Origin of the sequence: Pseudomonas sp. IzPS59, from assembly GCF_014863505.1 — a bacterium.
In the GTDB taxonomy this organism is placed as follows: Bacteria; Pseudomonadota; Gammaproteobacteria; order Pseudomonadales; family Pseudomonadaceae; genus Aquipseudomonas; species Aquipseudomonas kribbensis.
Genome location: NZ_CP062251.1, coordinates 812501 through 870171 on the forward strand (window position 1 = coordinate 812501; position 57671 = coordinate 870171).

Below are 57671 nucleotides of genomic sequence, written 5' to 3' on the forward strand. Positions count from 1 at the left end.
ACGGGGCTCAAACCATACACCGAAGCTACGGGTATCACGTAAGTGATGCGGTAGAGGAGCGTTCTGTAAGCCTGTGAAGGTGAGTTGAGAAGCTTGCTGGAGGTATCAGAAGTGCGAATGCTGACATGAGTAACGACAATGGGTGTGAAAAACACCCACGCCGAAAGACCAAGGTTTCCTGCGCAACGTTAATCGACGCAGGGTTAGTCGGTCCCTAAGGCGAGGCTGAAAAGCGTAGTCGATGGAAAACAGGTTAATATTCCTGTACTTCTGGTTATTGCGATGGAGGGACGGAGAAGGCTAGGCCAGCTTGGCGTTGGTTGTCCAAGTTTAAGGTGGTAGGCTGAGATCTTAGGTAAATCCGGGATCTTAAGGCCGAGAGCTGATGACGAGTTGCCTTTAGGCGACGAAGTGGTTGATGCCATGCTTCCAAGAAAAGCTTCTAAGCTTCAGATAACCAGGAACCGTACCCCAAACCGACACAGGTGGTTGGGTAGAGAATACCAAGGCGCTTGAGAGAACTCGGGTGAAGGAACTAGGCAAAATGGCACCGTAACTTCGGGAGAAGGTGCGCCGGTGAGGGTGAAGGACTTGCTCCGTAAGCCCATGCCGGTCGAAGATACCAGGCCGCTGCGACTGTTTATTAAAAACACAGCACTCTGCAAACACGAAAGTGGACGTATAGGGTGTGACGCCTGCCCGGTGCCGGAAGGTTAATTGATGGGGTTAGCTAACGCGAAGCTCTTGATCGAAGCCCCGGTAAACGGCGGCCGTAACTATAACGGTCCTAAGGTAGCGAAATTCCTTGTCGGGTAAGTTCCGACCTGCACGAATGGCGTAACGATGGCGGCGCTGTCTCCACCCGAGACTCAGTGAAATTGAAATCGCTGTGAAGATGCAGTGTATCCGCGGCTAGACGGAAAGACCCCGTGAACCTTTACTATAGCTTTGCACTGGACTTTGAATTTGCTTGTGTAGGATAGGTGGGAGGCTTTGAAGCGTGGACGCCAGTTCGCGTGGAGCCATCCTTGAAATACCACCCTGGCAACTTTGAGGTTCTAACTCAGGTCCGTTATCCGGATCGAGGACAGTGTATGGTGGGTAGTTTGACTGGGGCGGTCTCCTCCTAAAGAGTAACGGAGGAGTACGAAGGTGCGCTCAGACCGGTCGGAAATCGGTCGTAGAGTATAAAGGCAAAAGCGCGCTTGACTGCGAGACAGACACGTCGAGCAGGTACGAAAGTAGGTCTTAGTGATCCGGTGGTTCTGTATGGAAGGGCCATCGCTCAACGGATAAAAGGTACTCCGGGGATAACAGGCTGATACCGCCCAAGAGTTCATATCGACGGCGGTGTTTGGCACCTCGATGTCGGCTCATCACATCCTGGGGCTGAAGCCGGTCCCAAGGGTATGGCTGTTCGCCATTTAAAGTGGTACGCGAGCTGGGTTTAGAACGTCGTGAGACAGTTCGGTCCCTATCTGCCGTGGACGTTTGAGATTTGAGAGGGGCTGCTCCTAGTACGAGAGGACCGGAGTGGACGAACCTCTGGTGTTCCGGTTGTCACGCCAGTGGCATTGCCGGGTAGCTATGTTCGGAAAAGATAACCGCTGAAAGCATCTAAGCGGGAAACTTGCCTCAAGATGAGATCTCACTGGAACCTTGAGTTCCCTGAAGGGCCGTCGAAGACTACGACGTTGATAGGTTGGGTGTGTAAGCGCTGTGAGGCGTTGAGCTAACCAATACTAATTGCCCGTGAGGCTTGACCATATAACACCCAAGCAATTTGAGTCGAAAGGCCAGATTGCGGTGTGTGAAGACGCAATGAACCGAAAGTTCGACGCTCACAAAACACCGAAACCTATCCATACCCAATTTGCTGAAGCGAGGCCAACCGGTCACGAGTCAGTACCCGAATTTCTTGACGACCATAGAGCGTTGGAACCACCTGATCCCATCCCGAACTCAGAAGTGAAACGATGCATCGCCGATGGTAGTGTGGGGTTTCCCCATGTGAGAGTAGGTCATCGTCAAGATTAAATTCCGAAACCCCAATTGCGAAAGCAGTTGGGGTTTTTTTTTGTCCGCAGGAAAGTTCGTACAGCATTCTCGGACGCCTTGCGGCTGCCCTAGCCAGCCGGGAATGCTAAGGTTCAGCCCTAGCTTTTGTACTTTTTCAAGGAAGCCTCATGCCGGACACACAGTCCCTCAACGCTGCATTCATGGTCGTTCAGAGCAATAGCCTGGACGAACTGCGTAGCCTTGTGATCAGCATCATGCGGCGTTATCCGCTGGCTCCCTTGGAGAACGAAATTGCGCTCGTGCAGAGCAACGGCATTGCTCAATGGCTCAAGCTGGCACTGGCTGAGGATCCTGAAGAGGATGACTTGGGTGGCTGCGGTATTGCCGCTGCAATTGATGTGCAGTTGCCGGGCAGTTTCATGTGGCAGCTTTATCGCATGGTCCTGGGGCGAGATGAGATTCCGGCCAAGTCCTTGCTCGACAAGGCCCCTCTGACCTGGAGGCTGATGCGCCTGTTACCGCAAGTCATCGACCTGCCGCATTTCGAACCCCTGCAACGTTTCCTGACCCACGACACTGATTTGCGCAAGCGCTACCAGTTGTCCGAGCGACTGGCGGATCTGTTCGATCAGTATCAGGTGTACCGTGCCGACTGGCTCGAGGATTGGGCCGAGGGGCGGCATCAGCTACGAAATGTCAGGGGGGAGGTGAAACCGCTGCCCAGCACCAGTTGCTGGCAGGCAGAGCTATGGCGTGCATTGCTTGAAGATGTCGGTGAGCAAGGCATGGCTCAAAGTCGGGCAGGCGTGCACCAGCGATTCATCGAGTGCATCAACAACCTTGAAAAAGCACCGACAGGCTTGCCGTCACGGGTTATCGTTTTCGGGATTTCGTCACTGCCCGCGCAAGTATTGGAAGCATTGGCTGGGCTGGCCCGTTTCAGCCAGGTCTTGCTCTGCGTACACAACCCTTGCCGTTATCACTGGGCTGATATCGTTGCCGACAAGGACCTGCTGCGCCATCAATACAAACGTCAGGCTCGCAAGAGCGGCATGCCCGTAGTGCTGGATCCAGAGTCACTGCATCAACACGCCCATCCGCTGCTTGCCGCCTGGGGCAAACAAGGTCGTGACTACATCAATCTGCTCGACAGCTATGACGACCCCGGCAGCTATCGCGCGGCATTTCGCAATGGTCGTATCGATCTGTTCAGCGAATCAGTCCCGCAAAACATGCTCAATCAACTGCAGGATGACATTCTGGAGCTGCGCCCGCTCAGCGAGACGCGTGAGCTCTGGCCCGATGTCGACCTCAAGCAAGACCAGTCGATTCGATTCCACATCGCGCATAGTGCACAACGTGAAGTCGAGATTCTCCACGATCAGCTCCTGGCTCGATTCAGCGCCAATCCCGATCTTCGCCCCCGCGATGTAATCGTGATGGTGCCCGACATCGACAGTTATGCGCCGCATGTCCGTGCGGTGTTCGGGCAGCTGGATCGTCATGATCCACGGTTTATTCCTTTCACGCTGGCCGACCAGGGGCAACGCGGTCGCGATCCATTACTGATCGCTGTCGAACATCTGCTTAAACTGCCCGACAGTCGTTTCCCCGTCAGTGAAATTCTCGACTTGCTCGATGTGCCGGCGTTACGCGCACGGTTCGGTTTGGAGGAGCGGGATTTGCCGACGCTGCATCGCTGGATCGAAGGCGCCGGGGTCCGTTGGGGGATGGACGCTGACCAGCGTGCCGGACTGGGATTGCCAAATGAACTGGAGCAGAACAGCTGGCGTTTCGGCCTGAAGCGGATGCTCCTCGGATATGCGGTTGGCGATTCCAGTGCCTGCGGGGGCATTGAGCCCTACGACGAAATTGGCGGCCTCGATGCTGCGCTGATCGGTCCTCTGTCCGCCTTGCTGGATGCCTTGGAGTACTCGCACCAGCAATTGCTCAAGCCTGCGAAACCTCAAGAGTGGGGGAGTCGGTTACAGGTACTGATGCAGTTGTTTTTCAAAGCGAGCAATGAGCATGACGACTACTTGCTGACTCAGCTTGAGGAGCTGCGTGAGACCTGGTTGGAGACCTGTGAGTCTGTCGGACTGGAAGATGAGTTGCCGCTGACCGTTGTTCGCGAGGCCTGGCTGGCCGGGCTGGATCAGGGACGTTTGTCCCAACGCTTCCTGGCCGGTGCAGTCAACTTCTGTACCCTTATGCCGATGCGGGCTATTCCCTTCAAGCTGGTTTGCCTTCTGGGCATGAACGATGGCGATTATCCCCGGGCACAGCCACCGCTGGACTTCGACCTGATGGGAAGCGATTACCGGCCGGGAGATCGCTCCCGCCGTGAAGATGATCGCTATCTGTTGCTCGAAGCACTGCTGTCTGCTCGCCATCAGCTCTACATCAGTTGGGTTGGACGCAGCATTCGTGACAACAGTGAACGGCCACCCTCGGTGCTGATCGGTCAGTTGCGCGATCATCTCGCCAATGGTTGGCGAACGACTGATGAAAGTGCGGATCTGTTGCATGCCATGACCCAGGAACACCCGTTGCAGCCATTCAGTTCACGTTACTTCCATGACGGTGATGAGCTGTTCAGCTATGCCAATGAATGGCAGGTGCTGCATCAACTTCATGAGCCTGCCGAAGTGAAAGGAATGCTTGAACCCCATGTCCAGGAGGAGCCGCTCGGCCTTGCACTGCTGCAGGATTTTCTGCGTAACCCGGTTCGACACTTTTTCACTCAACGCTTGAAGGTTTACTTCGAAGCGGCACAGGTACCTCAAGCCGATGAAGAGCCCTTTGTGCTGGATGCCTTGCAGCGATACACCCTCAGCAGCAGTTTGCTCGACGCGGCCTTGAGGCACCCGGAGAGTGTTGATCAGGCGCTTGAGGCTCAGGCTCGGCGCCTGCAAAACAGCGGGCTGCTGCCCATGGCGGGATTCGGAGAGTGCCTGCAGCGAGAGCTGATCGAACCGCTTCCTGATTTGCTGCAACGCTATCAACAACTGCTGACGCTTTGGCCTACTCCGCTGACCAGTGCGATCCCGATCAATCTTGAATGGCAGGGATTACGCCTGGAAGGATGGCTTGGAGGTCTGCATAAGCGTGCCGATGGCGGTGTGCTGTCGGTGACGACGATCCCCAACAGCATCGGTTCGATCAAGAACCGCAAATGGCACCGTCTGATCAAACCGTGGGTCGATCATCTGGTCGCTTGTGCGAGCGGGCTGTCCTTGACCACTGCGCTGGTCGCCAGCGACGACACTCTTTTGCTTGAGCCCATGGAGCAGGATCGGGCATGGCGGGTACTCGAAGACCTGCTTCTCGCCTGGCAGTCTGGAATGCGCCAGCCACTTCCGGTTGCGGTGAAAACCGCTTTTGCATGGCTGGGCCAGAGCGACCCGCTGAAGGCTGAAGCCGCTGCACGCAAAGCCTATGAAGGTGATGGCCAGACCAGCGAAGGCGAGAGACGCGAAAGCCCCGCATTGGCGCGGCAGTTCCCGGATTACGATGCTTTGCTGGTCGAGGAGACATTCCCCGATTGGTGCAACGCTTTATACCGCCCGGTGCTCGAAGCGCCCTGGCAATCATTGGCCAGCGAGGGGGGGCGGTCATGAGTACACCGCAGCCACTTGCCCTGGCGTTTCCATTGAAGGGCAGTCAACTGATCGAGGCCAGTGCGGGCACCGGCAAGACGTTCACCATCTCCGCTTTGTATCTGCGCCTGATCCTTGGTCATGGAGGCGAGGCGAGTGGCTTCGGTCGTGAACTGCTGCCACCGCAGATTCTAGTAGTGACCTTCACCGATGCGGCAACCAAGGAGCTGCGAGAGCGCATCCGCACCCGTCTGGCCGAGGCTGCACGCTTCTTTCGTGACGAGACGCCACCTCCTGATACGTTGATCGATGAGCTTCGCGCGCAGTTCGATCCTCAGCAATGGCCCGGTTGCGCCAACCGCCTGGACATCGCCGCGCAATGGATGGACGAGGCTGCCGTCTCTACGATCCACAGCTGGTGTCAGCGAATGCTGCGCGAACACGCATTCGACAGCGGCAGTCTGTTTACCCAGTCTCTGGAAACCGATCATAGCGATCTGCTCGGCGAAGTACTCCGCGATTACTGGCGCCTGTTCTGCTATCCGATGCAGGGTGATGCCTTGAATTGGGTTCGTACTAACTGGGGAGGTCCGGCCGCTCTGTTGCCTCGTGTACGTGCGCTCTTCGGCACTGAACGTGACAGCAAGGAGGACAGGTCTCCAGCCGAATTGATCGACGAGTGTCTGCAGGAACGCCGCGCAGCATTGGTTGAATTGAAAAAGCCCTGGCAGCAGTGGGCGGATGAGTTGCTCGCCATTTGTCATCAGGGCGTTGCCAGCAAGACAGTCGACGGACGCAAGATGCAGGCGCGCTACTTCGAGCCCTGGTTCGAGAAGCTCAAGGCCTGGGCTGAAGACGAGTCACTGGAACAACTGGATATCGGTACCGGATTTACCCGGCTGACGCCGGACGGCATGGCCGAAGCCTGGAAAGGCGAGCCCCCGAGTCATCCGGGACTGGACGCGATGTCGAGGCTCAAGTCGAGTCTCGACGGGCTGCCGACGCCCGACGCGGCTGTGTTGCAGCACGCTGCCAAATGGGTAGGTGCGCGCTTTGAGGAAGAGAAGCGCAGACGTGCCGAAATGGGCTTCGATGACATGCTGCTGCGCCTTGACGCCGCGTTGCAATCCGAAGGCGGCGAGCGCCTCGCCACGCTTATCCGCGAGCAGTTTCCGGTCGCTTTGATCGACGAATTCCAGGACACGGATCCGGTGCAGTACCGGATCTTCGAAAACATCTATCGCATCGAGGAAAATAATCCCGAAACCGGACTGTTTCTGATCGGTGATCCGAAGCAGGCGATCTATGCCTTCCGTGGTGCGGACATCTACACCTACCTGCGCGCGCGAATAGCCACCGCAGGGCGACTGCATACGCTGGGTACGAACTTCCGCTCCAGCCACGGGATGGTCCGCGCGGTAAACCAGGTGTTCGAGCGTGCCGAGTCCCGTGAACAGGGACGCGGTGCGTTTCTGTTTCGAGAGAAAGACGGTGACAACCCGGTGCCGTTTCAACCCGTGGATGCCCAGGGACGCAAGGAGCATTTACAGATTTCCGGGCAAGACGTGCCGGCGCTGAACATCTGGCGTTTATCTACCGAGCAGCCAGTCTCCGGTGCGGTCTACCGCCAGCAGCTGGCGGCGGCCTGCGCCAGTGAAATTACTCTCCTGCTCAATGGCGGAAAAGCCGGCAGCGCGGGTTTCGAGCAGGACGGCAAGGATTTTCGCGGGCTGCAGCCGGCGGACATCGCAATTCTGGTGCGCGATGGCAAGGAGGCTCAAGCGATACGCGGTGAGCTTGCCGCCCGTGGGGTGCGCAGCGTCTATCTGTCGGACAAGGATTCAGTCTTCGCGACCCAGGAGGCCCATGACCTTCTGGCCTGGCTCAAGGCGTGTGCCGAGCCGGATGTCGAGCGCTCGCTAAAGGCAGCCCTGGCCTGCATTACCTTGAATCTGCCGCTGGCTGAACTCGAGCGCCTGAATCAGGACGAACTGGTCTGGGAAGCCCGAGTCATACAATTCCGGGCCTATCGCGAGATCTGGCGCAAACAAGGCGTGTTGCCGATGTTGCGGCATCTTTTGCATGACTTCCATCTACCGCAAACCCTGATTGCTCGCAGTGATGGAGAGCGGGTGCTGACTAACCTGTTGCACCTGTCGGAGCTGTTGCAGCAGGCCGCCTCCGAACTGGATGGCGAGCAGGCGCTGATCCGGCATTTGGCCGAGCACCTTTCGTTGTCCGGTCAGGCAGGTGAGGAGCAGATCCTGCGCCTTGAAAGCGACGAGCAACTGGTCAAGGTCGTGACGATCCACAAGTCCAAGGGGCTTGAGTATCCGTTGGTGTTTCTGCCCTTCATCTGCTCGGCCAAACCCGTGGACGGCAGCCGGCTGCCGTTGCATTACCACGATGCCTCCGGCAAGGCTCAGGTCAGTCTCAAAGCGGATGCCGAGCTGATTGCCCTGGCCGACAATGAGCGTCTGGCGGAGGATCTACGTTTGCTCTACGTCGCGCTGACCCGGGCACAACATGCCTGCTGGCTTGGTGTTACGGACCTTAAACGCGGCAATAACAGCAGTTCGGTTCTGCATCTCTCGGCACTTGGCTATCTGCTGGGTGGTGGCGCATCACTGAGCGAGTCCAGCGATCTGACCCGTTGGCTTGACGATTTGCAGCAACATTGCCCTGCGCTGAGCATCGTGGAAATGCCACTGGCAACCAGCGAGCGTTACAAGCCACCCCGCAACGAAGCGACCCCAAGTGCCACGTTGATCCCCAAGCGCAAGGCCAGCGAAAACTGGTGGATCGCTTCCTATAGCGCATTGCGCATCAGTGATGTGTTGAGCGTCGGCAGTGATGAAGCACCGGACAGTCCCCAGGCGCAGAAACTGTTCGACGACGAGCGCCTCGAGCCCGATGCCCCCCGCGAGATCATTCCGGGAGGCGCCGAGATTCATCGTTTTCCGCGAGGGCCGAATCCGGGGACGTTCCTCCATGGACTGCTCGAATGGGCAGGTGATGAAGGTTTCGCGGTTTCGCGCGAAGCGCTGGAAGACGCGATCGCCCGGCGCTGCAATCGTCGTGGCTGGGAAGGCTGGATCACGACCCTCAGCGACTGGTTGCAGCATCTGCTCAAATCGCCGATGCCGGCAGGCGCCGGTCGACCTTCAGTCGTGCTGGAGCAACTGAAACAGTATCGGGTCGAGATGGAGTTCTGGTTCGCCAGCCACAAGGTCGATGTCGTCAGACTCGACGAGCAGGTACGCAAGTTCACCCACAACGGCGTTTCCAGGGTTGCCGCCGAGGCCGTGCAACTCAACGGCATGTTCAAAGGCTTCATCGACCTGACCTTTGAGCATGATAGTCGTTACTACGTGGCGGACTACAAATCCAACTGGCTGGGCGTCGATGATGCCGCCTACACCGAGCAGGCCATGGAACAGTCGATTCTGGAAAACCGCTACGACCTGCAATACGTGCTGTACCTGCTGGCACTGCATCGTCAGCTCAAGGCCCGCCTCGCCGATTACGATTACGACCGCCATGTGGGCGGTGCGCTGTATCTGTTCCTGCGCGGTACCCGGGCAGATAGCGGTGGCGTGTATTTCGCGCGGCCGCCCCGGGAGTTGATCGAACGTCTGGACCGGATGTTCCAGGGCAAACCGGAACCGAAATCCGAGCCGGTATGGGAACAGGGAGAATTGCTATGAGCCGCACCTTCGCGCACTTGTCGCCGATTGCGCTGGATGCAGACAGTCTTGCTCGACTGACGCCCCTGATGCAGGCCGAGGACTTGCTGCAGTTACTGACCCACTGGGTAGAGCGAGGGTGGCTGCGGGCACTGGACAAGGCATTCGTGACGTTTCTTCATGAGTTGGTGCCAGACGTCGACCCGCTGGTTCTGCTTGCTGCCGCTTTGACCAGTCACCAGCTCGGTCATGGTCATGTGTGCCTGGATTTGTTCGAAACCCTCAAGGCTCCGGACTTCGCCCTGTCACTGCCACCTGAAGGTGATGCGCAATCCGGTGTGTTGCTGCCATCGCAATTGCTTGAGTCACTTGACGGCGCACACTGGTGCAAAGTGCTGGCCGGCAGCCCTCTGGTGGCGCTGGCTGCCGACGACAGTGAGTCTGCACGGCAATGCCCTCTGGTGCTGTCCGGTAAACGCCTGTACCTGCGCCGGTACTGGACCTATGAACGACGCATCGACACGGCACTGCGCCAACGTTTGGCAGAGCATGAACCGACACCGGGCGATCTGTTGCAGCGACTGGACGAGTTATTCGGATCAGCAAAGAAAACCGGCGTGATCGACTGGCAGAAACTCGCCTGCGCACTGGCGACCCGAGGTGCCTTCAGCATCGTCACGGGCGGGCCGGGCACCGGCAAGACCACCACGGTCGTGCGTTTGCTGGCCTTGCTTCAGGCCCCGGCAGTCGAAGCCGGCCAGCCTCTGCGTATCCGCCTGGCCGCACCTACGGGTAAAGCGGCAGCGCGGCTGACCGAGTCCATCAGCCAGCAAGTGCAATCGCTGGAAGTCGCCGAAGCCGTTCGGGAAAAAATTCCTTCCGAGGTGACTACCGTACACCGCTTGCTAGGCAGCCGTCCCGGTACTCGGCACTTTCGCCATCACGCGGGCAACCGCTTGCCACTGGATGTGCTGGTGGTCGATGAAGCCTCCATGATCGATCTGGAAATGATGGCCAACCTGCTTGATGCGTTGCCTTCACACGCTCGCCTGGTGTTGCTGGGCGACAAGGATCAACTGGCCTCTGTCGAGGCCGGTGCGGTGCTGGGGGATCTGTGTCGTGATGCCGAGGCGGGTTGGTACAGTCCGCAGACACGTCAGTGGCTGGAGTCCGTGAGCGGGGAGTCCTTGCAGGGCGCCGGTTTGCACGAGGACGGCGACGGTACTCACCCGCTGGCGCAGCAAGTGGTGATGTTGCGTCACTCGCGGCGTTTCGGCGAGGGCAGTGGCATCGGCCAGCTTGCGCGCCGGGTGAATCAGCAACTGCCGGATGAAGCTCGCCACTTGCTGGCAGCGCGAAGCCATGACGACGTGTATTCGCTGGCACTCAAGGGAGAGCATGACCATGCACTGGAACGCCTCGTTCTGGATGGGCATGGCGAGGGCCCTCACGGTTATCGGCATTACCTGAGCGTCTTGCGCAATCAGCGCCCGCCCGTCGGTGCCCCTCTTGAAAATCCCGGTTGGCTCGATTGGGCTCAAGCAGTCTTGCAGGCGTTCGATACGTTCCAGTTACTGTGCGCCGTGCGCAAAGGGCCGTGGGGTGTCGAGGGGCTGAACCTGCGTATCACCGAAGCACTGCTCAAGGCGCGGCTGATCGACAGCGATCAGCAGTGGTATGAAGGCCGTCCGGTCCTGATGACCCGCAATGACTATGGTCTGGGGCTGATGAACGGTGATATCGGTATCGCTCTCAAGCTGCCCGAACGAGATGGACCGAACGCCGGTGAACCGGTGTTGCGGGTGGCGTTCCCGCGTAACGACGGGCGCGGTGGGGTGCGGTTTGTGTTGCCGAGCCGGCTCAATGATGTTGAAACCGTGTACGCCATGACGGTGCACAAGTCGCAAGGCTCGGAGTTTGCCCATACCGCGTTGATCCTTCCCGACGCCCTGAATCCGGTATTGACCAAAGAGCTGATCTACACCGGCATTACCCGAGCCAAACACTGGTTCACCTTGATCGAACCGCGAGCCGGGGTATTCGAGGAAGCGGTGCAGCGCAAGGTCAAGCGCTTGAGCGGTTTGATGCTGGAACTGGAGGAAGGCGCGGCGCTTCGAGGGTGAAGTTGCCAGTGATTGCCGGCGTTATCTGACCGACCGGTCAGAGGGGGCTGTATCGCTGGCGTTCCAACGCTGTGCTATCGTTGCGGCATCATTTCGTTACGATCCAAGAGAATCCCTGCATGAAGCTGGCTGTCTGGGCGACAGAGCGCGTAGTTGGCAGCAAGCGAGCGTTGCTTGCCGTTCTGCTCTGTTTGCTCACAGGTGGGGTTGCTGCCCAGCCGCAAACACCGGTCGGTATGGCTGAACAACGGGCCAAATCCGTCACTCAAGTAGTCCTTGGCATCCTCAGTTACGCCCGTTGGCCGGTCGAGCCTGCGCAATTGCGCCTGTGCATCGTCGGTCCCACCGAATACACCGACGATCTGGTGAAAGGCACGACCCAGGCCACGGGCCGGCCTGTCACGGTGCGTCGTTTGCTGGCAGACAATCCGGCCATCGTCAGCGAGTGCGATGCGGTGTATATCGGCAAGCTCACCGCCGATGAACGCAGCCGTCTGTTCGCTTCGCTGATCGGTCACCCGGTATTGAGCATCAGCGAGGGCGGCGATCAATGCACGGTCGGCAGCCTGTTCTGCCTGCGGGTCGGTGACGAGCAGGTGTCGTTCGAGGTCAATCTCGACTCCGTCGCCCGCAGCGGCGTGCGCATTCATCCTAGCGTGCTGCAGTTGTCGCGCCGCAAGCCGGCGGCTCCATGAGACGCGACAAATCCACAGGGCGTCCGACCCTGGGTTCGGTCATCGGTCGCGGACACTTGATCGTGGCGCTGGTTGCCGTGGCAATGGCCAGTGTGTCCCTGACCCTGCTGGGCGTGCTGGCGCTGCGGGTCTATGCCGATCACAACCTGCACTTGATCGCTCGTTCGATCAGTTACACCGTGGAAGCGGCGGTGGTGTTCAACGACAAGCCTGCCGCGACGGAGGCGCTGGCGTTGATCGCCTCGACCGAAGAGGTGGCGGACGCGCAGGTGCTGGATAGCCAGGGTCAGTTGCTGGCGCGATGGCAGCGACCGGAAAACGGTTTGTTTTCCGGGCTGGAAATGCAGATCACGCGGATAGTGCTGGAAAAGCCGATCAGCCTGCCGATCCTGCACCAGGATCGCGAGATCGGTCGGATCCTGTTGATCGGTCACGGCGGCAGCCTGATGCAGTTTCTGTTGAGCGGTCTGGCGGGCATCATTCTCTGCACCGCGATCAGCGCCTGGGTGGCGCTCTATCTCGCGCGCCGTCAGTTGCGGGGGATCATCGGCCCGCTGCACAGCCTGGCGGGCGTGGCCCACGCCGCCCGCAGCGAGCGGGCACTGGACCGGCGGGTGCCACCGGCGAAAATCGCCGAGCTCCACAACCTCGGCAACGACTTCAACGCTCTGCTCGATGAGCTGGAATCGTGGCAGACCCACCTGCAAAACGAGAACGAAACCCTTGCCCACCAGGCCACTCACGACAGCCTCACGGGACTGCCCAACCGGGCGTTTTTCGAAGGGCGCCTGATTCGTGCATTGCGCAGCGCCAACAAACTCAACGAGCGCGCAGCAGTGCTGTTTCTCGACAGTGATCGCTTCAAGGAGATCAATGACAATTTTGGCCATGCGGCCGGCGATGCGGTGTTGGTGGCTGTAGCGAACCGGGTGCGGGCGCAGTTGCGCGAAGAGGATCTGGTGGCGCGTCTGGGCGGCGATGAATTTGCCGTGCTGTTGACGCCGTTGCACAAGACCGAAGACGCCGAGCGCATTGCCGACAAGATTCTCGCCAGCATGGACACCCCGATTGCATTGCCGGGCGACACCAGTGTGGTGACCTCGCTCAGTATCGGCATTGCGGTTTACCCCGATCATGGCGCCACGCCCGGCACCTTGCTCGATGCGGCCGACGCCGCGATGTATCAAGCCAAGCGCCTGTCCCGCGGCGCCCAATTCACGGCCGGGTCGGAGCACCCGGTCGATCCCGTTCAAACCAGGAGCTGATGCCCGTGTTCTCAATTTCCTTTCGACTGATTTCCACCCTGTTACTGACCGCCATGCTGGCCCTGACCGGTTGCCAGACCGCTCCGCAAAAAGGCCTGACGCCGGCGCAGATTGCCGTGCTCAAGCAGCAGGGCTTTGAACTGACCGACGACGGCTGGGAGTTCGGCCTGTCGGGCAAAGTGCTGTTTGGCAGCGACATCGAAAGCCTGAACAAGCAAAGTACCGAGATCGTCGAACGTATCGGTAAGGCCCTGCTCGGTGTCGGTATCGAGCGGGTTCGCGTGGATGGCCACACCGATGCCTCGGGCAAGGAAGCCTACAACCAGCAGCTGTCGCTGCGCCGAGCGAAGAGTGTGGGCAAAGTGCTGACCACGGTCGGCATGAAGGAAGAGAACATCCAGCTGCAAGGCCTCGGTAGCCGCGAGCCGGTAGCCTCCAACGACACCGCCGCCGGCCGCACCGAAAACCGCCGGGTGTCGATCGTGGTCAGCGCCGACTAGTCGGCGAACTGCATTTCCCGGGTCTGTCCCATCAACAGCACCTGATTGCGCTCGGTCACCTCACGGATGTAATCCCACAACAGGGTAATCCGCTTGAGCTTGCGCAGGTCCTCCCGGCAGTACATCCAGAACTGCCGGGTAATGTCGATTTCCTCCGGCAACACCGGCAACAGGCGCGGATCCTGGGCCGCGAGGAAGCACGGCAGAATCGCCAGCGAACGTCCCTGCTGCGCCGCCACGAATTGTGCGATCACGCTGGTGCTGCGCAAATTCGCGCTGGCGCTGGGCACCACGTTCGCCAGATACAGCAGCTCCGAGCTGAACGCCAGGTCATCCACATAACTGATGAATTGATGCTTGCCCAAATCGGCGGGGCGGCGGATCGGTGGGTGTTTGTCGAGGTATTCCTGGGTCGCGTAGAGCTGCAGGCGGTAGTCGCAGAGTTTGCAGCACACGTACGGCCCGTGTTCCGGGCGTTCGAGGGCGATGACGATGTCGGCTTCGCGTTTGGACAGGCTGATGAAGTGCGGCAACGGCAGGATGTCCACCGAGATCGCCGGGTAGGCGTCGACGAAGTGGCTCAGTTGCGGGGTGATGAAAAAGCTGCCGAAACCTTCGGTGCAACCCATGCGCACATGCCCGGACAGCGCGACGCCGGAGCCGGACACCTGCTCGCAGGCCATGTGCAGCGTGCTTTCGATCGACTCGGCGTAGCTCAGCAGGCGCTGGCCTTCGGCGGTCAGCACGAAACCGTTGGTGCGGGACTTCTCGAACAGCAATGTGCCCAATGCGGCTTCCAGCGAACTGATTCTGCGCGACACCGTGGTGTAGTCCACCGCCAGACGTTTGGCCGCGGTGCTGGCCTTTCGGGTACGGGCGACTTCGAGGAAAAACTTGAGGTCGTCCCAGTTCAGCGAGCCTAAAGACGTGATGTTTTTTTGCATGATGGACGGGCTTATATGTGCGTTCTTATTAGAAGTTTGCACATCTATACTCCAAAAACAGTCCGACAACCAATTCGCGACACACGCCTCATCTCAAGGCGAACCTTTCGCCTTGGCTCCCAAGATAAAAACAATTTCTGGAGACCAGCATGAACGCATCGCTTACGCCCAACGAAACCACGGTCCAAAAGGTCAAGCTGCTGATCGACGGCGAGTGGGTCGAGTCGCAGACCACCGAGTGGCACGACATCGTCAATCCGGCGACCCAGCAGGTGCTGGCCAAAGTCCCGTTCGCCACCGCCGCTGAAGTTGATGCGGCCGTCAGTGCCGCCCAGCGCGCCTTCCAGACCTGGAAGCTGACCCCGATCGGCGCACGCATGCGCATCATGCTCAAGCTGCAAGCGCTGATCCGCGAACACTCCAAACGTATCGCCGTTGTACTGAGCGCCGAGCAGGGCAAGACCATTGCCGATGCCGAGGGCGATATTTTCCGTGGTCTGGAAGTGGTCGAGCACGCGTGCTCCATCGGCAGCCTGCAAATGGGCGAGTTCGCCGAAAACGTTGCCGGCGGTGTCGACACCTACACCCTGCGCCAGCCGATCGGCGTCTGCGCCGGCATCACGCCGTTCAACTTCCCGGCAATGATTCCGCTGTGGATGTTCCCGATGGCCATCGCCTGCGGCAACACCTTCGTGCTCAAGCCGTCCGAACAGGATCCGCTGTCGACCATGCTGCTGGTGGAACTGGCGATCGAGGCCGGTGTTCCGGCGGGTGTGCTCAACGTCGTGCACGGTGGCAAGGATGTGGTCGATGGCCTGTGCACCCACAAGGACATCAAGGCGATTTCGTTCGTTGGTTCGACTGCGGTCGGCACCCACGTTTATGACCTGGCCGGTAAACACGGCAAGCGCGTGCAATCGATGATGGGCGCGAAGAACCACGCCGTGGTGCTGCCGGACGCCAATCGCGAGCAAGCGCTCAATGCCCTGGTCGGCGCCGGTTTCGGTGCGGCCGGTCAGCGTTGCATGGCTACCTCGGTGGTGGTGCTGGTGGGCGCGGCCAAACAGTGGCTGCCGGATCTGAAAGCGCTGGCGCAGAAACTCAAGGTCAACGCCGGCACCGAGCCGGGCACCGATGTCGGCCCGGTCATTTCGAAAAAGGCCAAGGCGCGGATTCTCGATCTGATCGAAAGCGGTATCAAGGAAGGCGCGAAACTCGAGCTGGACGGTCGCGATATCAGCGTGCCGGGCTACGAGAAAGGTAACTTCGTCGGCCCGACCCTGTTCTCCGGGGTGACCACTGACATGCAGATTTACACCCAGGAAATCTTCGGCCCGGTGCTGGTGGTGCTGGAAGTCGACACCCTCGATCAGGCCATTGCGCTGGTCAACGCCAACCCGTTCGGCAACGGCACCGGCCTGTTCACCCAGAGCGGCGCAGCGGCACGTAAATTCCAGACTGAAATCGACGTCGGCCAGGTCGGCATCAACATCCCGATTCCGGTGCCGGTGCCGTTCTTCAGCTTCACCGGTTCGCGCGGTTCGAAACTAGGCGACCTCGGCCCGTACGGCAAGCAAGTGGTGCAGTTCTACACCCAGACCAAAACGGTCACGGCGCGCTGGTTCGATGACGACAGCGTCAACGACGGCGTGAACACCACCATCAACCTGCGCTGAGGTATGGCCATGAAAATCGCATTTATCGGTCTGGGCAACATGGGCGCGCCGATGGCGCGCAACCTGATCAAGGCCGGGCATTCGCTGAATCTGGTGGACCTGAACAAGACCGTGCTGGCGCAACTCGAGCAACTGGGCGGCACCATCCGCGCCTCGGCTCGCGAAGCCGCCGAAGATGCAGAGCTGGTGATCACCATGTTGCCGGCCGCCGTGCATGTACGCAGTGTCTGGCTCGGTGAAGACGGTGTGCTGGCCGGGATCGGCAAAGGTGTGCCGGCAGTGGATTGCAGCACCATCGATCCGCAGACGGCGCGCGACGTGGCAGCCGCCGCTGCCAAACAGGGCGTGGCCATGGCCGATGCACCGGTGTCCGGCGGTACTGGCGGCGCCACCGCAGGTACATTGACCTTCATGGTCGGCGCCACCCCGGAACTGTTCGCCACCCTGCAACCGGTGCTGGCGCAGATGGGCCGTAACATCGTGCATTGCGGTGAAGTCGGCACCGGGCAGATCGCCAAGATCTGCAACAACCTGTTGCTCGCCATTTCGATGGTCGGCGTCAGCGAGGCGATGGCTCTCGGCGATGCGCTGGGGATCGATACCGGTGTGCTCGCCGGGATCATCAACAGCTCGACCGGGCGTTGCTGGAGTTCGGAAATGTACAACCCGTGGCCGGGCATCGTCGAAACGGCACCGGCCTCCCGTGGTTACACCGGTGGCTTCGGCGCCGAGCTGATGCTCAAGGACCTGGGGCTGGCCACCGAAGCGGCGCGTCAGGCCCATCAGCCGGTGGTGCTCGGCGCGGTGGCGCAGCAGTTGTATCAGGCGATGAGTCAGCGCGGGGAAGGTGGCAAGGACTTCTCGGCGATCATCAACAGCTATCGCAAACCGCAGTAAATGTCGTCAGGCCTGTGCTCGGCACAGGTCTGTATTGCCGGGAAATCACGTCGGGTGGTTTCCCGGCTTTTTTGTATCAGGCGAACACGAAATATTTGCGCACGGTCTCGACCACTTCCCAGGTGCCTTTCATGCCCGGCTCGACCACGAAGATGTCGCCGGCACGCAGGTGGATCGGCTCCATGCCGTCCGGGGTGATGACGCAGTAGCCTTCCTGGAAATGGCAGTACTCCCACTTCACGTAGTCCACGCGCCACTTGCCTGGCGTGCAGATCCAGGTGCCCATGATCTTGCTGCCGTCTTCGCTGGTGTAGGCGTTGAGGTTGACGGTGTGCGGGTCGCCCTCGAGCTTTTCCCATTTGCAGGCGTCGAGTACTGGCAGCGGGTGGGTGTCGCGCAGAACGGTGATAGGTGCGGGCATGACGGCTCCAGGTCAAAGGCAGTTTGAGCCGCCACCGTATCGTGGGTGAGCAGCGTCGGAATGTCTGGGTTCGACCTCCAGATGCCCGTTAGCGCTGAGCGGGAAAACCCGATAAAACCGCCATTTGCACCAATGTTGTGCATATATGACGGTTTTAATACAAGCGCGCACCATAAAAGTTCAATAAATTTTTAGACCAAAACGAGATAACCATTCTGGCACCTATTGCAAAACAAAATCGTCTGTACTATAACATTCGTACTAAAGGACAATCCCACCCTAATGGAGCTACACCAGAGTCACGGACAGACTTGAATCGGCTTTTCTTCACATGAAACTGACTTGGCCTTCGGCGCAAGCGTGAACTTCTACCTGTTGTTAATGAATAACGACAATTGAATGAACCGGTCGGTTAATAAGTTGCGCAGACGCAATGTTATGCGTGCTTTGAATAGAAGCCCTAAATAAACAGTTGATTATTATTTGTGCTGCGGCGGAATTATATCTGCGGGATACGCACGCCTATCGAATTTTTATGTGCCCGGCATCAATGGAATGAGGCTTTATTGTGGACGACATAAATGTAGTTGAAGTTTCGACGACCGTGAATGATGCGAGTGAATTGGGCCGGCATGTCTGGATTCGTGCTGGCAGCCGCCTGCAAAACGTTCAGGTCGCCGATGATTGTTTCATCGGGTTCAAGTGTGATTTGCAGTTCACTTCCGTTGGCGCGTCCAGCATGTTTGCCACTGGCGCACGCTGCCTGGGAACGGCGCAAGCACCGGTGCAGATTGCCGAAAACGTCTGGCTGGGCGCCAAGGCCACCGTGACCGCCGGCGTTTCCATCGGTGCGGGAGCGGTGATCGCTGCCGGGGCGCTGGTGACGGCGGATGTACCGACAGATGCCATCGTGGTCGGTCGTCCGGCGCGGGTCATCGCCCAGCGCACAGTCGTCGAAGACGGCCTGCCGAGCCCGGCACCTGTGCTGGCCAAAGTCCGGGACCGGGCGCGTCAGGGCTTGCCGTCGATGCTCGATCGTTCCACGCAGTCGGTGCCGCGCCTCAAGGCGTTGAACCCCGACACCGCGACCTGGGACATCAGCGACGAAGCCTTGATCGATGCCGAATTGCGCGGCGGTGCTTCGGTGGAAATCGCCCGGGACTGCATTCTGATCGGGCGCAGCAGCCGCCAGGGCGGTATGTCGCAACTGGGCGGCATCGAACTGGGCACTGGCGCTCGACTGGCGCCGGGCGTGGTTATCGAAGCGGCCGGCGGAGTGACCATCGGTGCCTTCAGCGAGCTGGCCGAAGGCGTCACGATTGTTGCGTCCACTCATGATCATTCTTTCCGCTCACTGCCCTGGGAGGAGGCACCTGTGCGCATTGGAAGTCGTTGCGTAATTGGCGAGGGCGCCATCTTGGTAGGTCCACTGAGTATCGGTGACGGTGCAGTAATAAAACCGTATTCGGTGGTGATAAGGGATGTATTGGAAAACACTGTGGTTCATGGCGTTGTTCAACTAATGGAGATTCAAGAATGATTTTATTTGCCCCCAATCCGACCGGTTCAGGCCATAACATGCGCGCGCTTTCGATCGCTCAGGCGATTAAAAAGCAACGTCCGGACATGCCATTGACCGTGGCACTGGCTTCTTTGCAGCCAACCTTTACGCCGATGTTCGAAAAGTCCGGCGTCGAAGTGGTGGATATTGCCGGTCGTTTGGTCGACTACTCGAAAAAGAGCAACTTGTCGAAAGAACTCGACTGGAATAATTACATCGGCGGTTATATCGCCAATACCTTCCTGTCTGGCGAGCGGATTCTGTCTTACCTGGCCCTGATCGACGAGTACAAGCCGACCGCCCTGGTGTCGGACTACAACATGGCCGCCTGCCTGGCCGCGATTTTCAGCGGCACGCCGCTGGTGTTCGTGACCGAGCGTTATGACTTCACCCTCTGCCAGCTGCAGGATCACGACCTGGCCGACGGCGGTTTCGAGGTCAACTCGCTGGAAATGGCCCGGGCCCGCACCGCGCTGCACAGCCAGTTCAACTGGATGATCAATCAGAGCCAACTGGTGCTGACCGACAAGCCGTACGTGGCTTCACTCGATCAGGGCACGCCGGTGGCTGAAGCACTGAACAGTGGCAAGGCGCATTTTGTCGGGCCGATGATCCGCGACATCAATGTGCAGACCGGCTTGAACGTGCGCGAGCAATTGAACCTCGGTGATGCGCCGTTTGTGGTTGCCTCGATCAGCGGCACCACCATGTTTGCGCAGAACAAGGACGCGCTGCTCGCCGCCTACCTCGACAGCTTCAAGGTCCTGCGCGAACGCAATCCGGAACTGAAGCTGGTGTTGCTCGGCCGCCAGGATATCCAGGCCCAGGACGGCGTGGTTTGCGTGCCGTATTACCCGGACTGGATGGGCCTGCTGCGCGAAGCCAGTCTGCTGATTTCGGCGCCGGGCTGGATCACCGTGACGGAAATCGCCGCACTGCAGATTCCGACCCTGTTCGTGCTGCCGTCCAAATCCGAATACCACGAACTCGAAGCCCTGCGCCGTCTGGAGCTGCTCGGTTTCCCGACGCATCTGGGGCACGATCGCGACGCCATCGTCGAACTGATTCAGGGCGAACTGGAGAAAGACACTCGCGCTTCGGCCTATTACGCGCCTCATCGCCAGGTGGCCGCACCGGACGGCGAAGGTGCCGCCCGCGCCGCGACGCGCATCATCGAGTTGTGCCAGGGCAGCGTTGTATCGCTGACCGCGAGCAAAGCCGCTTAACCTCAAGGAAGAGGGATTTACCATGCCGCTGCATCCGCAGTTTGTATTTGATCAAGGCCTCAAGGACATTGAGTACGGCGGTTTTTTTGCTGTCACCGATGCCAGTGGCGAAGTCGCGATTTCCACTGACAAGCAGTTGCAGGACCAGGTCGCGGCCACGCTCTATCAGGCCGACCACGGTGACGATGTTCAACTGCGTTTTGCCCACGACGGGCTGATGCGTTTGTACGATGCGCCGAACGCCGGTTTTCACGAGCTCGCTGACCGCTACTGGACGCCCCACGGTTCGGGGCGTTGCCGGACGCTGGCGCTGCAACTGGACGCATTGGCTGCGCTGATTGCCTATCAGCGTCGAGTGCCGCAGGACGCGGCGAACGATGCCGTGATCCACGGCATGCTGGAAAAGGTCGAAGCGCTTTACGCCCGTTCCACTGTTGCCGGCCTGTACAGCAGTGATTGGTCGACGCCGCTGGAGCTGGCGACCTCGATCGATCTCGACATCAGCGCCACGGCTTTGCTGGCGCGCATCGGCAACGAGCCGTTGGGTCTGGGACTGGTCGGGCACCTGCAGATTCATGCAGAAAACCTGATCGGCCGGGTGGCCGGCAGTGACAGCCAATCCTGTGTCGATGTGGCGCTGACTCGTTGCGGCGTACGTGCTCAAGTCAGTCTTGTACTGGCGCAGTTGGCCGATGTGCGGGACGACAACGCGCTGTCGAACCTGGCCCGTTCGTTCCTGCTGCAAACCCTGGCACTGTTCCGCGATCCGGCCTACGGCGGGTACTGGGACCGGGTCGGGATCAACGGCAAAGTGCGATGCGACTGGCACACCTCGTACAAAAATCACGAGTCGCCATTCCCGATCAAGACCGCCTACGACGTCGCGTTGCTGTTGCAGGCGATTCAGGCCTTGCCGTCCGGCGCGAGCGACGCTGACCGGGCTTCGGTGACGGCTGCTTTGCTGGAGTTTCACGACACCCGCAATGGCGGACTGTTCATGGGCAAGGGCTATTTCTGGTCGACGCCGGATGACCCGACCGTACCGTTCATTCGACAGTTCTGGGCGCCGCCGCGTCAGCCGGGGATTTTCAGCATCGGCAACCTGACGTACCTGCCGCTGCACCTGAAGAGCCTGAAAACCCAGCTCGCCGCTGCCCACGCCTTGCAGGCCATCGAGCCGGCTGCTGGCGTTGCTCATCATGATGATGCGGCGTTGGTAAGCCGTGAGCTGCAAGTGATCGATGGCGGTGGCGACGTCCAGCGCATTCACCCGAATGGCGTGCCGAGCATCAATGTCGATCAGCAGCGTTATCTCGCCTGGCTGGCCAAGGCTCGGGCTTCGAACGAAACGCCTTACGGGCTGACCGCTGAAACCGCGCCGCTGGGTTTCCGGGCCGACAAAACGTGGCAGGTGTTTTCCGGGCTGCACGTGATTTCGGACTTGCACGCCCTGGGCCTGCAAATCGAAAACAAAGCCAGCCTGATCGATTGCATCAGGGCTTCGCAAAACACCGACGGTGGATTTGCCGAACAACCGGGGCATCTGAGCGATGTGTTCGCCACCTACTGCGCGGTGTTGTCGCTGCGAGTGCTGGGCGCGTTGCCGAACGATATCGGCGGTTGCGTGCGTTACCTGCAAGCGTGTCAGAACCCCGATGGCGGGTTCGGCGATGTGCCGGGTTTCGGCTCGGACATCTGGCACACCAATCTGGCGGTGCTGTCGTTGCATGCGCTGGAAGCCAAAGCGCCGGACGAGCAGGGCGTGATGGCTTTTGCCCTGCGCTGCCGCTCGGCCGACGGCGGTTTCGCCAACAAGCCAGGGTATCCGCCGGATGCGTTTTCGGTGTACCGCGTGGTGTCGACGCTGTTCATTCTCAACCGACGCATCGTCGATGCCGAACAGACCGTCGCCTGGCTGCAAAAGCTGCAACTGGCCAACGGTTCGTTCCATTACCGGCCAGGCACAGCAGTCAGTCTGGTGGGCACTTACATGGCCATCGCGGCGATGTTTCTGCTCGACGCGCAGCCGACGTATTTGCAGGAGTCGAAAGACTGGATCGCTTCCCACCAGAAGCAGGACGGTGGTTTCGGCCCGCTCAACGCAACCTCGGCGACCACTGACGAAAGCTTCGTCTGCATCCAGACGTTGCTGATTCTCGAGCAAGGGCTGTCGCAATACTGGGTGGCATTGTTGAACTGACCCGCACATGACGGCGGGCAGCATCGAAGGACGTTAAATCATCATTTTGCCAGGGGAGGCGCTGATGAAAATTTTAGTGACAGGGGGCGCGGGCTTCATTGGCTCGGCCGTGGTGCGGTTTCTGATTGAAGAGACCGAATGTGAAGTGATCAACGTCGACAAACTGACCTACGCCGGCAACCTTGAATCGCTGGCCGATGTGTCCGATTCGCCGCGTTACCGTTTCTGCCAGGTCGACATTTGCGACAAGCCGGCGCTGGACGAACTGTTCGCACGGCTGCAACCGGATGCAGTGATGCACCTGGCCGCCGAGTCCCATGTGGACCGCTCGATCGATGGCCCGCAGGCCTTCATCGAAACCAACATCGTCGGCACTTACACGATGCTCGAAGCCGCACGTGGTTACTGGAACCGGCTGGACGCGACGCGTCAGGCGGCGTTCCGTTTCCATCACATTTCCACCGACGAAGTGTATGGCGACCTCGAACCCGAAGATCCGGCGTTCACCGAACGCACGCCGTACGCGCCAAGCTCGCCGTATTCGGCGACCAAGGCCGGTTCCGATCATCTGGTCCGCGCCTGGCACCGCACCTATGGTTTGCCGGTGGTGATGAGCAATTGCTCGAACAATTACGGGCCGTATCACTTCCCGGAAAAATTGATTCCTCACGTCATCCTCAATGCACTGCAAGGCAAGCCGTTGCCGGTGTACGGCGATGGCGCGCAGATCCGCGACTGGCTGTTCGTCGAGGATCACGCCCGCGCCCTGTATGCGGTGGTGACGCGCGGTGAGGTCGGGCAGACCTACAACATCGGCGGCCACAACGAGAAGACCAACCTCGAAGTCGTGCAAACCCTGTGCGATCTGCTCGAAGCGCGCGGGGCGGAAAAACCGGCGGGCATCGCGCACTTCCGCGACCTGATCACCTTCGTCAAGGATCGTCCGGGCCACGACAAACGCTACGCCGTCGATGCCGGGAAAATCCACGCGACGCTGGGCTGGACGCCGCAGGAAACCTTCGAAAGCGGCATGAAGAAAACCGTCGACTGGTATCTGGATAACCGCGCCTGGTGGGTGCGGGTGATGTCCGGTGCCTACGCGCTGGAGCGTCTCGGCGAGCAACGCCACGAAGCCCTCGTGGCCTGAACAGTCAGTCATTCAAATCTCACTGCTTGAAAGGAAAAAAGCATGGCCAAGTACAAAGGAATTCTGCTGGCGGGCGGCGCCGGTTCGCGTCTGCACCCGATCACCCTGGGCGTCTCGAAACAGTCGCTGCCGGTGTATGACAAACCGATGATCTATTACCCGCTGTCGGTGCTGATGCTGGCGGAAATCCGCGAGATCCTGATCATCTCCACCCCGGAAGATTTGCCGGGCTTCCAGCGCATGCTCGGCGACGGCAGCCAGTTGGGCCTGAGCCTCAGTTACGCGGAGCAACCAAGCCCGGACGGCCTCGCTCAGGCGTTCATCATCGGTCGTGAGTTCGTCGGTGAAGACAACGTCTGCCTGGTGCTCGGCGACAACATTTTCTACGGCGCCGGTTTCGGTGAAACCTTGCTGCAAGCCGCGTCTCGTGACGAGGGCGCCACAGTGTTCGGTTACTACGTGGCCGACCCGGAGCGCTTTGGCGTGGTGGAATTCGATGCCGCCGGCAAGGCCCTGAGCATCTGCGAAAAACCGAGCGATCCAAAGTCCAACTACGCGGTCACCGGCCTGTATTTCTACGACAACGAAGTGCTGCAGATTGCCGCCGACATCAAGCCGTCGCCGCGCGGTGAGCTGGAGATTACCGACGTCAACAACGTCTATCTGCAACGCGGCAAATTGAACGTGTCGGTGATGGGCCGTGGCATGGCCTGGCTCGACACCGGCACCCACGATGCGTTGATGGAAGCCGGCAATTTCGTGCAGGCCATCGAGAAACGCCAGGGCCTGAAAATCGCCTGCCTCGAAGAGATCGCCTACAACAAGGGCTGGATCGACGACGCGCAGTTGCTGGTGCACGCGGGCAGCATGAGCAAGACCGGTTACGGTCAGTATCTGGCGCGGCTGATCAACGATGATGTGGTGGTTTCGATGGATGCGCAGCGCCCGTTGAAAGGCGCTGCCTGACCGTTGTGAGATCAATGTGGGAGCACGGATGCTCCCACGGTTTCAGTGGCCGGTCACACTGTCATGTTGCGGGGTTTTGACGCCCGGGCGTGGTTCGGCTGGCGAGGTTTGCAGGGACTGCAAACGGGCCAGGCGATTGGCGTGAGTCGGCGCTTCGGCTGCCAGCGGCGAACGACGTTTACGGGTTTCTTCACGCAGCACCGGCAACACTTCCTTGCCGAACATGTCGAGTTGTTCCAGCACGGTCTTGAGTGGAATACCGCCGTGATCGAACAGGAACAACTGGCGCTGATAGTCGCCGAAGTGCTCGCGGAAGGTCAGGGTCTTGTCGATGATTTCCTGAGGGCTGCCGACGGCCAGCGGGGTCATCTCCATGAACTCTTCCAGGGAAGGACCGTGGCCGTACACCGGCGCGTTGTCGAAGTAAGGACGGAACTCCCGACGTGCATCCTGGGAGTTGCGACGCATGAAGATGTGCCCGCCGAGGCCGACAATCGCCTGCTCCGGTGTGCCATGGCCGTAATGGGCAAAACGCGTGCGGTAGAACTCGACCAGCGCCATGAAATGTTCCCGGGGCCAGAGGATGTGACTGGCGAAAAAACCGTCGCCGTAATACGCCGCCTGCTCGGCGATTTCCGGGGTGCGGATCGAACCGTGCCAGACGAAGGGCGGAAGGTCGTCCAGCGGTCGCGGGATCGACGTGAAGTGGTTCAGCGGCGTGCGAAAGCGTCCGCTCCAGTTGATGTCTTCCTCGCGCCAGAGCCGGTGCAGCAGGCGATAGTTTTCCATCGCCAGGGGCAGGGCGTCGGCGATGCTCTTGCCGAACCAGGGATAGACCGGCGCGGTGTTGCCACGGCCGAGCATCAGGTCCATGCGCCCGCCGCAGAGGTTTTGCAGCAGCGAATATTCTTCAGCCAGACGCACCGGATCGTTGGTGCTGATCAGGGTGGTGGAGGTCGAAAGAATGATGCGTTGGGTCTTCGCAGCGATGTAGGCCAGCAGCGTGGTGGGAGAGGAGGTGATGAACGGGGGATTGTGGTGCTCGCCGGTGGCGAACACGTCCAGTCCGATGTCTTCGGCCTTCTGCGCAATTTGCAGGGTGGCCTGGATGCGCTCGGATTCACTGGGGGTACGGGCGTTGGTAGGGTCCTGTGTGACGTCGCCAACGGTGTAGATCCCGAATTGCATAAAGCCTCCTTGCCTTGGGTAAAGGTACGTTTGAAACCCTCGCCACGAAGAATGAATCAACGTGGCACTTGAAATGTACGCCTGTACACGTACAATCGCAATCGTGGGTCATTTTACAAACGGATTTGAAGACCTCATCGAGAGAGGAGCGCGACATGGAACTGGGATTTATCGGTCTGGGCACGATGGGTGCGCCGATGGTGCTGAACCTGCTGAAGGCCGGACATCGGGTCCGCGTGTGGAATCGCTCGTCGGCACCGCTTGAAGCACTGATCACCGCCGGCGCTGAAGCTGTCGATACACCCGCGCTGGCAGCGCAGGCCGAGGTGCTGATTTCGATGCTCGGTGATGACGCGGCGATCCGCTCGGTGTTTCTCGATTCCGGGGCGCTGGAAGGACTTCAGGCGGGTAGCGTTCACGTCAACATGTCCACTGTTTCCGTGGCACTGGCCCGGGAGCTGTCGGCACTGCATGAATCCCGTAGCGTCGATTACATCTCGGCACCAGTGCTGGGGCGAGTCGATGTGGCGGCCGCCGGCAATCTGAATATCCTCGCCTCCGGGCCTGCCGAAGCCTTGGCCCGGGTGCAGCCGCTGTTCGATGTGCTGGGGCGCAAGACCTGGCACTTCGGTGAAGCCGCCGACGTGGCGTGCGCCGCCAAACTGTCGGCCAACCTGATGGTCGCTTCGGCGATCGAATCCCTGGCCGAAGCCTCGACCCTGGCCGGTGGTTACGGCATCAGCCGTGCGGCATTCATCGACATGATCACCTCGACACTGTTCCCCGTTCCGGTCTATCAGGGTTACGGCAAGCAGATGGCCGATGACACATTCGAGCCGGCCGGCTTCAAGTTGTCGTTGGGATTGAAGGACGTCCGTCTGGTGCTGGAGGCCGGGGAGGCTGCCCAGGTACCGCTGCCGTTTGCCAGTGTGTTGAAGGACAGCTTGCTGGATGGCATGGCCCACGGTCAGGCGGATCAGGACTGGGCATCGCTGTCGCGGGTCAGTGACCGGCGTGCCGGTGTGAAGTAATCAATCGGATTTAAACACCGTAACTTGCTTTGCAAGTTCGGACGGCATCTTGCGCTTTTAATTATTGTCGGACAGCTATTTACCTTTCACTGAAAAGTTAAAGAAGTCTGATAATAGTGCTTGTCAAATGTACGACTGTAGACGTACATTTTTATCGGGATTTAACAACAATAAAAGTTCGTCTGTTTTTTCGTCTGCTGATCGTAAATAAATAATAGCTAGGAGCCGTTATGAAAAATCTAATGCAATGGAACAGCCTTCCCTCCGAATCCAATGAATGGCTCGAGAAGGTGCGTGCACTGAATCCGCTGATTGTTCAGCACCGCGATTACAGCGAGCAGACCAATGCGACGCACAAGGATGTGATGTCCCGCTTCTTCAAGGACGGTTTTGGCCGTACGTCGGTGTCCCGAGCGTTCGGCGGCTCCCAGGTCGATATCCAGACCACCTCCGCGCTGGTGCTGGAATTTGCCCGGTACGACGCTTCGCTGTCCTGGCAACTGGCGGTGCAAGTGGCGATGGGGCGCCTCTCGGACTACCTGCCGGAAGCCACTTCCGAAGCGATCTACAACCACTGCGACGGTTTCGTGATCGGCGCCATCCACTCCGGCGGCGAAGCGCTGCCAATGGGCGATGACTATCTGCTGAGCGGTAAATGGGCGTTCGCCAGCGGCTCGGCCCACGCCGACTGGCTGGTCTGCACCGCCACCGTCAAAGGCACCGAAAACAACACCACCCCGGAAGTGCGGATGTTCTTCGTCCCAGCCAGCCAGTGCACCGTCCTGCCGACCTGGGACACCCTGGGCATGCGCGGCACCGGCAGCCATCACTTCCAGTGCTCCAACGTCATCGTCCACAAGTCGTATTCGCTGGACGTCGAAACCCTGAAGAAATCCCCCGAAGCGCGCAGCTCCCGGGCCTACGCCACCGGCTACTACGAGTTCGGCACCCTCGCGGCGATGTCCACCGTGCTGGGCGTGGCCCGGGCGGCGGTGGATCACTTCCGCAACGACCGTGCGGTCAATACCGACCCGGGTCTGGAAGGGGTGATCTTCGAGAAGACCGGTCGCGCCATTTCTTCGGTACACACCGCGCAACTGCTGCTGGAAGATGCGATTCACCAGGTGATCAGCCGTGGTGAAACCATCGGCGAACCGGTCAGCGCCCGTGTCGGTCTGGCAGCCTCGGTGCTGACTGAAAACTCGGTCAATGCGGTCAACCAGCTCTACTCGATGGCCGGCTCCAAAGCGGTGTACAAGTCGCACTTCCTGGAGCGTTGCTTCCGCGATATTCATACCGGTTCGAAGCACTTCACTCTGTCGCCTTTGAACTTGCACGGTATCGGCAAGTATTACCTGGATAAAACCAACGTACTGGCCGCAGCGTAATAGCGGATAAATAAAACGGGCGCGTTATCAGTGAATGTTCACAGGGATCAATAACGCGCCCGTTTCAAGTTGCACCTTTATTTTCTTAAATCTCAAACTTTTGTGCTCGCAGCAAAGAGTCAAGGGAGTGCCACATGCTTGCTCGAAATATTATCAAGTCGCTGATCTTTATTGTTCTGGTGGTGGTTCTTTCTGCCGCGCTGGGCTGGCGTTTCTGGTCGCCGCCACCGGCCGCGGCCGAGCAACGAATCCCCAGCACCCGGGTCGGTCTGGCCGTGGTCAAGAAACAACCGTACACCTACTACCTCGAAGCCATTGGCAAACTCGAGGCGCAGCGTCAGGTGCTGGTCTCGGCCGAAGTCAGCGGCAAAGTGGTGGACATCGATTTCGAGTCCGGCGATGAAGTGAAGGCGGGGCAGGTGCTGCTCAAGCTCAACGACGCACCCGAGCAAGGTGAACTGGTTCGCCTGAAAGGCGAGTACGAATCGGCCAAGGCACAGTTTGCCCGAGTCCAGGAACTGGCCAAGACCGGCGCCGAAAGCCGTCGCGCCTTCGACAGTGCCCGTGCTCAATACGACGCGGCCAAGGGCGACATGGAACGCATGCAGGCACAGATCGCCCAACGGCACATTCGTGCGCCGTTCGCCGGCACCCTGGGCATTCGCCAGGCGCACCTTGGCCAATATCTGCAAGCCGGTAGCGCGGTGGCGACCCTGACGGATCCGGGCCTGCTGCGCGTCAACTTCACCCTCGCCGAGCGCGATGGCTCGCAAGTGCAACTGGGCCAGACCGTGCAGGCCAAGGTCGATGCCTGGGGTGACGTGACCTTCGCCGGCAAGATCGTCGCGGTCGATCCGCAGATCAACCAGTCCCACACCATCAACGTGCAAGCGGTCATCACCGACACGCAGAAACGCCTGCGTCCCGGCATGTATGCACGGGTCTCGGTGACCCTGCCACAGACCGCCGAGCTGCTGATTCCTGAAACCGCGATCACCTACAACGCCTACGGCGAGAGCGTGTTCTCGGTCTACACCGACGAGACCGGCGTGCAGAAGGTCAAGCGTGAAAGCATCAAGGTCGGCGAGCGTCGCAACGGTTGGGCGGTGGTCGACAAGGGCTTGATCGAGGGTGTGCAGGTGGTGACATCCGGTCAGCTCAAGCTCCACGACGGTGTGGCGGTGGAAGGCGTGCCGGACACGATTGCTCTTAAACTCAGTGGGCTGGAAAAATGAATTTCACCGACCTCTTTCTTCGCCGCCCGGTGCTGGCCGTGGTGGTCAGCACGCTGATCCTGCTGTTCGGGGTGCGTGCGCTGATGAACCTGCCGATCCGTCAGTACCCGATGCTGGAAACGTCGACCATCACGGTCACCACCCAGTATCCCGGCGCCTCTTCGGAGCTGATGCAGGGCTTCGTCACCCAACCGATCAGCCAGGCCGTGGCCTCGGTCGAGGGCATCGACTATCTGTCGTCGGCCTCGACCCAGGGTCGCAGCCAGGTGACGATCCGCATGGCGCTGAACAGTGATTCCATCGCGGCGCTGACCGAGGTCATGGCCAAGGTCAACCAGATCAAATACCGCTTGCCGAAGGACGCTTACGATCCGGTGGTGGAGCGCACGTCCGGCGGCTTCACCAGCGTGGCCTACGTCGCGTTCGCCAGTTCCAACCTGACCATTCCGGAGATGTCCGACTACATCTCCCGCGTCGTCGAACCGATGTTCGCCGGCATCGAGGGCGTGGCCAAGATCAACATCATGGGCGAGCAGAAACTGTCCATGCGCCTGTGGCTCGATCCGCAGCGTCTGGCCGGCTACGGCATGACCGGGCAGGACGTTTCGGCGGCCATCGAAGGCAACAACTTTCAGGCAGCGCCGGGTCAGGTCAAAGGCCTGTACGTGGTCAGCAACCTGCGGGTCAACACTGACCTGAACAGCGTCGAAGACTTTCGCGACATGGTGCTGCGCAACGACAACGGCCACATCATCCGTGTGCGTGACGTCGGCACGGTGGAACTGAACGCGGCCTCCACCGACACCAGCGGCGCGATGAGCGACGTACCGGCGCTGTTCCTCGGTCTGGACGCCGCACCGACCGGCAACCCGTTGGTCATCGTCAAACGTGTGCGCGAATTGCTGCCGCAGATTCAGGAAACCCTGCCACCGGGCGTGACCGTGCAGATCCCGTTCGAAGTGGCGCACTTCATTCAGTCGTCGATCGATGAAGTGAGTTACACCCTGCTCGAAGCGCTGGTGATCGTGGTGCTGGTGATCTACCTGTGCCTGGGCACGTTCCGCACCGTGCTGATTCCACTGGTGACCATTCCGCTGTCGATGCTCGGCGCGGCGATGCTGATGCAAATGTTCGGCTTCAGCCTCAACCTGCTGACCTTGCTTGCCATGGTGCTCGCCATCGGGTTGGTGGTGGACGACGCCATCGTCGTGGTGGAAAACGTTCACCGTCACATCGAAGAGGGCAAGAGCCCGTTTGAAGCAGCGCTGATCGGCGCCCGGGAAGTGGCCGGGCCGGTGGTGGCGATGACTTTCACTCTGGCGGCGGTGTACGCGCCGATCGGTCTGATGGGCGGCCTCACCGGCACGCTGTTCAAGGAGTTCGCACTGACCCTGGCCGGCGCCGTGGTGATTTCCGGCATCGTCGCCCTGACTCTGTCGCCGATCATGAGTACCCGTCTGCTGGACGCGAAAACCAGCGAAGGCTTCATGGCGGTCAAGGCGGATCGTTTCTTCCAGTACCTGTCCCGCCGTTATGGCGCGCTGCTCGGCGGTTCGCTGGCACGTCGCTGGATCAGCCTGAGCGTGGCGCTGGTGATCTTCTTCAGCCTGCCGTTCCTCTATCGCTCGGCGCAGACCGAACTGGCGCCGCTGGAAGACCAGAACATCCTGCTGACCGCGATCAAGGCACCGCAGCACGCCAACCTGAATTACCTCGAAGCCTACGCCCACGAGCTGTACAAGACCTTCAACGAAATTCCCGAGGGCTACAGCAACTGGGTGGCGAATGGTTCCGATGGCCTGTCCAACAGCGTCGGCGGGATCAACCTGGTGGACTGGGAAAAACGCGGCCGCGATGCCAACACCATCCAGCCTGACTTGCAGGCGCGGGTGAACCAGATCGAAGGCACGAGCATTTTCGTGTTCCAGATGCCGCCGCTGCCGGGCTCTACCGGTGGTCTGCCGGTGCAGATGGTGATCCGTAGCGATCAGGATTACCTGGCGCTGTACAACGTGATGGATCAGCTCAAGAAAGCGGCTCAGGCCAGTGGTCTGTTCGCGGTGGTCGACAGCGATCTGGACTTCAACAACCCGGTGGTGGAAATCCAGGTTGACCGCGCCAAGGCCAACGCCCTCGGCATCCGCATGCAGGACATCGGCGAGATGCTCAACAGCCTGATCGGCGAGAAGTACGTCAACCGGTTCTCGTTCCACGGTCGCTCCTACGACGTTATCCCGCAGTCGGTGTCGGCGGATCGCCTGACCCCGGAAACCCTGAAGCTGTATTACGTGAAGGATCAGAAGGGCAACCCGGTGCCGCTGTCGACACTGGCCACCCTCAGCGTCAAGGTCGAGCCGAATCGCCTGACCCAGTTCAACCAGCAGAACTCCGCCACGTTCCAGGCCATTCCGGCACCGGGCGTGACCCTGGGTGATGCAGTGGGCTTCCTGCAAAAACAATCGGAAGGTTTTCCGGCCGGCTTCAGTTTCGACTGGCAGTCCGACGCCCGCCAATACGTACAGGAAGGCAACAGCCTGGCGTTCACCTTCGGGCTGGCCCTGGTGATCATCTATCTGGTGCTGAGCGTGCAGTACGAGAGCTTCCGCGACCCGTTCATCATTCTGATCAGCGTGCCGCTGTCGATCTGCGGTGCCCTGGTGCCGCTGGCGCTGGGCATGACCTCGATGAACATCTACACCCAGATCGGCCTGATCACTCTGATCGGTCTGATCAGTAAACACGGGATCCTGATGGTCGCGTTCGCCAACGAGTTGCAGCGCCAGCAAGGCATGGACCGCGTGCAAGCGATCCAGCACGCCGCGCAGGTGCGTCTGCGGCCGATCCTGATGACCACCGCTGCCATGGTGGTCGGCCTCGCGCCGCTGTTGTTCGCCAGCGGTGCGGGCGCCAACAGCCGCTTCGGCCTGGGCCTGGTGATTGTGGTGGGGATGCTGATCGGCACCTTGTTCACCCTGTTCATTCTGCCGTCGGTGTACACGCTGCTCAGTTCGATCAAGCAGCCGAGCCACGCACCCGAAGCCGAACCGGCCGGTGTGCCGCAACCCATCCTGTGAGGACGTGACATGTATTCGATTACACGTTTGATGCTGGCGCCCCTGGCGGCGTCCATCCTGTTGGCGGCGGGTTGTGTGAACTACGCCGGAATCGATCATCAGGGCAAATTGCTGGCGGTCGGCGATGCGCCGTCCGACAGCCTGAAAGACAAGCTTCCACCGGCCCAGTGGCCCCGTGCGGACTGGTGGACATCGCTGGGCGATCCACGCCTGGGCGCGTTGATCGAAGAGGCGTATGCCAGCAACCCGGACTTGCAGGAAGTCGCTGCCCGGGTGGCCAAGGCCAACGCATTTCTCGACCTGCGCGATGCCGAGCGTTACCCGGAAATGGATGCGTCGGCGGGTGTCACTCGCGGTCGGCTATCGCGCTTCGAGGATTACAGCGGCGAGGGTGAAAAGTACTTCACCGCACGCAATCTGGCGGTGAACTTCAGCTACACCTTCGACCTCTGGGGCGGCCAGCGTGCCGCCTGGGAATCGGCGCTCAACAGCGCACGAGCTGCAGAAGTCGACCTGCAATCGTCGCGGCTGATTCTGGCGGTCAACGTGGCCAAGGCCTACAACCAGCTGGCGTATGCCTGGCAGGTGTCGGAGCTGAATCAGCGCGATCTGGAGCGCTTGAGCAAACTGGTGGAACTGACGGATTCGCGCTACGGCTCGGGGCTCGACAACCTGTCGCAGCTCAAGCAGGTGCAGAGCCTCAAGGCGCGTTCGGAATCGACCCTGATCGGCGCCAACGAAGACATCGAAATCGCTCGGCTGCAATTGTCGGCGCTGATCGGCAAGGGCGTCGATCGTGCGCACACGCTCGAGCGGCCAGCGACTCTGCAGGCCAGCGTCGTGGCATTGCCGGCGCAGTTGCCGGCCCAGTTGCTCGGCCGTCGTCCGGACATCGTCGCTGCACGTTGGCGCGTGGAGGCCGAGACCAAGAACGTTGAGGCGGTGAAGACCACGTTCTACCCGAACATCAACCTGGTGGCGGCAGCGGGCTCGCATGCCTTGATCGGGGATGCGATGTTCGCCGGGGTCAGCAAGTTCTGGAACGTGGCACCGACGGTGTCGCTGCCGATCTTCGATGCCGGGCGCCTGCGCTCGGATCTGAAGGCCGGCAACGCTGAACTCGACAGTTCGATTGCGCAGTACAACCGGGTGCTGAATTCGGCCCTGCATGAGGTAGCGATTTCGGTGACGCAGCTGCGTTCTTTCGAGCAGCAAATTGTTGTGCAGCGCGATGCCTGTTCGATTGCCCAGTCGTCTTACGATCTGTCGCAGTCGCGCTACAAGGCCGGGGAGGACACGTTCCTCGATGCGCTGAACATCGAGCAACAATTGATTCAGGACGAAATGCGTCTGGCCTTCCTCAACAGCAAGCACATCGACAGTTCGGTTTCGTTGATGGCAGCGCTGGGCGGCGGGTTCCAGGCACCCGCGCTGGAGACGGCACAGAGCAGTGCTCTGTAGTGTTTTCCGGGACGCCGCCTTCGGGGCGGCTGTCGCGGGAAAAAAGCATCTTGTGTATAGTCTTACTGTTCTCGTATAGACGAATACAAGACGGATTTTCCCCGCCTATATCATCAAGGGTACCTACCTATGAACGTCCCGAATCATCCCAATCAGGATCAGATCCTTCTGGAAAATGTGCTGAACGCATTGGGAAGCCCGCTACGCCTGACCGTGTTGAAAGTGTTGTCCGATGGCCAGGAACATCCATGCGGCCGGATCCTCAAGGGCGCATCGAAGTCGACCATGACCCACCACTGGCGGGTCCTGCGCGACAGCGGTCTGATTTGGCAACGCCCCTACGGTCGGGAAAACCTGCTGTCCTTGCGTCGTGAAGACATGGACGTGCGTTTCCCTGGCCTGCTCGATTCCCTGCTGTCGGCGGTCAAGACCGATGAACAGACCATCAGCGTCATCAGCAAACACGAAGTGACCGAAGAAAACGGAACCGAGTGACAGACACCGCCGGTGAAGGGTTGGCCTTCCACGGCAACCAATCAATTCACCATCACCAGGAAGGTGTGTGCGGGTATGGATACAAGTCATTACTGGTCGTCGCGACCGCTGTCGGATTTGACCGGCTCCGAGCATCACTGGCTGTTTTTGCCCGGGGCCTTGACCCCGCGTCTGAAAGCCATGGGCGACTATTCAATCGAAGTGGTCGAGCAGTCCCATGGCCCGCTCAATCCAGAAGAAGCGCAAGTGCTGAACGTGCCGCCGATGACCATCGGCTGGGTGCGCGAGGTGGTGATGAAACTGGATGGCGAGGCCTGCGTCACCGCGCGCAGCCTGACCAGCATGCCGGCGCTGAACGGCGACTGGGCGGATCTGAACGGCTACGGTCGTCGACCGCTGGCCGAGATTCTCTACACCTCGGAGCAGACCCTGCGCGAGCCCTTCCAGTGCGCCTTGCTGCCCCCCGGCGCACCGTTGGCGGCGCTGTCCCATCGCTACGCGCCGCAGGCCAAGCGCCTGCTGGCCCGGCGTTCGCGCTTCACCCGCAATGGTTCGGCGCTGCTGGTCAGCGAGTGCTTCCTGCCGGCGTTCTGGGCCCGGGTCGAGTACGCTCAGGCGCGCAAATCGGCCTGACAAAAAAAAACCTGCGGGAGCGAACCCCCGCAGGTTTTTTTTTGCCGTTTGTTCAGAGCCGGATCACCGCTTCGATCTGCTTGATTGCCGGCGTCAGCGCCTGTGCCAGTTCCTCGGCTTTCGAGGTCGGGCGCATGGTTCTGGATGAACGCAGAAACAGAGGATCATCGAACCGCTTGCGCAGTCGTGCCAGCGATCCGCTGATGGCGGGTTGTTTGACGTGCAGGCGCTCGGCCGTGCGCGACACGCTGCGTTCGCGGAACAGCACCAGGAAAATGATGATCAGGTTCAGGTCGATATCCGCGAAGTTGTCTTCATTGAATAGCATGGTTACATCCCTGTCATGACCCGCCGGCTGGCGTCAGCCGAGGCCGGCGGGTGTCTGGATCACTGCTCGGGTGCCAGGCGCAGTTCGTCGTTCAGACGGTAGTAACTGCGGTTGAAATAGACCAGGCCTTCCGTGGCCTCGCTGTGTTGCTGCAGCTCGAGGATTTCACAGTAGAAGATGCTGTGAGTGCCGACCTCGTCGACCTTGCTGACCCGGCAATCGAGGCTGACCAGCGCCTCTTCGATCACCGGCGAGCCGGTCTTGAGCGTCTGGCAGTTCACGCTGGAAAAGCGCTCCTGCATGCTCAACTGCCGATTGGCGAACGCCCCGGAGGTCGACTGGTGGTCGCCGGTCAGGACGTTCACGCACAGCACGCCATTGGTCTTGAAATGCTCGTGATTGGACGACGAGCGATTGACGCACACCAGCAGCGTGGGCGGTGAATCCGTCACGCTGCACACCGCCGACGCGGTAAAGCCGAAACGCCCCGCAGGGCCATCGGTCGTGACGATGGTGACGGCACTCCCCAGCATCGCCATTGCATTACGAAACTCCGTTGAATCAACCATCGCGTCACCTCATTCCATGTAGGTTTAATGGAGCCGATCCGTTCTTCCTTGTCCGTTGTCGTTGTGCGAAAACGGGTATCGGGCAACACGTTCGCTCTGGCGATATAGTACGTATGTATACGTACCTTGCAAGCTATTCCTTGTGCTTATTTTGCAGATGAAAAGATCAATCCCCGGGGAGTGCCAAAGCTCGCAACAAGGCTGTGGCATAGGGCGGCAACGTGGAGAAATCCCGGGCACAAAGCAACAGTTTGCGCGTGGCCCACGCTTCATTCATCGGCAGGGTCTTGAAGGTTTGCGGCGCGGCACGCTGAACCGCCGCCAGCGGCACGATGCCCAGACCGGCACCCCGAGCGACCATGCGCATCACGCCGCCGAAACCATCAGCGCGGATGCGGATCTGCATTCGTGAGCCGCTGTGCAGGGCCTGTTCTTCCAGGTACACCGCTAATGCGCTGTCGGCATGCAGACCGACGAAGTCATGGCGCAGGGCGTCGCTGAAGCTGACTTCGGTCGCGTCAGACAGTGGATGTTCCAGCGGCAGAATCAGCACCAGCGGATCATCGCGAAAGGCTCGGGTCTGCAAGTCGGTGGTGTCGATCGCGTCGGACACAATGCCCAGATCCGCCGCTCCCTGGCGCAGGGCATGGGTGATGCGGGCGCTGGGCAACTCCTGCAGATCGATATCGAGATTGGGATGCCCACGCAGGAAGTCCGACAGCACCTCCGGCAGGTATTCGCTGAGTGCCGTGGTGTTGCACAGCAGACGCACCTGGCCTTTGACGCCACGGGCGTATTCGGCCAGATCCTGTTGCAGGCGGTCGGCCTGTTGCAGCAACACACGCGCATGTTGCGCCAGGGCTTTGCCGGCCGGTGTCGGCGTAACGCCACGGCGCCCGCGCTCAAGAAACTCGGTGCCCAACGACGCCTCCATCGCCCGGATCCGCGCACTGGCCGCCGCCAGCGACAGATGACTGCGTGCGGCACCAGCGGTGATGTTGCCGCTGTCGATAATGTGCAGGTAAAGGCGCAGGTCGGTGAGGTCGAAGTGCATGATGCGTGGCTCTTGCTGAGAGAGAGGCTGCCTCAGTGTATGACAGATTTTCAGTTCACCCACGCAGGTGCAAAGTGTCGCCATGAACGCACTCGCAGATTTTTATCAAAACCTCGGTCTGGCCCTGTCTTTGCTGGTGCTGATGACCTTCGTCCTCGCCGGGCTGGTGAAGGGCGTGATCGGCCTCGGCCTGCCCACCGTCGCCATGGGCTTGCTCGGTCTGGCTATGGTGCCGTCGCAGGCTGCGGCGTTGCTGATCATTCCGGCGACCTTGACCAACGTCTGGCAACTGGCGTTCGGCGGGCATCTGCGCGGGCTGGTGAAACGGCTGTGGCCGATGCTGCTGGCGATCTTCCTCGGCACGGCCATCGGAACGTTGTGGATCGGCATGGCAGGCGGGCATTGGGTGGTGCGCGGGCTCGGCGCGGCGTTATTGCTTTATGCGTTGAGCGGATTGTTCCTGCCGACGCTGAGTGTCAGCCGTCGTCATGAACCGTGGCTGGGGCCGCTGTGTGGGGTGATCACCGGCGTCATCACTTCGGCCACCGGTGTGTTCGTGATTCCGGCGGTGCCGTATCTGCAGGCGCTGGGTTTGAGCCGCGATGAACTGGTGCAGGCGCTGGGCCTGTCCTTCACCGTGTCGACCCTGGCGCTGGCCGGTGGATTGCTCTGGCGCGGCTCACTGGGCGGCGCGGAACTGAGCGCTTCGCTGCTGGCGTTGATCCCGGCGATGCTTGGCATGCTGCTCGGGCAATGGCTGCGTCAGCGCATCAGCGCGGTGTTGTTCAAGCGGGTGTTCTTCATCGGTCTGGGCGCGCTCGGCGCCCATCTGTTGATCAGCGGCTAGCGGACGAATCGCTGAGCATCTCGATCGGGCGGATATCGAAATCCCGCTCCAGATACTCCATGCGCTGGGCCAGGAATTGCTGCATGTGCGGCAGGTTCGAGTGCACGTCCAAATGCGCCTGGCTTTCCCAGATCTCGTAGAAGATGAACAGGGTCGGATCTTCCTTGTCGCGCAGCATGTGGTACTCGATGCAGCCGGGTTCCGCGCGGCTCGGTTCGACATAAACGCGGAAAAACGCTTCGAAGGCCTCGGCTTTTTCCGGGCGGGTCTTGGCGTGCAGGATGAAACCCTGGCGTTCGCTCATCGCAAAAAACTCCATTCAGATTCAGATGACGGCCAATCCTACGGCAACAATCTGCACTCGATTCGTGCGTTTTACTCAAATGAATTTTGCGCAACCGGTGCTTATTCCGCGCGAGGCGCATCGTTAATCTGCCGCCATCCAATTTCTCCCCTTGTCCATCCGGCGCTCTGCGCTGTGCATCGGCATCCGATCGAGGCTGTCCCATGAAAAAAGTACTGTTGCTCAACGGCGGTAAAAAATTCGCCCACTCCGACGGTCGCTACAACACCACCCTGCACGAAGCCGCGCTGAGCGTGCTGGATCGCGGCGGTGTCGACGTCAAGACCACCTTCATCGACGAGGGTTACGACATCGCCGAAGAAGTCGCGAAATTCCTCTGGGCCGACGTGATCATTTATCAAATGCCGGGCTGGTGGATGGGCGCGCCGTGGACCGTGAAAAAGTACATCGACGAAGTCTTCACCGAAGGCCACGGCAGTCTGTACGCCAGCGACGGTCGCACCCGTTCCGACTCGTCGCAGAAGTACGGCAGCGGCGGTCTGATCCAGGGCAAGCAGTACATGCTGTCGCTGACCTGGAACGCTCCGCAGCAGGCGTTCGATGACCCGACCGACTTCTTCGAAGCCAAAGGCGTCGACGCCGTTTACTTCCCGTTCCACAAAGCCAACGAGTTCCTCGGCATGACCGGCCTGCCAACGTTCCTCTGTGTGGACGTGATGAAACGCCCGAACATCGAAGCCGACGTGTCGCGTTACGAGCAGCATCTGAACGAGGTGTTTGGCCTCAAGGCCTGACGCTCGGCTACTATCGAAGGCCTGAGCCTGTGCAGCAGGCCTTTCGATTCGAGGACACCCGTGAAAGCCAGATCCGATGAGTTGCAGATTTTCGTCTGCGTGATCGAATGCGGTTCGATCTCCGCCGCCGCCGAGCAGGTCGGACAGACGCCGTCGGCGGTCAGCCGCACGCTGTCGCGGCTGGAAGCCAAGCTCGACACCACGCTGATCAACCGCACCACGCGGCGCATGGACCTGACCGAGGAGGGCAAGTATTTCTTCGAACAGGCCAAGCTGATCCTCGACCAGATGGATCAACTCGAAGAGCGCCTCTCTTCGCGCCAGCAGACGCCATCAGGGCGGCTGCGCATCAACGCCGCCTCGCCGTTCATGCTCCACGCCATCGTGCCGTACATCGACGAATTTCGGCGGCTGTACCCGGACATCCAGCTCGAACTCAACAGCAACGACCTGATCATTGACCTGCTGGAACAAAGCACCGACGTCGCCATCCGCATCGGCACTCTTGCCGATTCGACGTTGCATGCCCGGTCGCTGGGTTGCAGTCCGCTGCTGATCGTCGCCAGTCCCGGCTATCTGGAAAAACACGGTGCGCCGCTCCAGGTTGCCGATCTGAGCGAGCACACCTTGCTCGGCTTTACCCAGAACGAAGGCCTGAACCAGTGGCCGCTACGCTACGTGCATGGGGACCGCTGGCCGATCACCCCGGCGATCAGCGCCTCCAGCGGCGAGACGGTCCGGCATCTGGCGCTGGAAGGCCAGGGCATTGCCTGCCTCTCGCATTTCATGACCATTGACGACATCCGTGCCGGGCGCCTCAAGGTGTTGCTGGCGGAATTCAACAGCGGTTATCGCCAGCCGATCAACGCGGTGTACTACCGCAACTCGCAGCTGGCGCTGCGGATCCAGTGCTTCCTGGATTTCATCCAGAGCAAACTGGCGGCTTACGCCAGCGCTGATTTCAAAGGCTGATTCGTGATCCCTGCGCAACAGTGATTTGGTCGTGGGCGGGTTTTTCCACCGGGCTCGGCGGTCGATACTCGCTCCATCACTTATTCACGCAGGGAGTTTCTCCATGAACGTATTCGTCACCGGCGCTGCCGGTTTTATCGGCGGCTCCATCGCCACCGGTCTGATCCAGGCCGGCCACACCGTCACCGGTCTGGTGCGCAGCGCCGAACAGGCCAATGAGCTGAAAGCACTGGGCATCACCCCGGTGATCGGCACCCTTGACGACAAAGCACTGCTGACCGAACAGGCCCGCGCCGCCGATGCAGTGATCAACGCCGCCAGCAGCGACCATCGCGGTGCGGTCGAAGCCTTGCTCGATGCCCTTCGCGGCTCGAACAAAGTGTTCCTGCACACCAGCGGTTCGAGCATCGTCGGCGATGCCTCGGGCGGCAAATCCAGCGACGTCATCTACTTCGAAGACAACCTGCCTGAGCCCACCGTCGACAAGGCCGCACGCGTGGCCATCGACAACCTGATCCTCGCCGCAGCGAAGGACGGCGTGAACTCGGCAGTGATTTGCAACACCCTGATCTACGGCCACAGCCTGGGCGTCAATCGCGACAGCGTGCAACTGCCGCGCCTGCTGAAACAGGCGCGCAAAAGCGGCGTGGTGCGTCACGTCGGTACTGGTCAGAACATCTGGTCCAACGTGCACATCGAAGACGTGGTGGCGCTGTACCTGTTGGCTCTGACCAAAAACGTCCCGGGCACCTTCTACTTCGTCGAAAGCGGCGAAGCGTCGTTCGTCGACATGACCACCGCCATGGCCGTGGCCCTGAATCTGGGCGAGCCACAAGACTGGCCGCTGAAAGACGCCGAAGCCGAGTGGGGCTACGAAATGGCCAACTATGGCTTGGGCTCCAACAGCCGGGTACGCGGCAAACACGCCCGCGAACTGCTGGGCTGGGCGCCGAAGCGTACGTCGGTGGTTGATTGGATTCGCAACGAAATGGTGTGAGTCCACACACCACACTTGAACCTGTGGGAGCCAACCGGCTCCCACAGGTTTTTTTATGCCCCGGAAAAGAAGGACAGGGCGTCGAGGCTCATCGAAACGTTCAGACATTTCCTACTAGTCTGATCCCCGCACAGACATGGCCAAGGCAGCTGGCCGGTTTGTAGGATAGCGGGCACCCACTGGTTGTCTGGCCATGAGGCCAGGTCGGTGGGTAACGCCCGTGGAATTTTTCTGCAAAAAGGAATTTGCGATGGCAATACGCACCTCTGCTGCCTGCTCGTAAAGGCATATCCCGGGCGAACCAGATGATTTCGCCTCCCCACGGTTCATGACACGGCGCCAAGCGCCCAGGCCGGAGCATTGCGCTCATCGGTCACGGGCAAACTCATCCGCGAAATTGGCAAGAACAAGGAGTAGTTATGGTCATTTTGGGCATTACCAATAACGATTTGTCGGGCGCTTGCCTGGTACGCGATGGTCAGATTCTCTCGGCAGTCAGCGAAGAGCGTTTCACCCGGATCAAGGACCACAAGATCTGGCCCGCCAAATCCATCGAGTTTGTGTTGAGCCAGGCTGGCGTGTCGCTGGAAGATGTCGACTACGTGGCTTACGGATGGAATGCCGGTTTCAACGCCGATAAACACCTGGAGCTGTATTTCGACCGGATCGTCGAAGAGGTCCGCAACAACCCCGAGGGCCTGACGCAGTTCCGCCAGCGTGTCACCGATGAAGTCCGCAACGACAAAGAGAAGCGCGCCGAATTCGACCAGTACATCGCTGCCAATGGCTTGCTCGGCAAGGCGTACTACATCGATCACCATGAATGCCATGCCCTCGGCGCCTACGTCTGCTCGCCGTTCGATGAAGCCTTGACCCTGACCTGTGACGGGCGTGGCGACTTCCAGTCGCTGACCGTGACCTGGTACAGCCCGACCGAAACCACGGTGTTGCAACGCGAAACCAGCATCGACAGCCTGGGTTATTTCTATGGCCGGATCACCCACTTGCTGGGCTACAAACCGAACCGTCATGAAGGCAAGGTCACGGGCCTGGCCGCGTTCGGCGACCCGCAGAAGCTGCTGGGGGTGATGCAGCAGATGATCCGTTTCGAAGACGGACGCATCAAGGCGAGTTGCGGCGACCTGTTCGTGCCGTCTTACAACAACTACAGCGAATCACTGGAAACCCTGTTCTCCCGGGAAACCCCCGAGGACATCGCCGCCGCCGTGCAGCGCCATTCCGAAGACTTGCTGGTGGCGATCGTCAAACACCACCTGGCACAACGCGGCAGCACCAACCTGTGCCTGGCCGGCGGTGTGTTTGGCAACGTCAAACTCAACCAGCGCCTGCGCGAGATTCCCGGCGTGAAGAACGTCTATGTGCTGCCGTGCATGGGCGATGGCGGCCTGGCCCTGGCGGCGGCTGTCGGGGCGGCGTACCTGGAGAACGGCACTCGCTTCAAGAACCCGGTAATGACCCTCGGCCCGGATTCGCGCAGCGTTTCGCAGAACATCAACCTGATCCATCGCGACTATCCCGAGCTCGGTTACCACACCCCGTCGAACATCATCGACGTGCTGACCGACGCACTGATGGAAAACCAGGTGCTGGGCATGTTCAAGGGCAAGATGGAGTTCGGCCCGCGCTCACTGTGCAACCGCAGCATCGTCTATCACGCGCAGGATGGCGAAGTGAACGACTGGCTGAACAAACGCATGCACCGCACCGAGTTCATGCCGTTCGGCCCGGTCACCGCCATCGAACAGGCCGCGGCCTGCTACGTCGGATGGGATGAGGATCAAGTCGCGGCAGATACCATGACCATGACCTACGATTGTCATCCGCAGTTCAGCGAAGCCAGTCCGGCGGTGGTGCACATCGATGGCACGGCGCGGCCGCAGATCATTCGCCCGGAGCGCGATGCGTTCATGCATCGGCTGTTGAATGCCTGGCATGAGCGGACGGGGCAGGCTGCGTTGATCAACACCTCGTTCAACCGACACGAAGAGCCGATCGTGTGTTCGCCTCAGGATGCGCTGGATGCGTTGAAAGAAGGGATGGTCGATCTGGTGGTGATGAGTGAGTCGCTGATTGTCTGGCGCAAAGGCAAAAACAGCTTCACCCAGCAACGCTTCGAATAACGCAAGGATGGTTACAGGGCTCCGCTGGAGCCCTGCTCAGGAGTATCGAGCGTATGGTTGATTCATGTATCTGATCTTTTTCGGGTTCTTTGCGGCAGAAGGGATCATCTATCCGTTCTGGCCGACCTGGCTGAATTCGCTGGGCTTCAGCGCCAGCCAGATTGGCCTGCTGATCGCGGCGGTCTATTGGCCCCAGGTGGTGACCGGAGTGTTGATCACCTACGTGGCCGACTGGCGCGTGGATCAACTGCGGCTCGCGGCTTTTCTCGGTTTCTCGGCAGCGTTGTGTACGTTGCTGTTCTATTTCATGCCGGTGCACCTGTGGGGATTCGTGTGCCTGAGCATTCTGTTCGGCGGGCTGTGGATGGTGGTGTTGCCGCTGTCCGAGTCCTATCTGCTCAAGCGTGACAAGCAAGCGCTGCAGAACTACGGCTGGGTCCGCGCGGTGGGCTCTTCGGCCTTTATCCTGACATCGACCCTCGGTGGCCTGTTGTTTGCGCAATACAGCCAGTCCTGGGTGCCGGTGGTGATTGCCGCGTGCATGTTGCTCACCGCGCTGGCGTGTCTGTGGCTGAAACGTCAGGTCACGCTGGCGCCTCTGCAACCACCCGAGCGTGCGACGAAGCGCCCCGACTGGAAGGCGCTGTTCGCCCAAAAGGGCCTGCTGATTGCGATTGCCGCCGCCAGTTTCATTCAACTGAGTCACACCCTGTACTTCTCCACGGCGTCGATCGGCTGGGGCGTGAAGGGCTACTCTTCAACCGCCATCGGGGTGTTCTGGTCAGTGGCGGTGATCGCGGAAATCACTTATTTCGCGTTCTCCAACAAAGTCCTGTCGTTCTGTTCGCCGTTGTCCATCGTGATGTTCTCCAGTGTCTGCGCGGCGGCGCGCTGGGCGCTGTTTTCCGACAGCGATGCGGTGCCGGTGATCCTGTTGGGGCAATGCCTGCACGCCTTGAGTTTCGCGGCCTATCACTCGGCGATCATGCGCTGCATTCGCGACCATGCCCCGGCGGATATCCAGGTGTTTACCCAGGGCGTCTATTACTCGCTGGCGGTTGCCTTGCCCATGGGTTTGGCCACACCCTTTGCCGGGTATCTGTACGAGACGCAGCCACAATGGTCCTGGTATGTCATGGCGCTGTTTGCCCTGATGGGAACCGTGCTGGCATTCATTGCTCACCAGAAAATGCGAAGTGCAACCGATGACACAACGAACGTTTACAGCCGTCTGCTTTGATATGGATGGCGTGCTGATCCAGTCGCGCCAGGTCATCGAACTGGCCTGGACCACGGTGGCGCGCAAGTACAGTGTTGCCGTCGATCAGGCCTTCATCGACGAGCACATTCACGGCCGCCCGGGCGGTTACACCCTGCAGGCGCTGTTTGGTCAGTTTGACGAGCAGCAGCGCGTGACCATCAAGCAAGAAGTCGATGCCATCGAAGAGGTTTCGATCTGCGCGCTGGTGCCGGGCGTCGCTGCGTTCATCGACCAATTGAGTGGGCGGGTGCCGCTGGCGCTGGTGACCAGCAGCTGGCGAGCGCGAGTCGACCACGTCCTGCAGCAACACGACTTGACGTCGGTTTTCGACTGCATCATCTGCCGCGACGATGTGCGCAGTGGCAAACCGGCTCCCGATCCCTATCGTCTGGCCGCCGCGCGACTGGAGCGTCAGAGCGATGAATGCCTGGTCTTCGAAGACTCTGTCAGCGGCGTGCAATCGGCGGTCAGCAGCGGCGCGCTGTGCATCGGTATCGGCGACGATCCGACGTTGAACGCTCACGGGGCTCTGCGTACGTACGCGGATTTCACGGCGCTCCCGATCTCGCAGGGCGGGGTGGATACACACCTTTATGCCGACGGTGGGCTGTTTATCAGCGGGCACGTTACCAAGAGGTTCGCACACTCATGACACCGACCTTGCGACACGCGACCGTCCTGTGGAATTTCCTCGGTGCAGGGCGCCAGCACCGCGATTGTGAGCTGATCGTGGTGTGCGGCTCCTACGACCTGCGGGTCTGTGATTACGCCTGTCAGTTGCTGAAAAAAGGCGTCGCCCCGCATCTGTTGTTCACCGGCAACACCGGCAACTGGACGAAGCATTTGTGGGAACGCACCGAAGCCGATATTTTTGCGCAACGGGCCATGATTCAAGGTGTTTCGCCGGATCAATTCACCCTCGAATCCCGTGCCACCAACTTCGCCGAGAACATCGCGTTTGCGCGAGAGTTGTTCCCGGACGTGCGTCGGGCGACGTTCCTGACCAAGCCGAATTCGATCCGGCGCGTGGCGCTGACCTTGCCCGTTCAATGGCCAGGGCTTGAAGCCTGGGTGGATGCGCCGGCGTTCGGTTTTCCGGGGGAGGTCAGCAACCTGATCGGGGTCCTGGGGCTGATCGACGAAATGGTCGGGGATATCCACCGGATCATGGTTTACCCTTCGCTGGGCTTTCAGGCCGAGCAGGTGATTCCCGAGGAAGTCGAGGCAGCCTGGCGCTACCTCATCGAACAAGGATTCGATCACCATTTGATCAAAGGCAGACACTGACGCCGCGCTGCCGCCGGAGACTGACATGCTGTACGACACACTGATTCGCAACGCCCTGGTCATCGACGGCAGCAACACTCCCGGTTACGCCGCTGACGTGGCAATCCTCGATGGCCGCATCGCGCGCATCGGCGATCTGGGCGATGCCCGCGCCACCGAAGAGATCGACGCCGCCGGCCGCGTACTGGCGCCGGGTTTCATCGACGTGCACACCCACGACGACACCGTGGTGATCCGCCAGCCGCAGATGCTGCCCAAGCTTAGCCAGGGCGTGACCACGGTGATTGTCGGCAACTGCGGGATCAGCGCAGCCCCGGTCAGTCTCAAGGGCGATCCACCGGATCCGATGAACCTGCTCGGCACGGCCGCCGCATTCGTCTATCCGCGTTTCAGCGATTACCGCGCAGCGGTGGAAGCGGCCAATACCACGCTGAACGTCGCGGCACTGGTGGGGCACACGGCGCTGCGCAGCAATCACCTCGATGATCTGTTTCGTACGGCGACCGACGATGAAATCGCCGCGATGCGCGAGCAGTTGCGTGAAAGCCTGGAGGCAGGCGCCCTTGGTTTATCCACAGGTCTGGCGTATGCGAGCGCGTTCTCGGCGTCCACCGATGAAGTCATGCAACTGACTGAAGAATTGAACGCGTTCGGCGCCGTGTACACCACCCATCTGCGCAGTGAGTTTGAACCGGTGCTGGAGGCCATGGACGAAGCCTTCCGCATCGGCCGCCACGCCCGTTCGCCGGTGATCGTTTCCCACCTCAAGTGTGCCGGTGTGGGCAACTGGGGACGCAGCCCGCAGTTGCTCGCGTCGCTGGAAGAAGCGGCGAAAACCCACCCGGTCGGCTGTGATTGCTACCCCTACGCGGCGAGTTCTTCGACGCTGGATCTGAAGCAGGTCACCGACGCCCACCGCATCACCATCACCTGGTCGACGCCTCACCCGGAAGTCAGCGGCCGCGACCTGACCGCCATCGCGGCCGAATGGACGATGCCACTGCTCGACGCCGCCAGACGCCTGCAACCGGCGGGCGCGGTTTATTACGGCATGGACGAGAACGACGTGCGCCGGATCCTCGCCCATCCGCTGACAATGGTTGGCTCCGATGGCTTGCCGGAAGACCCGTTCCCGCACCCACGTCTGTGGGGCGCTTTCCCACGAGTGCTCGGTCATTTCAGTCGCGACGTCGGCCTGTTTCCGCTGCACACCGCCGTGCACAAGATGACCGGTCTGTCGGCGGCGCGCTTCGGCTTGAAGGAGCGCGGCGAGATTCGCGAAGGACACTGGGCGGATCTGGTGTTGTTCGACCCGGCAACCGTGCATGACGTAGCGGACTTCAGCGACCCGCAACGTGCCGCGCAAGGCATCGACGGCGTGTGGATCAACGGCGTTCTGAGTTATCGCGAGGGGCAGGCCAACGGGCAAAGGGCAGGGCGGTTTCTGGCGCGTGAGGGTGATCTGCGTGACAACTTTCACTGAGTTTCGCGGATTGCGTTACAGTGATGGCACATTGCGATTAAAGAAAGCCATCAGCAAGCCGAATTGCTGACATCTACCCCGGCTACACTGCGGGGCCAATCAGTCAGGGAGCACCCCATGAGCTTCGGCAAAACCACCCCGATCCTGCGGATTTTCGATGAAGCCAAGGCCTTGGAGTTCTATGTCGACTTCCTCGGTTTCAAGATCGATTGGCAGCATCGTTTTGAACCCGGTTGCCCGCTGTATCTGCAAGTCTCCCGGGGCGAATGTGTGCTGCACCTGTCCGAGCACCACGGCGATGCGACACCGGGTTCGGCCCTGCGGATCGAGACCGATGAGCTGGAGGCCTTCCAGCAGCAGTTGATCGCCAAGAACTACAAGTTCTCGCACCCGGGGATTCAGGCCATGCCGTGGGGCAGCCAGGACATGACCATCGCCGACCCGTTCGGCAATCGTCTGGTGTTCACCAACGCGATCAGCCTCTAACTGTCGTTCGATACCCGGTGAATCTGCCGAAACTCACCGGGCGGCATGCCGCGCCGGCTCTTGAAGGTGCGGTGAAACGAGCGCGGTTCGGTGAAGCCCAGATACTGCGCAATGTCCTGAATCGGCAAGGTGCTGTTGAGCAGGTAATGCTCGGCCAGTTCCTGGCGCAAGTCATCGAGGATCTGCTGATACGAGGTGCCGGCCTGATGCAACTGGCGTTGCAGCGTGCGCACCGAGACAGCCAGATGCTCGGCCACCTGTTCCTTGCGCGGCAGGCCTTCCTTGAGCAACTGACGCAGGATGCTTTTCACCCGCTGCTCCAGCGATGCATCCTCCAGTGTCGCCATCAGACTTTGTGCGTGTTCTTCCAGGGTGCGCAGCAAATGCGCATCGGCCTGGCGCAACGGCAACTGCAGATACGGCAACGGTACGATCAGCGCTGAATACGGCTGATCGAACAGCACCGGGCATTCGAAAAACCGTTCGTACTGTTCCAGCGTCGTGTCCGCCGGGCGTGAGTGTTCCAGCCACACGGCGGCCGGCGACAACTGGGTGTCGGCGATCCAGCGTGCATATTGCAGCCAGGAGCCGAGCACGTTTTCCACCAGATGCCGGCGAATCCGTGGGCGCTCAAAACGACAGCTCCAGATCAGGTGCATGTGGCTGTCCTGCACCTCGGCGCGGCTGACGCCCATGTCGCCCACCAGTTTTTCGAACGGCATGATGCGGCTCATGGCGTCGCCCAGTGTTGCGCAATTCATGGTGATGTAACCCAGCACGCTCCAGGAATTGGGCAACACGAAATTCGCCGCGTTGAGGCCGAACAACGGATCGCCCGAGTGTTCGCAGAAATAATCCAGCAACCGTTCATGGGTTTCACCCGGCAGGCGCAGGCTGTTGTCGCTCAACTGCTGCGCCTGCAACCCGGCCGCCGCCAATGCGGGCTCGATGGCCAGGCCCAGATGTTCGGCATGGCGCAGGTACTTGAGCAGCGGCGGAACGGAGGTGAAGCCGAGCGATTGCATGACCGAATTCCCTTGATCGAGGCCGCCACGGGCGGATGAGCGCCCTGAAAGGTAATTTGAATCCACGACTAAAGTAAATGGCTGACGCTTGCGCGACGTTTGACTCAATTGGCTACTCGAACTGGCCGGATGCGACCGTGACACTTTCGGCCGGCTGACTAGTATGAGGGCCTGAAATCTCACTGATCAGACTGCACAGAAGGACACACGCATGCGACGCTGGAACGGCTGGGGAGATGCAACCACGGTGGTCGAACTGCCGGCCCAGGGCGCAAGTTTTCTCCATGAGCGACTGGGGGAGGGACGCGCGCTGCCCGACGCGACGCTTGAAGCGGCGCTGGCCGGCGTACCGGTCTCGCGGCTGGCGGAACACGCTTTGTACAGCATCGATGCCCATGATCGCTTGCTGCATGCCCGGGGCCAGAGCCTCCCGGACTGGCTGGCGTTGCGCGAAGGGGCGCTGGGCAACTATCCCGATGCCGTGGCGTTCCCGGAAACCGCCGAACACATCCGCCAGTTGCTGGCGCTCGCCCAGGCGCAGGACCTGTGCCTGATTCCCTACGGCGGCGGCACGTCGGTGGCCGGGCACATCAACCCGCCAGACTCTGCGCGGCCTGTGGTGACGGTGTCGCTGGCGCGGATGAGCCGCCTGCTCGATCTCGACGAACAAAGCCTGCTGGCCACTTTCGGCCCCGGTGCCAGTGGCCCGCAAGTAGAGAGCCAATTGCGCGCCCGTGGCTACACACTGGGGCATTTCCCGCAGTCGTGGGAGCTGTCGACGCTGGGCGGTTGGGTGGCCAGCCGTTCCAGCGGCCAGCAATCGTTGCGTTATGGGCGGATCGAGCAACTGTTTGCCGGCGGAACCCTGGAAACCTTTGCCGGGCCGCTGCAGATTCCGACCTTCCCGGCCTCGGCCGCTGGCCCTGATCTGCGCGAAGTGGTGCTGGGTTGCGAGGGGCGTTTCGGGATCATTTCCGAGGTCAAGGTGCGGGTCAGCGCGCTGCCGGTCGATGAACGTTTCTACGGCGTGTTTCTGCCCAGCTGGAGCAAGGCGCTGCAAGCCATCCGGCAACTGGCGCAAGCGCGGGTGCCGCTGTCGATGCTGCGCCTGTCCAACGCAGTGGAAACCGAAACCCAACTGGCGCTGGCCGGTCATCCGCAGCAAATCGCCTGGTTGGAGAAGTACCTGAACCTGCGCGGGGCCGGGCAAGGCAAGTGCCTGCTGACCTTCGGCGTGACCGGCAATCGCAAGCAGAACGCGCTGTCCCTGACTCAGGCCCGTCAGCATCTGAAGGCCTTCGGTGGGGTGTTCACCGGCACGCTGCTCGGCAAGAAGTGGGCGCAGAACCGTTTTCGTTTTCCGTACCTGCGGGAGAACCTGTGGAACGCCGGTTACGTGGTCGACACCCTGGAAACCGCCACCGACTGGAGCAACGTCGACAACCTGCTCAACCGGATCGAAAACAGCCTGCGGGATGCCTTGGCAGCCGAGGGCGAACGGGTGCATGTGTTTACGCACCTGTCCCACGTCTACGGCGAAGGTTCGAGCATCTACACCACCTACGTGTTTCGCCCGGCGGCGGACTATCCTGCGACGCTGGCCCGCTGGAAGGCCCTCAAGCATGCGGCCAGCCAGACCATCGTCGACAATCACGGCACCATCAGCCACCAGCACGGCGTGGGCAAGGATCACGCGCCGTACCTGCTGCGCGAGAAAGGCGCACTAGCGATGGACACCTTGCAGGCGTTGAGCCGGCACTTCGACCCGGCCGGGCGCCTGAACCCCGGCACGCTGTTGCAGGAGTGACCGCCATGAGTGCGGACTGGAACGTCGAATGGCGCCAGCAAGTTCTGCCGACTTTGGCGGGTGAAACCTGGGACCTGATCGTCATCGGCGGCGGCATCAGCGGTGCCGGAATACTGCGTGAAGCCGCGCGTCGTGGCTGGCGTTGCCTGCTGCTGGAGCAGCGAGATTTTGCCTGGGGCACGTCCAGCCGATCCTCGAAAATGGTTCATGGCGGTTTGCGCTATATCGCCAAGGGGCAGTGGCGACTGACCCGGGATTCAGTGCGCGAACGCCAGCGCCTGCTCGACGAAGCACCGGGGCTGGTGGAGCCGATGAGTTTCATGATGCCGCACTATCGCGGCGGCTTCCCAGGGCCTCGGGTGCTGGGTGGTTTGTTGTCGATCTATGACGCATTGGCCGGGCGCCGCGATCATCGTTTCCATGACGCGCAGCAACTGCGATATCTGGCGCCGGGCGTGAAAGAACATGACCTGCTGGGCGGCACCTGTTTTGTCGATGCGCTGACCGATGACGCGCGGCTGGTAATACGCGTGTTGAGCGAAGCGCGGGCCGACGGCGCGGTGGTGCTCAACGGTGTACGCGTCGAACATCTGCTGCGGGAAAACGGGCGGGTGTGCGGGGTACAGGTCGAGGACTGCGAAGCCGGCGCGTCGCTGCAATTGCGGTGTGGTGTGTTGGCGGTGGCCACCGGGGCCTGGGCCGAACGCTTGCGTCCACCCGAGGCGCCGCGCCAGCTGCGCCCGTTGCGTGGCAGTCATTTGTTGCTGCCGGGCTGGCGTTTGCCGGTGGCGCAGGCCTTTACGTTTATGCACGAGCAGGATCGGCGACCGGTGTTCGTTTTCCCGTGGGAAGGCGCCACGGTGGTCGGCACCACCGACCTCGATCACCGCGAGAATCTGGACCAGAGCGCGAGCATCAGCGCCGAAGAACTCAACTATCTGCTGGCCGCCTGCCGACAGCAGTTTCCCGGCGCTGAAGTGACAGCCGCCGACGTACTTTCAACCTGGTCCGGCGTGCGCCCGGTGGTGGGCAGTGCGGCGGGTGAGCATCAGGACAAACCGTCGAACGAAACCCGTGAACATGTGCTGTGGCAGGAGCCGGGTTGCGTCACGTTGGCCGGCGGCAAACTCACGACGTTCCGCCCGCAAGCCATCGAAGTGCTCAAGGCCTGCGCCGACATGCTCGGCTGGTCTTTCGAAGACGACGCCGCGCCGGTATTTGCTGCCGTGCCGCCACTGACAATTCCCGGCCTCAGTCCCGGTCAGTGGCGACGGCTGGCCGGACGACATGGCCGGGACCTGCCGAGGCTGGCGCAACGGCTCGCCGAACAGGGCCATGAAACGGTCGGCGCCACCGACACCTTGTGGGCCGAACTGGCCTTCGCCTGCGAAGCGGAAATGGTCCTGCACCTGGATGACCTGCTGCTGCGCCGAACCCGTCTCGGCCTGTTGCTGCCCCATGGCGGCGCCGATTATTTCCCGGCCATTCGCCGACTCTGCCAGCCACGACTGGGTTGGAACGACGAACACTGGCAACAGGAACAGCAACGCTATCAGGCGTTATGGCAACGCCATCACGGCCTGCCGGAAATCGCGCAGTGATGCCCCTCGAAGAGAGCTCCATGGACAACCACCCGAACAAGCGTTACCTGCTGGCCATCGACAATGGCACCCAGAGCGTGCGCGCGCTGCTCTTCGATTTGCAGGGCAATCTGCTCGGCAAGGGCAAGGTTGAATTGCAGGCCTATTACTCGACGCAACCGGGCTGGGCCGAGCAGGACCCGGAATATTACTGGGCGAAACTGGGCGAAGCCTGCCAGCAGGTGTGGGCGCAGACCGGCATCGATCGTTCGCAGATTGCCGGGGTTTCCCTGACCACCCAGCGTGGCACGGTGATCAACGTCGATGCTCAGGGCAAGCCGCTGCGTCCGGCGATTCTCTGGCTCGATCAGCGCCAGAGCGAAGTCGAAGGCGGGATCAAGGGACCGTGGGGCTGGCTGTTCAAACTGGCCGGTGCGCAGGCCACGGTGGATTACTTTCGCGCCCAGGCCGAGGCTAACTGGATCGCCCGCCATCAGCCTGATGTGTGGGCGGCGACCGACAAATTTCTGCTTCTCTCCGGGTTTCTCACTCATCGCCTCTGCGGGCGCTTCGTCGACTCGGTGGGCTGTTGCGTCGGTTACCTGCCGTTCGACTTCAAACGCCTGCGCTGGGCGGCACCGCGTGACTGGAAATGGCAGGCGCTGGCGGTGCGCCCCGAGCAACTGCCGACCTTGCACAAACCCGGTGAAACTCTCGGCCATATCAGCGCCGAAGCCAGTCTTCACACTGGCATCCCCGAAGGCATTCCGCTGATCGCGGCGGGCGCCGACAAGGCCTGTGAAGTGCTCGGCTCCGGCGTCGTCGATTCAGGCACGGTGTGCCTGTCCTACGGCACCACGGCGACGATCACCAGCACCCGCTCGCGCTATCTGGAAATCGTCCCGTTGATTCCGCCGTACCCGTCGGCGGTGCCGGATCAGTACAACTGCGAGGTGATGATTTATCGCGGCTACTGGATGGTCAGCTGGTTCAAGAACGAGTTCGGCCTGCGGGAAATGCAGCAGGCCAAGGAGCAGGGCATCGAGCCCGAGCAACTGTTCGATGCGCTGGTCGAGGCGGTGCCGCCGGGCTCGATGGGGTTGATGCTGCAACCGTACTGGTCACCGGGGATTCGTGAGCCGGGTGTGGAAGCCAAGGGCGCGATGATCGGCTTCGGTGACGTGCACACCCGCGCGCATATCTATCGGGCAATCCTCGAAGGCCTGGCCTATGCCTTGCGTCAGGGCATGGAGAAAATCGAGAAGCGCTCGAAGATCTCCGTCACCCGTTTGCGAGTGGCTGGCGGTGGCTCGCAAAGTGATGCGGCGATGCAACTGACGGCGAACATCTTCGGTTTGCCGGCGGAGCGTCCGCATGTCTATGAAGCGTCCGGTCTGGGCGCGGCGATTTGTTGTGCGGTGGGGCTGGGGTTGCACGCGAATTTCCCTTCGGCGATAGCGGCGATGACCCGGGTCGGTGCTGTGTTCATGCCGCAGCCCGAGGCGCAAAAGATCTACGAGCGACTGTACAGGGACGTGTATCTGCGCATGTACCGGCAGCTCAAGCCGTTGTACCAGAGCATCCGCAAGATCACCGGTTACCCGGCCTGAACGAACAGCGCACGTGGCGCTATCGGAGAACTTTTCTGGTGAGATCGGACAGTGTCAGGGGCGGGGTCGATTGTTAGGCTCGATCCCCACGGCACACATAACAAGAACCAGAAGCAATGAAGCTGATCTCCCTCCTGCTGCTTTGCGTAATGGCCCCGACGGCGTGGGGCTGGTCGAACCATACGGTGGGCAGCTACCTGGCGTTGCAGGATCTGCCGGCGTTGCGCGATGCGTCGTCCGTTGAAGTCGAGCCGCTGGAGCAGTTTCTCTCCGAGCAATACCCGGCCATCGTCGCGTTGCTCGATGAGCAGGAACGCTTCGCCCGCGAGCACTTCAAGCAATACCCGCCGCGCCCCGACAACCTCAAATTGCCCGCCGCGCCGAGCGACAATCTGCGCCACGACTTCCTCACCGCGATGCGGATCAATCCGCTGATCCATCTGGCGATGGTCATCCAGCCGTTGCCGGGCAAGGACCTGCCCGAACGCGAGCATCTGCAGGCCGATCAGGTGATGGTCGAGCAGACGCTTTCACCGTGGAATCGCCAGCGTTTCATTCGCGTGGCCGATCATGAAAAAGTCGCGCCCCTGGCCGTGCTGGCGAGTGCCGCCGATGAGCCGGACTACGGTCATGACATCAATCTGTTCAGCGACAACCCCGGCGAAGTCGCCGCGTTGTACGGCTTCGGCCCGCAGCCGTTTGGCGATGCGCGCTTCCAGTACAGCTCCCAGGCGCCGTTCCACATGGGCTTCTTCCATGAGAGCCCGGTGGTGTACGCGGCCGCCGGATTTCTCGAGCGCAGCTGGCCGGACTGGCGCGCGTATCAATACATGGGGCTGGCGCGACTGGCGTTTGCCACGGGTCATTCCTACTGGGGTTACCGCTTTCTCGGCTGGGGCCTGCACCACGTTCAGGACCTGACCCAGCCGTATCACGCCAAACCGTTGCCCGGCGTCGAACTACCAAGCCTTCTGCTGCTGGAGGGCAAGGCCCTGGCCGGTTTTGCGGAAGACAAACAGGCGTCCATCGAACGGGTCGCGACCCGCCACATGGAAGTCGAGAAGTACCAGTCGACCTGGTTGCGTCGTGTGCTGCGCGCCGGTCAGCCGCATCCGATGCTTGACGCTTACGCCGATGCCACCCGGGACACTACTTACCCGCCGTATTCGGTGGACTACCTGCGCGAGGTGGTGAGTGCCGAGTCCGTCGACGACTCCGCCGCCTTCGACGAAGCCATCGGCCAGTGGCTGGAAACGGCGCCGGTCACCAGCGACTTCAGCGCCGGCAATCAGTTGCAGCAAGAGAATTTCGACCATCCGGAACTGAATCGGCAACTACTCAAACTGCTCGGCCATTTCGGCGCCCACAGCCGGATTTATGTCAGCGCGGGACTGGCGCCCTGAGCATCGCGGCAACACACAACAATAAGAACAGGGAAGGAGGAACAGATGATCAACACTCGATTGCGCCTGTCTGGCGTAGCGCTCCCCGGTGTCGGTTTGGCAGGGCTGCTGCAACTCTGCGCGGTCGATGCGGTGCAGGCCGCCGAGTTCAGCGTGCTGGACAATCAGGTCACCGGCTCGCTCGACACGACCTTGTCCTATGGCCGCTTGTGGCGGGTGCAGGGCCGGGACAAGAACAACGATGACGTCAACACCAACGACGGCAATCGCAACTTCGACACCGGGCTGGTTTCCGAGGTGTACAAGATCACTTCGGAGCTGGAGGCCAACTACCAGAACTACGGGATGTTCTTGCGCGGCACCGCGTTCTACGACACTCAGTTGATGGACAAGCGCAACGACTACTACCACAACAACAGCCCGTCGCAGCCGAGCCAGAGTTATCCCCAGGACGACCGTTTCACCAGCCAGACCCGCGACATCGCCGGCAGCCGGATCGAGATGCTCGACGCCTACGTTCACGGCAGCTGGGACGTTGCGCAAATGCCCGTCACGGCGCGGGTGGGGCGTCAGGTGTTCAACTGGGGCGAGGGGATTTTCTATCGCGGCGGGATCAACACCACCAACCCGGTGGACGCCGCCAAGTACCGCCTGCCCGGCGCAGAGGTCAAGGAAGTGCTGATGCCGGTGGAGGCGGTCAGCTTCAACATCGGCCTGACCGACAGCCTGACCATGGAGAGCTTCTACCAGACCAACTGGAAGGAAACCCGCATCGACCCGGTCGGCACCTTCTACTCGCAGACCGACCTGTTCGCCGACGGCGGCAACACCGCTTACAACAATTTCAGCGGCACTGCCCTCGATACGCCGGTGCCGGGGTTCGGCAATGTCATCGGCCTGTACAGCGCATTGGGCAACAACCCGTTGCTCGGCCCGGCGCTGAAATCCACCGGCCTCTACGCCAACGGCGTGACCCCGGCCTATGGCAACACCCTGAAAGTGGCGTCCATCGGCAAGGACTACAACGCGCGCAACGACGGCCAGTTCGGCTTTGCCTTTCGCTACATCGCCGAAGAACTCAACAGCACCGAGTTCGGCCTGTACATGGTCAACTACCACGCCAAGGAACCGACCATCTCAGCCGACCTCGGTGGCTACAAGGGCATCGACATGAATGCCCTGACCAACATGCTCTCCAGCGTGGCCGGCAGTCAGGCCGGGGCCCTCGCCAACGGTCTGGCGACTGCCGATGTGATGGGCAACATCCAGGCCCATCGGCGCTACGCCGAAGACATCCGCATGTACGGTTTCAGCTTCAATACCACGCTGGGCAATGCCTCGGTGTTCGGTGAGCTGGCCTATCGACCGAACCTGCCCATCGGCATCGCCGCCACCAATGATTTGATCGGTGACCTCGCCAACGGCGCTGCGGCGGCGGTGTCCGGCAAGGCCATCAACGTCGGCGGGCAAATGGTCACCCTCGACAGCCAGATCAACAACGCCGAGCGGGTGGAGGCGTTCAACACCTCGCTGGGCAGCATCTACAACTTCGGCCCGACGCTGTCGTTCGACTCGATGTTCGGCATCTTCGAACTGGCCTCCGAGCACCTGCGCGGCAGCAGCCTGCAATACACCGCCTACGACGGCAGCACCCGTTACTACGCCGGCACCGGCAACACTTCGTACGTGTCCGGCGGTGATCGCGACGATCAGGTCAACCGCAATTCCTACAGCTACACGGTGATGTTCAACGGCACCTGGAACGACGTGTACGCCGGGATCAACGTCTCGCCCTACGTCGTCTACAAGGACGACTTCAAGGGCAACAGCTATCAGGCCGGCAACGCCATCGACGGGCGCAAGGCATACACGCTGGGGGTCAAGGCCAACTACCAGAACAAGCTCGAAGCCGAACTGCAATACACAGAGTTCTGGGGCGGCGGGCAGAACAACGGCATTCGCGACCGCGACAACGTCGGGTTCAACCTCAAGTATTTCTTGTGAGTCCACAGGTTTTTTGAATTCGGAGAACGAACATGTTTCCTGCATCACGACTGACCAAGACCACACTGGCGTTGCTCATGAGCCTCACCGCTGCAAGCGCACTGGCGGCCATCTCGCCCCAGCAGGCCGAACAACTGAAAACCACGCTTACCCCCATGGGCGCCGAGCGTGCCGGCAATGCGGCCGGCACCATCCCGGCCTGGACTGGCGGCATCACTCAGGCCCCGGCGGGCTACAAACCCGGCCAGCATCACCCCGATCCGTACGCGGCGGACAAACCGCTGTTCAC

The 57671-nt window shown here is 60.7% G+C and carries 44 protein-coding genes and 2 rRNA genes (2 of these 46 running past the window's edge); 38 read left to right on the top strand and 8 right to left on the bottom strand.

The window, feature by feature from the left end; all coding sequences use genetic code 11:
* From IF189_RS03575 to IF189_RS03610, 8 genes are all read left to right on the top strand, one after another.
* Positions 1–1767, top strand: a 23S ribosomal RNA gene (locus IF189_RS03575) (it extends 1124 nt beyond the left edge of the window).
* A 150-nt stretch (positions 1768–1917) separates the two neighbouring features.
* Positions 1918–2033: ribosomal RNA gene (rrf, locus tag IF189_RS03580) — 5S ribosomal RNA — on the top strand.
* Between the two features lie 153 nt (positions 2034–2186).
* Positions 2187–5639 carry an exodeoxyribonuclease V subunit gamma gene (recC, locus tag IF189_RS03585; protein ID WP_192552819.1) on the top strand — a complete coding sequence of 1151 codons (3453 nt, stop codon included), beginning with the start codon at positions 2187–2189 and terminating at the stop codon, positions 5637–5639.
* On the top strand, positions 5636–9325 hold the full coding sequence (recB, locus tag IF189_RS03590; RefSeq protein ID WP_192552820.1) for an exodeoxyribonuclease V subunit beta: 3690 nt from the start codon (positions 5636–5638) through the stop codon (positions 9323–9325). Before recC ends, recB begins: the two co-directional genes overlap by 4 nt.
* Positions 9322–11427 carry an exodeoxyribonuclease V subunit alpha gene (gene recD / locus IF189_RS03595; RefSeq protein WP_192552821.1) on the top strand — a complete coding sequence of 702 codons (2106 nt, stop codon included), beginning with the start codon at positions 9322–9324 and terminating at the stop codon, positions 11425–11427. Before recB ends, recD begins: the two co-directional genes overlap by 4 nt.
* Before the next feature lie 119 nt (positions 11428–11546).
* Positions 11547–12122, top strand: a complete 576-nt coding sequence (locus IF189_RS03600; protein ID WP_134825405.1) for a YfiR family protein — start codon at positions 11547–11549, stop codon at positions 12120–12122.
* The gene (locus IF189_RS03605; RefSeq protein ID WP_085713191.1) at positions 12119–13387 is read left to right on the top strand and encodes a diguanylate cyclase domain-containing protein; all 1269 of its coding nucleotides are present in this window, start codon (positions 12119–12121) and stop codon (positions 13385–13387) included. Before IF189_RS03600 ends, IF189_RS03605 begins: the two co-directional genes overlap by 4 nt.
* Positions 13387–13887, top strand: a complete 501-nt coding sequence (locus tag IF189_RS03610) for an OmpA family protein (RefSeq protein WP_192552822.1) — start codon at positions 13387–13389, stop codon at positions 13885–13887. Before IF189_RS03605 ends, IF189_RS03610 begins: the two co-directional genes overlap by 1 nt.
* On the opposite strand, the gene IF189_RS03615 is transcribed toward IF189_RS03610, so the two are convergent.
* On the bottom strand, positions 13884–14831 hold the full coding sequence (locus tag IF189_RS03615) for a LysR family transcriptional regulator (RefSeq protein ID WP_192552823.1): 948 nt from the start codon (positions 14829–14831) through the stop codon (positions 13884–13886). The two genes, IF189_RS03610 and IF189_RS03615, sit on opposite strands and share 4 nt — an antisense overlap.
* Before the next feature lie 149 nt (positions 14832–14980).
* Between IF189_RS03615 and IF189_RS03620 the strand changes: the two genes are divergently transcribed.
* Positions 14981–16507 carry a CoA-acylating methylmalonate-semialdehyde dehydrogenase gene (locus IF189_RS03620; protein WP_134825407.1) on the top strand — a complete coding sequence of 509 codons (1527 nt, stop codon included), beginning with the start codon at positions 14981–14983 and terminating at the stop codon, positions 16505–16507.
* 9 nt (positions 16508–16516) lie between these two features.
* Positions 16517–17404, top strand: a complete 888-nt coding sequence (gene mmsB, locus IF189_RS03625; protein WP_192552824.1) for a 3-hydroxyisobutyrate dehydrogenase — start codon at positions 16517–16519, stop codon at positions 17402–17404.
* A 76-nt stretch (positions 17405–17480) separates the two neighbouring features.
* Here the strand turns inward: mmsB and IF189_RS03630 are convergent, their stop codons facing one another.
* Positions 17481–17825 carry a cupin domain-containing protein gene (locus IF189_RS03630; protein ID WP_007953863.1) on the bottom strand — a complete coding sequence of 115 codons (345 nt, stop codon included), beginning with the start codon at positions 17823–17825 and terminating at the stop codon, positions 17481–17483.
* A 739-nt stretch (positions 17826–18564) separates the two neighbouring features.
* Here IF189_RS03630 and IF189_RS03635 point away from each other — a divergent pair.
* The 5 genes from IF189_RS03635 to rfbA all read left to right on the top strand — a co-directional run bounded on the left by IF189_RS03635 (position 18565) and on the right by rfbA (position 24925).
* Positions 18565–19365, top strand: coding sequence for a DapH/DapD/GlmU-related protein (locus IF189_RS03635; RefSeq protein ID WP_225739939.1), 801 nt, complete (start codon positions 18565–18567; stop codon positions 19363–19365).
* A 38-nt stretch (positions 19366–19403) separates the two neighbouring features.
* The gene (locus tag IF189_RS03640) at positions 19404–20612 is read left to right on the top strand and encodes a hypothetical protein (RefSeq protein ID WP_225739940.1); all 1209 of its coding nucleotides are present in this window, start codon (positions 19404–19406) and stop codon (positions 20610–20612) included.
* 22 nt (positions 20613–20634) lie between these two features.
* Positions 20635–22812, top strand: a complete 2178-nt coding sequence (locus IF189_RS03645; RefSeq protein WP_134825409.1) for a prenyltransferase/squalene oxidase repeat-containing protein — start codon at positions 20635–20637, stop codon at positions 22810–22812.
* A 64-nt stretch (positions 22813–22876) separates the two neighbouring features.
* Entirely contained in the window at positions 22877–23959 is a 1083-nt protein-coding gene (gene rfbB, locus IF189_RS03650) for a dTDP-glucose 4,6-dehydratase (RefSeq protein ID WP_134825410.1), read from the top strand.
* A 42-nt stretch (positions 23960–24001) separates the two neighbouring features.
* Positions 24002–24925 carry a glucose-1-phosphate thymidylyltransferase RfbA gene (gene rfbA, locus IF189_RS03655; RefSeq protein ID WP_192552825.1) on the top strand — a complete coding sequence of 308 codons (924 nt, stop codon included), beginning with the start codon at positions 24002–24004 and terminating at the stop codon, positions 24923–24925.
* Between the two features lie 42 nt (positions 24926–24967).
* Here rfbA and IF189_RS03660 read toward each other — a convergent pair whose 3' ends face one another.
* Positions 24968–26113, bottom strand: a complete 1146-nt coding sequence (locus tag IF189_RS03660) for an LLM class flavin-dependent oxidoreductase (RefSeq protein ID WP_134825412.1) — start codon at positions 26111–26113, stop codon at positions 24968–24970.
* A 125-nt stretch (positions 26114–26238) separates the two neighbouring features.
* Between IF189_RS03660 and IF189_RS03665 the strand changes: the two genes are divergently transcribed.
* The 7 genes from IF189_RS03665 to IF189_RS03695 all read left to right on the top strand — a co-directional run bounded on the left by IF189_RS03665 (position 26239) and on the right by IF189_RS03695 (position 35430).
* Positions 26239–27144, top strand: a complete 906-nt coding sequence (locus tag IF189_RS03665; RefSeq protein WP_240789109.1) for an NAD(P)-dependent oxidoreductase — start codon at positions 26239–26241, stop codon at positions 27142–27144.
* Positions 27145–27374: 230 nt separating this feature from the next.
* A complete protein-coding gene (locus IF189_RS03670) occupies positions 27375–28532 on the top strand; it encodes an oxidoreductase (protein WP_114881338.1) in 1158 nt (385 codons plus the stop codon).
* Between the two features lie 134 nt (positions 28533–28666).
* Positions 28667–29767, top strand: coding sequence for an efflux RND transporter periplasmic adaptor subunit (locus IF189_RS03675; protein WP_085713201.1), 1101 nt, complete (start codon positions 28667–28669; stop codon positions 29765–29767).
* Positions 29764–32841, top strand: a complete 3078-nt coding sequence (locus tag IF189_RS03680) for a MexW/MexI family multidrug efflux RND transporter permease subunit (protein WP_192552826.1) — start codon at positions 29764–29766, stop codon at positions 32839–32841. The genes IF189_RS03675 and IF189_RS03680 overlap by 4 nt, the downstream gene beginning before the upstream one ends.
* 9 nt (positions 32842–32850) lie before the next feature.
* Positions 32851–34302, top strand: coding sequence for an efflux transporter outer membrane subunit (locus tag IF189_RS03685; RefSeq protein WP_192552827.1), 1452 nt, complete (start codon positions 32851–32853; stop codon positions 34300–34302).
* Between the two features lie 129 nt (positions 34303–34431).
* Positions 34432–34797, top strand: a complete 366-nt coding sequence (locus tag IF189_RS03690) for an ArsR/SmtB family transcription factor (RefSeq protein ID WP_085713204.1) — start codon at positions 34432–34434, stop codon at positions 34795–34797.
* 75 nt (positions 34798–34872) lie between these two features.
* Positions 34873–35430, top strand: a complete 558-nt coding sequence (locus IF189_RS03695; RefSeq protein ID WP_192552828.1) for a chorismate--pyruvate lyase family protein — start codon at positions 34873–34875, stop codon at positions 35428–35430.
* A gap of 52 nt (positions 35431–35482) precedes the next feature.
* On the opposite strand, the gene IF189_RS03700 is transcribed toward IF189_RS03695, so the two are convergent.
* The 3 genes from IF189_RS03700 to IF189_RS03710 form a co-directional block, all read right to left on the bottom strand.
* A complete protein-coding gene (locus IF189_RS03700) occupies positions 35483–35758 on the bottom strand; it encodes a helix-turn-helix domain-containing protein (protein WP_085713206.1) in 276 nt (91 codons plus the stop codon).
* 59 nt (positions 35759–35817) lie between these two features.
* Complete coding sequence (locus IF189_RS03705; RefSeq protein ID WP_007953834.1) at positions 35818–36327, bottom strand: flavin reductase; 510 nt, start codon at positions 36325–36327, stop codon at positions 35818–35820.
* 166 nt (positions 36328–36493) lie between these two features.
* Positions 36494–37381, bottom strand: coding sequence for a LysR family transcriptional regulator (locus tag IF189_RS03710; RefSeq protein WP_192552829.1), 888 nt, complete (start codon positions 37379–37381; stop codon positions 36494–36496).
* An 82-nt stretch (positions 37382–37463) separates the two neighbouring features.
* On the opposite strand from IF189_RS03710, the gene IF189_RS03715 reads away from it, so the two are divergent.
* Positions 37464–38228: a sulfite exporter TauE/SafE family protein gene (locus IF189_RS03715; protein ID WP_192552830.1), complete on the top strand. Its 765-nt coding sequence runs from the start codon at positions 37464–37466 to the stop codon at positions 38226–38228.
* Here IF189_RS03715 and IF189_RS03720 read toward each other — a convergent pair.
* Entirely contained in the window at positions 38218–38532 is a 315-nt protein-coding gene (locus IF189_RS03720) for a putative quinol monooxygenase (protein ID WP_134825421.1), read from the bottom strand. The genes IF189_RS03715 and IF189_RS03720 overlap by 11 nt on opposite strands.
* A gap of 203 nt (positions 38533–38735) precedes the next feature.
* Between IF189_RS03720 and IF189_RS03725 the strand changes: the two genes are divergently transcribed.
* The 9 genes from IF189_RS03725 (at position 38736) to IF189_RS03765 (ending at position 47953) form a co-directional block, all read left to right on the top strand.
* Positions 38736–39326, top strand: a complete 591-nt coding sequence (locus IF189_RS03725) for an NAD(P)H-dependent oxidoreductase (RefSeq protein WP_192552831.1) — start codon at positions 38736–38738, stop codon at positions 39324–39326.
* A 60-nt stretch (positions 39327–39386) separates the two neighbouring features.
* Positions 39387–40298, top strand: coding sequence for a LysR family transcriptional regulator (locus IF189_RS03730; RefSeq protein WP_192552832.1), 912 nt, complete (start codon positions 39387–39389; stop codon positions 40296–40298).
* Positions 40299–40401: 103 nt separating this feature from the next.
* Positions 40402–41295, top strand: coding sequence for an NAD-dependent epimerase/dehydratase family protein (locus IF189_RS03735; RefSeq protein WP_192552833.1), 894 nt, complete (start codon positions 40402–40404; stop codon positions 41293–41295).
* A 419-nt stretch (positions 41296–41714) separates the two neighbouring features.
* Entirely contained in the window at positions 41715–43436 is a 1722-nt protein-coding gene (locus tag IF189_RS03740; RefSeq protein WP_192552834.1) for a carbamoyltransferase, read from the top strand.
* Positions 43437–43500: 64 nt separating this feature from the next.
* On the top strand, positions 43501–44676 hold the full coding sequence (locus tag IF189_RS03745; RefSeq protein ID WP_192552835.1) for an MFS transporter: 1176 nt from the start codon (positions 43501–43503) through the stop codon (positions 44674–44676).
* Positions 44642–45349, top strand: a complete 708-nt coding sequence (locus tag IF189_RS03750) for an HAD family hydrolase (RefSeq protein WP_192552836.1) — start codon at positions 44642–44644, stop codon at positions 45347–45349. Before IF189_RS03745 ends, IF189_RS03750 begins: the two co-directional genes overlap by 35 nt.
* Positions 45346–45984 (top strand): YdcF family protein, encoded by a 639-nt coding sequence (locus IF189_RS03755; protein WP_192552837.1) that lies wholly within the window; start codon positions 45346–45348, stop codon positions 45982–45984. The genes IF189_RS03750 and IF189_RS03755 overlap by 4 nt, the downstream gene beginning before the upstream one ends.
* Positions 45985–46009: 25 nt before the next feature.
* Positions 46010–47467 (top strand): N-acyl-D-amino-acid deacylase family protein, encoded by a 1458-nt coding sequence (locus IF189_RS03760; protein WP_192552838.1) that lies wholly within the window; start codon positions 46010–46012, stop codon positions 47465–47467.
* Between the two features lie 117 nt (positions 47468–47584).
* On the top strand, positions 47585–47953 hold the full coding sequence (locus IF189_RS03765; RefSeq protein ID WP_192552839.1) for a glyoxalase superfamily protein: 369 nt from the start codon (positions 47585–47587) through the stop codon (positions 47951–47953).
* Here the strand turns inward: IF189_RS03765 and IF189_RS03770 are convergent.
* A complete protein-coding gene (locus tag IF189_RS03770; protein WP_192552840.1) occupies positions 47950–48978 on the bottom strand; it encodes an AraC family transcriptional regulator in 1029 nt (342 codons plus the stop codon). The genes IF189_RS03765 and IF189_RS03770 overlap by 4 nt on opposite strands.
* Positions 48979–49189: 211 nt before the next feature.
* Here IF189_RS03770 and IF189_RS03775 point away from each other — a divergent pair, with 211 nt between their 5' ends.
* The 6 genes from IF189_RS03775 to IF189_RS03800 form a co-directional block, all read left to right on the top strand.
* Positions 49190–50785 carry an FAD-binding oxidoreductase gene (locus IF189_RS03775; RefSeq protein ID WP_192552841.1) on the top strand — a complete coding sequence of 532 codons (1596 nt, stop codon included), beginning with the start codon at positions 49190–49192 and terminating at the stop codon, positions 50783–50785.
* A 5-nt stretch (positions 50786–50790) separates the two neighbouring features.
* A complete protein-coding gene (locus IF189_RS03780) occupies positions 50791–52386 on the top strand; it encodes a glycerol-3-phosphate dehydrogenase/oxidase (protein ID WP_192552842.1) in 1596 nt (531 codons plus the stop codon).
* A gap of 20 nt (positions 52387–52406) precedes the next feature.
* A complete protein-coding gene (locus IF189_RS03785; protein ID WP_192552843.1) occupies positions 52407–53975 on the top strand; it encodes an FGGY-family carbohydrate kinase in 1569 nt (522 codons plus the stop codon).
* 116 nt (positions 53976–54091) lie between these two features.
* Positions 54092–55378, top strand: a complete 1287-nt coding sequence (locus tag IF189_RS03790; RefSeq protein ID WP_192552844.1) for a phospholipase — start codon at positions 54092–54094, stop codon at positions 55376–55378.
* Between the two features lie 45 nt (positions 55379–55423).
* Positions 55424–57382: a DUF1302 domain-containing protein gene (locus tag IF189_RS03795; protein ID WP_192552845.1), complete on the top strand. Its 1959-nt coding sequence runs from the start codon at positions 55424–55426 to the stop codon at positions 57380–57382.
* Between the two features lie 32 nt (positions 57383–57414).
* Positions 57415–57671: the 5' portion of a DUF1329 domain-containing protein gene (locus tag IF189_RS03800; protein WP_134825434.1), read on the top strand. 1117 nt of this gene lie beyond the right edge of the window; 257 of the gene's 1374 nt are visible here — the first part of the coding sequence; its start codon is at positions 57415–57417; its stop codon lies beyond the right edge, outside the window.

Coding starts and splice junctions, on each gene's coding strand:
- IF189_RS03775 (WP_192552841.1), top strand. CDS start 49,190: ATGCGACGCTGGAACGGCTGGGGAGATGCAACCACGGTGGTCGAACTG.
- IF189_RS03645 (WP_134825409.1), top strand. CDS start 20,635: ATGCCGCTGCATCCGCAGTTTGTATTTGATCAAGGCCTCAAGGACATT.
- IF189_RS03690 (WP_085713204.1), top strand. CDS start 34,432: ATGAACGTCCCGAATCATCCCAATCAGGATCAGATCCTTCTGGAAAAT.
- rfbB (WP_134825410.1), top strand. CDS start 22,877: ATGAAAATTTTAGTGACAGGGGGCGCGGGCTTCATTGGCTCGGCCGTG.
- IF189_RS03605 (WP_085713191.1), top strand. CDS start 12,119: ATGAGACGCGACAAATCCACAGGGCGTCCGACCCTGGGTTCGGTCATC.
- IF189_RS03695 (WP_192552828.1), top strand. CDS start 34,873: ATGGATACAAGTCATTACTGGTCGTCGCGACCGCTGTCGGATTTGACC.
- IF189_RS03635 (WP_225739939.1), top strand. CDS start 18,565: ATGTTTGCCACTGGCGCACGCTGCCTGGGAACGGCGCAAGCACCGGTG.
- IF189_RS03735 (WP_192552833.1), top strand. CDS start 40,402: ATGAACGTATTCGTCACCGGCGCTGCCGGTTTTATCGGCGGCTCCATC.
- IF189_RS03715 (WP_192552830.1), top strand. CDS start 37,464: ATGAACGCACTCGCAGATTTTTATCAAAACCTCGGTCTGGCCCTGTCT.
- IF189_RS03725 (WP_192552831.1), top strand. CDS start 38,736: ATGAAAAAAGTACTGTTGCTCAACGGCGGTAAAAAATTCGCCCACTCC.
- mmsB (WP_192552824.1), top strand. CDS start 16,517: ATGAAAATCGCATTTATCGGTCTGGGCAACATGGGCGCGCCGATGGCG.
- IF189_RS03630 (WP_007953863.1), bottom strand. CDS start 17,825: ATGCCCGCACCTATCACCGTTCTGCGCGACACCCACCCGCTGCCAGTA.
- IF189_RS03790 (WP_192552844.1), top strand. CDS start 54,092: ATGAAGCTGATCTCCCTCCTGCTGCTTTGCGTAATGGCCCCGACGGCG.
- IF189_RS03785 (WP_192552843.1), top strand. CDS start 52,407: ATGGACAACCACCCGAACAAGCGTTACCTGCTGGCCATCGACAATGGC.
- IF189_RS03780 (WP_192552842.1), top strand. CDS start 50,791: ATGAGTGCGGACTGGAACGTCGAATGGCGCCAGCAAGTTCTGCCGACT.
- IF189_RS03760 (WP_192552838.1), top strand. CDS start 46,010: ATGCTGTACGACACACTGATTCGCAACGCCCTGGTCATCGACGGCAGC.
- IF189_RS03660 (WP_134825412.1), bottom strand. CDS start 26,113: ATGCAATTCGGGATCTACACCGTTGGCGACGTCACACAGGACCCTACC.
- recB (WP_192552820.1), top strand. CDS start 5,636: ATGAGTACACCGCAGCCACTTGCCCTGGCGTTTCCATTGAAGGGCAGT.
- IF189_RS03680 (WP_192552826.1), top strand. CDS start 29,764: ATGAATTTCACCGACCTCTTTCTTCGCCGCCCGGTGCTGGCCGTGGTG.
- IF189_RS03600 (WP_134825405.1), top strand. CDS start 11,547: ATGAAGCTGGCTGTCTGGGCGACAGAGCGCGTAGTTGGCAGCAAGCGA.
- IF189_RS03700 (WP_085713206.1), bottom strand. CDS start 35,758: ATGCTATTCAATGAAGACAACTTCGCGGATATCGACCTGAACCTGATC.
- IF189_RS03710 (WP_192552829.1), bottom strand. CDS start 37,381: ATGCACTTCGACCTCACCGACCTGCGCCTTTACCTGCACATTATCGAC.
- IF189_RS03675 (WP_085713201.1), top strand. CDS start 28,667: ATGCTTGCTCGAAATATTATCAAGTCGCTGATCTTTATTGTTCTGGTG.
- IF189_RS03670 (WP_114881338.1), top strand. CDS start 27,375: ATGAAAAATCTAATGCAATGGAACAGCCTTCCCTCCGAATCCAATGAA.
- IF189_RS03755 (WP_192552837.1), top strand. CDS start 45,346: ATGACACCGACCTTGCGACACGCGACCGTCCTGTGGAATTTCCTCGGT.
- recD (WP_192552821.1), top strand. CDS start 9,322: ATGAGCCGCACCTTCGCGCACTTGTCGCCGATTGCGCTGGATGCAGAC.
- IF189_RS03740 (WP_192552834.1), top strand. CDS start 41,715: ATGGTCATTTTGGGCATTACCAATAACGATTTGTCGGGCGCTTGCCTG.
- IF189_RS03685 (WP_192552827.1), top strand. CDS start 32,851: ATGTATTCGATTACACGTTTGATGCTGGCGCCCCTGGCGGCGTCCATC.
- IF189_RS03615 (WP_192552823.1), bottom strand. CDS start 14,831: ATGCAAAAAAACATCACGTCTTTAGGCTCGCTGAACTGGGACGACCTC.
- IF189_RS03610 (WP_192552822.1), top strand. CDS start 13,387: ATGCCCGTGTTCTCAATTTCCTTTCGACTGATTTCCACCCTGTTACTG.
- IF189_RS03795 (WP_192552845.1), top strand. CDS start 55,424: ATGATCAACACTCGATTGCGCCTGTCTGGCGTAGCGCTCCCCGGTGTC.
- recC (WP_192552819.1), top strand. CDS start 2,187: ATGCCGGACACACAGTCCCTCAACGCTGCATTCATGGTCGTTCAGAGC.
- IF189_RS03640 (WP_225739940.1), top strand. CDS start 19,404: ATGCGCGCGCTTTCGATCGCTCAGGCGATTAAAAAGCAACGTCCGGAC.
- IF189_RS03720 (WP_134825421.1), bottom strand. CDS start 38,532: ATGAGCGAACGCCAGGGTTTCATCCTGCACGCCAAGACCCGCCCGGAA.
- IF189_RS03705 (WP_007953834.1), bottom strand. CDS start 36,327: ATGGTTGATTCAACGGAGTTTCGTAATGCAATGGCGATGCTGGGGAGT.
- IF189_RS03745 (WP_192552835.1), top strand. CDS start 43,501: ATGTATCTGATCTTTTTCGGGTTCTTTGCGGCAGAAGGGATCATCTAT.
- IF189_RS03620 (WP_134825407.1), top strand. CDS start 14,981: ATGAACGCATCGCTTACGCCCAACGAAACCACGGTCCAAAAGGTCAAG.
- IF189_RS03770 (WP_192552840.1), bottom strand. CDS start 48,978: ATGCAATCGCTCGGCTTCACCTCCGTTCCGCCGCTGCTCAAGTACCTG.
- IF189_RS03750 (WP_192552836.1), top strand. CDS start 44,642: ATGACACAACGAACGTTTACAGCCGTCTGCTTTGATATGGATGGCGTG.
- IF189_RS03765 (WP_192552839.1), top strand. CDS start 47,585: ATGAGCTTCGGCAAAACCACCCCGATCCTGCGGATTTTCGATGAAGCC.
- rfbA (WP_192552825.1), top strand. CDS start 24,002: ATGGCCAAGTACAAAGGAATTCTGCTGGCGGGCGGCGCCGGTTCGCGT.